A 56,828-nucleotide genomic window follows, 5' to 3' on the forward strand; every position below is an offset into this window, starting at 1 on the left:
ACCAGGGCGAGTCCTCCCCGCAGCCCGGCGGGCACGTCTTCGGCGGCCAGGTGATGGGCCAGGCCGTGATGGCGGTGGGGCGCACCGTCTCCCCCGAGCGCCGCATCCATTCGATGTACTCCTACTTCCTCGCTCCCGGGGACCCCGCGCACCCGATCCGCTTCCAGGTGGACTCCCTGCGGGACGGCGGCTCGTTCTCGGTCCGGCGCGTGCTGGCCACCCAGCCGGGGGTCGAGGCCGACGAGGAGGAGCGCACCATCCTGGCGATGACCGCCTCCTTCCAGGAGGTGCAGGACGGACTCGAGCACTCCGAGAGCGCCCCCGAGGCCCCGGCCCCCGAAGGTCTGCCCACCACGGCCGAGGTGCTCACGGGCATCGACCATCCGATCGCGCACTACTGGTCCACCCAGCGCCCGATCGACATCCGCCACGTCACCGATCCGATCTACCTGCGCCCCGACCCCGCCTCCGACACCGCGGACACGCAGATGGTGTGGATGCGCACCCTGGCCCCCGTCGGCGCGGAGCCGCTGCTGCACGACGCGATCCTCGCCTTCGCGAGCGACTACACCCCCTTCGAGCCGATCCTGCGCCGGCAGGGACTGAGCTGGATGACGCCGGGGCTGAAGATGGCGACCATCGACCATGCGATCTGGTGGCACAAGCACGTGCGCGCGGACGAGTGGCTGCTGTACGTGCAGCGCTCCCCCTCGGCCTCCGGCGGGCGGGGCGTCACGCACGGTCAGGTCTTCGACCGCGGCGGCGACCTGGTCGCGACCGTCACCCAGGAGGGGATGATCCGGGCGCGGCCCGCCGATCGCTGAACGCGGCGACGATCTGCCGCGCCACGGCCTCCGGGCGCTCGGCGTCCATGATCGCCCGCACCACCGCCATGCCGGCGACCCCGGTGGTCGCGAGCGCCGGGGCGTCCGCCGCGGTGAGGCCGCCGATCGCCACCACCGGCAGGCGTGTCTCGTCGACCAGGCGCGCGCTGCCCTCGAGGCCCAGCGGCTCGCGGCCGGAGTCCTTGGTCGGGGTGGGGCGGAAAGGGCCCGCCCCGATGTAGTCGAGCAGGTCGTGGAGGCGCTCCGCCGCGCGGACGGTGGCGAGCGTGCCGGTGGTCATGCCGATGATCGCGTCGTCGCCCAGCAGGGCGCGGGCATCGGGGACCGGGAGGTCCTCCTGGCCCAGGTGCACGCCGTGGACCTCCACCCCGCGGCGGCGGGCGGCCCAGGCCACGTCGACGCGGTCGTCCACCACCACGCGGGTCGCGGGCCGGGCCGCATGGACGGCGTCCGCGACGGCGCAGGCGAGCTCCAGCAGCTCCGGGGTCGAGGCGTCCTTGGCCCGCACCTGGATCATGCCGGCCCCGCCGGCGGCGGCCGCGGCGGCGGCCTCGACCGTGCGGCGTCCGGTGCCCGAGGTCACCAGGTAGCAGCGCAGGTCCAGGCTCATCGTGCCTCCGCCCTGTCCGGGTGGCGCGCCGGTGCCGCGGCGCCGAGCCGCAGCGCCTGGTCGAAGAACTCGAGCTCGTGGCGGCAGGCCAGCAGATAGGCGCGCAGCGCCGCGGCGCGCACCCGCGGCGAGGCGGCCTCGAGCTCGCGCTCGACCTGCGCGAGCGCCTCCTGCGTGGCGGTGACGAAGCCGGGATCGCGGTAGGTGTCGAGCCAGTCGGCGTAGGGGTGGTCCGGTGGGACGGCGGGCAGCGCGGCTCCCGCCTGCGCGTAGAGCCAGTAGCAGGGAAGCACCGCGGCCGCGCCGACGGCGAGGTCCTCCCCGAGCGCCGCGGCCAGCAGGAAGTCGGTGTAGGCGCTCGTCACCGGGGAGGGCTCGGTCCCTGCCCCGGCCTCGTCCCCGTCCCCGAGACGGCTGCGGTGCAGCTCCGACTCGACGGTCAGGCAGTCCGTGGCCCCGCGGGACCAGAGCTCCTGGGCCGCGGGGTCGCTCGACCTGGCGGCCAGCGCGGCGAGCGAGCGCGAGTACCGGCGCAGGTAGTGGGCGTCCTGGTCGAGGTAGAAGGCGAACTCCAGCTCGTCCAGGCTGCCGTCGACCAGGGCCCGCACGAACTCGGAGCCGGCGATCGCGCGGGCGGTGTCCTCCCCCGCCGCCCACAGCGCGGCGGTCCAGGGCCCGGCGGGCGGGACGGCGGAGCGGACCGGCTCCGTCCCCGGGGCCTCGCGCCCCGGCGCCGCGGGGACGTCCTGCACGGTGCCGAGAACCGCGGGCAGGTGGGCCGGGACCAGCCACGGCGTGGACTCCCCGGCGCTCTGCAGACGGCGCGCGCGGTGGAAATGGTCGACCGGTCCGTGGCCGGTCCCCACCCGCAGCGCCTCGCCGTGGGCGATCGCCTCGTGGAGCCATCGGGTCGACCAGGCCAGCGCCTCCTCCGGTCCGTCCCCGGCCGCCAGCCGGGTCGCGAGCGCCGAGGAGAGGGAGCAGCCCGTGCCGTGGGTGCTGGTCGCCTCGAGCCGGGTCGAGCGGACGGGGTGCACGGTCCCGTCGGGACGCACCCAGCTGTTGGTGACCCGGCGGGAGCGGAGGTGGCCCGTCTTGACCACGACGGCGACCCCGGTCTCCGCGGACCATCGGCTCGCCTGGGCGAGAGCCTCCTGCTCGTCGGCGGCGGGCTCGCGGCCGGTCAGCCGGGCGAGCTCCTCAATGTTGGGGGTGACGACGTCCGCGCGGCGGCAGAAGTCGATCATCGCCTCCTCGGCCTCGGGCTCCAGCAGGCTGTCCCCGCTGGTCGCGACCATCACCGGGTCGACGACCAGGAGCGGTGGCGGGGTCCCGTCGAGCCAGGCCGCGACGGTGCGGATGATCTCCGCGGTGGCCAGCATGCCCGTCTTGACGGCATCGATGCGCACGTCCTCGCCGACGGCCCGGAGCTGCTCGGTGAGGAAGGACGCGGGCGGGACGTGGATCTCCCGGACCCCACGGGTGTTCTGGGCCACCAGCGCGGTGACCGCGCTCATGCCGTAGCCGCCCGCCGCGGCGATGGACTTCAGGTCCGCGGCGGTGCCGGCGCCCCCGGAGGGGTCGGTGCCCGCGATCGAGAGCACGCGGGGAACTCGGGCAGGATACGTCGGTGTCATGGGGACATCCCTTCGCCAGTACGAACTAGATCAGGTTCCACGGGTGTGTTCTCAGCGCCGGCGGGCGCACCCCGTGTCCGCGGATCAACGTACCAGTCCCGGGGATCAGCCCGGTCCCGGGCATCAGCCCATCGCGGCGCGAGTCCGGGCGAGGGCGGCGGTGGTCATCTGCTGCACGTCGGGCAGCGTGCCGGCGGCCGCGACCGGCAGTCGTCCCGGCCGGCACCTCTCAGGCGGTGGTGACCAGCCCGAGCTCGGCGCGGGAGGCCAGCACCGGATGCTGCGGGGTGATCCGCACGGTGCACCCCTTCTCGCCGGGTGCGGTGAGGGCGAAGCGGGCGGTCCAGCGACCGTCCTCCCCCCGCTGCAGCGGGATCAGCTGAGGATCGATGATCTCCTCCCCGGTGCCGATCTCTCCCAGGACCGCCTCGACGAGCACGTCCGCGTCGCCCAGACCGCCCAGCTCGACGTCGGCGACCAGGGTGATCTCGGCGCCGGTGGGGACGGAGCCGTCGGCGACGCCCTCGAGATGCACCCCGGCGACCGAGACGCCGGACCAGGCGTCCTGCACCCCCGCCTTCCAGGCGGTGAACTCGCCGGCCAGCGCGGGATCCGCGACGAAGGCCGAGGCGGCGCGGGACGCCGGGAGGTACAGGTCGGTGACGTAGTCCCGGACCATGCGGGCGGCGGTGATCTGCGGGGCCACCTTCACCAGCGAGGAGCGGACCTTCGTCATCCAGCCGCGCTGCATGCCGCGGGCGTCGCGCTCGTAGAACAGCGGGACGATCGACTGCTCGAGGATCTCGTAGAGCGCCTCGGCCTCGATCGCGTCGCGCTGCGCCTGGTCGGCGACCTCCGCGGTGGGGATGGTCCACCCCGCCGAGTCATCCTTCATCTCGTCCCACCAGCCGTCGGAGACGGAGAAGGTGAGCCCGCCGTTGAGGACGGCCTTCATGCCGGAGGTGCCCGAGGCCTCCTCCGGGCGGATCGGGTTGTTCAGCCACACGTCGGAGCCCGCGATGAGCACCGAGGCCATGCGGATGTCGTAGTCGGGCAGGAAGGCGATGCGGTGGCGCACCCCGTGGTCGTCGGCGAACTGCACCAGCTGCTGGAGGAACTCCTTGCCGGGCCGATCGGCCGGATGGGACTTGCCGGCCACCACGATCTGGACCGGCCGGTCCTCGTCGAGCAGGATCCTCTTCAGCCGCTCGGGGTCCGAGAGCATCAGCGTCAGGCGCTTGTAGGTCGAGACCCGGCGGGCGAAGCCGATGGTCAGCGCGCGGGGGTCGAGGATGTGGTCGGTCCAGGCCAGCTCGGCCTCGTCGGCACCGCGGCGCAGCCAGGACTCCTTGACGTGCTCGCGCGCCATGTCGACCAGGTCCGCGCGCAGCGCATCGCGGGTCTCGGTGAGCTCGTGGTCGGTGAGGGTCGCCAGTGCGCTCCAGTCGCTCAGGGACGAGACGTCCACGTCCCCGAGGGCCTTCTTGAACAGGTCGTCCATGTGCGCGGAGGTCCAGGTCCGACGGTGCACGCCGTTGGTGACCGAGCCGATCGGCACCTCGGGCACCTCGAAGCCGGGGTAGAGGTCCTGGAACATGGCGCGGGAGACGGCGCCGTGGAGCCTCGCGACCCCGTTGGAGCGCTGGGCGATGCGGAAGCCGAGCTGGGCCATGTTGAACACGTCCCCGCCCTCCTCGATGCCGAGTGCGAGCGCGGCCTCCACCGGCAGCGAGGGGATCAGACGCGAGAGCCCGCTGCCGTCGGCGTCGAGGTAGCTGCGCAGCTGGGAGGCGTCGAAGCGGTCGATGCCGGCGGGCACCGGGGTGTGGGTGGTGAACACCGTGCCCGCACGCACCTCGGCGACGGCCTCCGAGAACCCGGCGCCGTCCTCCATCCTGCGTCCCACGCGCTCGAGACCCGAGAACCCGGCGTGGCCCTCGTTGAGGTGGAACACGGTGGGCGACGGGGCGCCGCTGAGGGCGGTGAAGGCCTCGACGGCGCGCACTCCGCCGATGCCGAGCACGATCTCCTGCACGATGCGGTGCTCGTGGTCGCCGCCGTAGAGGCGGTCGGTGATCTCGCGGGCCTGCTCGTCGTTGGGGGCGACGTTGGTGTCCAGCAGCAGCAGCGGGACGCGGCCCACCTGCGCCTTCCACACGCCGATCGCGACCTCCCGCTCCCCCGGCAGGGTCACCGCGACCCGCAGCTGCTCGCCGTCCGCGGCGAGGACCGGCTCGACCGGCAGCCGCTCGGGATCGTTGAGCCGGTAGTCCTCCTGCTGCCAGCCGCTGCGGTCGAGGGACTGGGAGAAGTAGCCCCACTGGTAGAGCAGCCCGACCGCGATCAGCGGCACGCCGAGGTCGGAGGCGGACTTCAGGTGGTCGCCCGCGAGGATGCCCAGACCGCCGGAGTAGATCGGGAGGGTCGGGGAGATCCCGAACTCCATGGAGAAGTAGGCGATCGAGGAGCCGTCGCCGTCGCCCTGCGTTCCCGGGACGGTCCGCTGGAACCAGCGCCCGGAGTCCAGGTAGGTGCGCAGATCGCCGACCTCGGAGCGCATCCGCGCGAGGAAGTCGTCGTCGCGAGCGGCCTCGGCGAGGCGCCCGGCAGAGACCTGGGAGAGCATCGCGATGGGGTTCTCGCCGCTGGCGGCGAAGGCCCGCGGATCCAGGGATCGGAACAGGTCGACGGTCTGCCGACGCCAGGTCCAGCGGAGGTTCAGCGCGAGATCGCGCAGCGGGGCGAGGGCGCCCGGGAGGTCGGAGGAGACCGTGAACGTGGAGATCGGCTTCATGCGGCCACGATACCCGACGCCAGACCTCGATCTTGCATCTGTCTTGCGTCGAGGCCGTGACGGCTCGACCGCCACAGCACCGGCTCTCACCTGCGGCTTCAGTGCGTTCGCCGTCCTGACCCCGTGGCGGGGCAGCTCCGCTCAGCATGTTCTTGCGCGTTCTTTCCATGGGGTCGCGGAGGCCCCGCACCGCCCTCCCGGCCGAGCCTCCCACGCGCGAGGACCCTGACTGCGACAATGGTCCGGCACCGCGGGGGTCGGTGCCACGGCTGAGCAGAGAACGCACGGAGGCGCCCGATGGGGAGCGACGCACGGACCGGGGAGCGCCCTGCCGTCCCCGAGGACACGATCGACCTCCGGGAGCGGCTGGATCCCGTCCGCACGCTGCTGCACCGCGCCTCGGCCGGCGATCGGCGCGCCGCCGGAGCCCTGGTGGACGTGCTCGCCCCCCGCATCCACGGCCTCGCCGCGCATGCCACCGGCTCCTCGGCACGGGCGGAGAGGCTCACCGTGAGCGTGCTCCGCTCCTGCCTGCGCGATGCGGGCGATCTGGCCGCCGGCGTGCTGCCCGGAGAGGTGGCCGTCCTCGACCGGGCACGACGCGCGGTCGTGGCCACGCGCCCCTCGGGGGACGTCCCCTCGCTGCTCGACCCCGGGCACGGCAGCGTCGAGGACCGAACCAGCGACCGCCGCGAGATCGACGTGCTGCGCACGCTGCTGGCCCTGCCTCCCTCCGAGCGCGCCCTCGTCGAGTCGGCCGCCCAGGGTCGGTTCCCCTACAGCGGGTCCGCACGACGCGGCGCCGCCGAGCCTCTCGCCCGCGCCCTGGACCGACTGCGACCGCTCGGCGGACCGGCGGCTCCGGAGGTCCGTGGTCTGGCCGCTCTGGACGCCCTGGCCCTCGCCGATGCCGAGGAGCGCGAGCGGCTGCAGGAGCTGACCGCCTCCCCGGAGTCCGCGAGCATCCATCTGCACGCGATCGAGGCGGCGGCCGCGCTGACGCTGCTGACCGCGGTCGCTCCCTCGCGCGCCCTGCACTCCGCTGTCCTCGAGGACATCGGGGCCGGGCCCCGGACCGACGCCGACGCCGAAGCCGCCTACGGCGGCAGCTACTCCACCCCGGTGCTCGGGACGGACACGCAGCGGAGGATGGTGGGCCCGCCGGCGATGCCCGGCGGGGTGCACGGCAGCGCCGCGGAGCCGTCGGCGCTCTCCCCGGGGGCGCCGGGGGCGCCGCGAGCCGACGGGGCGCCGGGGGCCGAGGGAGCGCCGGTGCGTGAGGAGCCGGGAGCGGCGACGGCGCCCGCCTTCGCCTTCCGGCGCGGCGACGAGAAGGAGCGCTCCCGCCGCGACCGGCGTCGGGAGGAGCAGCGCGCCCGGGACGCGGTCAGGGCGCCGCGCGGGATCCCCTGGATCTCCCGCTCCGTCGCGGCGCTGGCGACGGTCTGCGCCCTGGTGCTGGGCGGACTTCTGCTGAGCTCCCATCAGGACCTCGAGGCCTCCCGCGACTTCTCCGCCGCCTGGATCGAGCTGTCCCTCGCCCCGGGCGCTGAGACGATCGACGGTCTCAGCGACAACGGCAGCTGGCGCGCCGTGCTCAGCACGGAGGGCACCGCCGTGCGCGCCGAGGGCGTGGTCGGCTGGGACGGCGAGGTGCTCGAGCTGTGGGGCGAGAGCGAGGGGAGCACACGCAGCCTGGGCATCCTCGACGTCGCGGACGACGGGACGATCGAGTTCACCGGTACCGGGGCCGCCGACCGGCTGTTCGTGACCCGCGAGATGGCGCCCCGCAGCGAATCCGGCACCCCCTCCCCCCGCGTGGTGGCGACCTTCGGCCCCGCGGCCACCGGCGGTGACGGCTGAGACACCGACCCGGCGGAGGCCGTCCCGGCGGACGTCGATCCGGCGGAAGACCTCGCGAGCAGTCCCGACGCGCCGCGGCGCCCCTGCTCCTCGAGGGAGCGGGGGCGCCGCGGCGGTCCGGGATCCGGGTCAGTCGCGGGTCAGGCGACGGTAGGTCACGCGGTGAGGCCGCGCGGCCTCCTCGCCCAGACGCTGGACCTTGTTGGCCTGGTAGGACTCGAAGTTGCCCTCGAACCAGTACCAGTTCGCCGGGTTCTCCTCGGTGCCCTCGTAGGCCAGGATGTGGGTCGCGACCCTGTCGAGGAACCAGCGGTCGTGCGAGACGACCACGGCGCATCCCGGGAACTCCAGCAGCGCGTTCTCGAGCGATCCGAGGGTCTGGACGTCGAGGTCGTTGGTGGGCTCGTCCAGCAGCAGCACGTTGCCGCCCTGCTTGAGGGTGAGCGCCAGGTTCAGGCGGTTGCGCTCGCCGCCGGAGAGGATCCCGGCCTTCTTCTGCTGGTCCGGGCCCTTGAACCCGAACTGGGAGACGTACGCGCGCGAGGGGATCTCGACCTTGCCCACCTGGATGAAATCCAGCCCGTCGGAGACGACCTCCCAGAGGTTCTTCTCCGGATCGATGTTCTCGCGGTTCTGGTCCACGTAGCTGATCTTGACGGACTTGCCGATCTTCAGCTCGCCGTCGTCGAGCGGCTCGAGGCCCACCATGGTCTTGAACAGCGTCGTCTTGCCGACGCCGTTCGGGCCGATGACGCCGACGATGCCGTTGGGCGGCAGGGTGAAGGAGAGACCGTCGATGAGCACGCGCTCGCCGAAGCCCTTCTTCACGTCCTTGGCGTCGATCACCTGGTTGCCCAGGCGCGGGCCGGGCGGGATGGTGATCTCCTCGAAGTCGAGCTTGCGGGTGCGCTCGGCCTCGGCCGCCATCTCCTCGTACCGCGCCAGACGCGACTTGGACTTCGCCTGGCGGCCCTTGGCGTTGGACCGCACCCACTCCAGCTCCTCCTTGAGGCGCTTGGCGAGCTTCTGGTCCTTCTTGCCCTGGACGGTGAGACGCTCCTCCTTCTTCTCGAGATAGGTGGAGTAGTTGCCCTCGTACCCGATGAGGTGACCGCGGTCGACCTCGGCGATCCACTGGGCGACGTGATCGAGGAAGTACCGGTCGTGGGTGACGGCGATGACGGCGCCCTCGTACTGCTGGAGGTGCTGCTCGAGCCACAGCACGCTCTCGGCGTCGAGGTGGTTGGTGGGCTCGTCCAGCAGCAGCAGGTCGGGCTTCTCCAGCAGCAGCTTGCACAGCGCGACACGGCGCCGCTCACCGCCGGAGAGGTGGGTGACCGGCTCGTCGCCGGGCGGGCAGCGCAGCGCGTCCATCGCCTGCTCGAGCTGGGAGTCCAGGTCCCAGCCGTTCGCGTTGTCGATCTCGGTCTGGAGGGAGCCCATCTCGCTCATCAGCGCGTCGAAGTCCGCGTCGGGCTCGGCCATCTCCTCGCCGATGGCGTTGAAGCGCTGCACCTTCTTGAACAGCTCGCCCATGCCCTCCTGGACGTTCTCCAGGACGGTCTTGGACTCGTCCAGCGGAGGCTCCTGCAGGAGGATGCCGACGCTGTAGCCGGGGCTGAGGCGGGCCTCGCCGTTGGAGGGCTGATCCAGGCCCGCCATGATCTTGAGGATGGTCGACTTGCCGGCGCCGTTGGGGCCGACCATGCCGATCTTGGCACCCGGGTAGAAGCTCATGGAGACGTCATCGAGGATGACCTTGTCGCCCACGGCCTTGCGGGCCTTGTACATGGTGTAGATGAACTCTGCCAACTCGTGTTCCTGTTCGGAGGATGTGGTCTCGGAGGATGTGGTCGAGGACGTCCCCGGGGCGCCCTGGGGCGGCGCCGCGCAGGGGACGTCGCGATCCGACTGTACCCGCAACGACGGCGGACGCGCCGGACGGGCGCGGGCGCCCGGTCGACGCTCAGTCGAGCGGGATGCCCCGCTCGGTCAGCACGCGTCGGGCGATGTCGGAGCCGTGCTCGGTGCCGTCGGGATGCTCCTGCCCGTTGCGGGGCCACAGGTGGGCGTCGATGCCGAGCGCACGGGCGGCGGCCACGTTCTCCTCGCGGTCGTCGAAGAAGATCAGCGAGGACGGGATCGACACTCCCCCGGTCTCGTGCGCCAGGACGTCCAGCAGCACGTCGTAGATCTCACGGTCGGGCTTGACCGTCCGCTCCTCCCCCGAGATGACCGCGAGGGTGAAGGCCTCGAACCAGTCGGTGCGGCGCACGGACTCCCCGAAGGCCTCCGAGGCGTTCGAGAGCAGGGCCAGGCGCACCTGATTGCGGGCGAGGTCATGGAGCAGGGCGCGCGAGCGCGGGTCCAGGCGCAGGAAGTATCGGTCGTCTGCCTTCTGCAGCTCGGTGATCTCGTCCGCGGAGAGCTGCTCGACGCCGACGGCGCGCGCGACCGCGCTCCAGTACTGGGCGGGGTCCAGCGCGCCGCGATCATAGGCGGCGCGCTCGCCCCACAGCGCCTGCGCGAGCGCCTCGGCGTCCCCGCCGAGGAGCTCGTGGATGTCCGGCACCGGGTCGTGCCCGGCGCTGAGCACCCCGCCGAAGTCGAAGACGACGGTGGGCTTGGGCGGTGTGCGCCGGCGATTCTTCCTGCTCACTGGTTGCTCACGTCCTCACAGGTGGGTAGGCCTTCGGTGCTGCCGCTCCCGGCGATGGTCTCGGTCGCGGTGAGCGCCTCCTCGAAGCTCGCCACCGCGACGACCTCGAGGCCGTCGGGCTCGTAGCCGAGGACGTCACCGCAGTTGGCGCTGGGGGCCAGGAAGTACTCGGCGTCGGAGTCGACGGCGCCGACCATCTTCTGGCGGATCCCGCCGATCGCGCCCACGGAGCCGTCCTCCGCGATGGTGCCGGTGCCCGCGATCCGCTCGCCGCCGGTGAGCGCTCCGGGGGTGAGCTCGTCGTAGACCGAGAGGGAGAAGATCATGCCGGCGCTGGGGCCGCCGATGCCGCCCACGGTGATGTCGACGTCCATCGGGAACTCGTAGCCCGGGGTGAGCACCACGCCCATCCTCGGGCTGTCGTCCACCGTCTCGGCGGGGACCTCGAGGTCGAGCTCCTCGCCGCCGCGCCGCACGGTCATCGCGACGGTGCCGCCCTGGCCCGCGGCGCGGATCAGATCGCGGTACCCGTCGACGTCCGCCGCGTGCTCGCCGTCGACGGCGACGACCACGTCGCCGGTCTCGAGCGTCCCGTCGGCCGGGCCGTCCTCCTGGACCCCGGCGATCATGACCACGTCCTCGTAGTCGATCCCCAGCTCGTCCAGCGCCACGGCGACCGCACCCTGCTGGGAGGTGCTCATGGCCGCGACGTTGCTGAGGTCCGTCTCCTCCCGGGTCTGGCCCTCGGGGAACACCGCCTCGCGCGGGAGCACCATCTTGGAGCGGTCGAACCAGGCGGCGACGACCTCGACGGGGGTGACCCGGTACCCGGGGCCGCCGTCGACGGAGACGGTCGTCATCATCAGGGCGCCGTCGGTGGGATGGGTCTCCGCACCGTCGATGACCAGGATCTCCTCGTCCTCGTACTCGCCGAGCACGTCGATCGCCGGACCGGGCCGCTCGATGACGTAGGGCACCGGGAGCAGCGAACCGCCGAGCACCATCACGCACAGCAGCGCCAGCGTGACCAGGGCGAGGACCGGGCGGGAGAGCTGCGCCTCGTCGATCGTCCGGGTGACGAGCGCCCGCACCCGGGCAGGGCGGGTCGGCGGGGTCGGCTCTTCGGTCACCCCGACATTGTGCCCCACGCGGCCGCGGTGCCCCGCCCGGCGCCCGTGCGGCGACACGGCCCGCGCCCGGCCGTCCTTCAGCGGCGATCGGTAGGCTGGAGGTGACACGGACTGCTGGAGGTGGCCATGAGCGATTCCCCGATCCCGGGTGGACCCGGAGACATGGACGAAGAGGCGCTGAAGCGCTTCCTGAAGGAGACCTTCGGGGACGCCCTCCCCGACGGCGCCCTGGACGGGCTGGACCTGTCGGCCCTGGCACAGCAGGCGCACCTGCCCCAGGACCCCGCCCAGCTGCGAGCGGCGGCCGCGCAGATGCAGAGCATGTTCGCCGCCCAGGGGGACAGCCCGGTGAACTGGCAGATGGCGGAGGACATCGCCCGTCGTGCCGCGGCCGGGCAGGCCGGCATCCCCGGCATGCCCGACCCTGCCGGCACGCCCGGCGATCCCTCCCCCACGGAGTCCGACGCCGCCGAGCTCCGCCAGGCCGCCCAGGTGGCGCGGCTGTGGCTGGACCCGGTGCTCGCGATCGACGTGCCCTCCACGGAGATCGGCGTGTACGGCCGGGGGACCTGGCTGCATCGCACGCTGCCGCACTGGAAGCCGATCGTCGAGCCGGTCGCGAAGTACATGGCCGGCGCGATCGGGGAGGCGATCGCCTCCCAGCTGGGCCAGATGGGAGACATGGGAGCGGCGGGGATGCCGTTCCCCGGCGGCGATCCCGCGGCGATGATGGAGCGCATCGGCGGGACCATGTTCGGCGTGCAGTTCGGGCACGCCATCGGCTCCCTGGCCCGCGAGGCGGCCGGCACCACCGATCTCGGCCTGCCGCTGGGTCGGGACGGGGAGCCCGCCCTGGTCGCCGCCAATGTCGAGGACCTGATCTCCGCGCACTCGCTGGACCCCGGAGCGGCGCGGATCTTCCTCGCGGCCCGCGAGATCGCGCACACGGCGCTGTTCACCGCCGCGCCCTGGCTGGGCAGGGCGCTGTTCTCCGCGATCGAGGACTACTCGCGCGGCATCACCTTGGATCTGGACGCCCTCGACGAGATGGTCCGCGGGCTGGACCTGTCGGACCCCGAGGCGATGCAGGCCCGCCGCCCCGAGGAGATGTTCGTCTTCACCCGCCGCGCCTCCCAGGAGCGAGCTCTCGAGGAGCTCGCCACCACCCTCGCGCTGATCGAGGCGTGGGTGGACCACGTCACCACCCGCGCGCTGGACGGCAAGCTGCCGGAGCTCGAGGCCATGCGCGAGGTGCTGCGCCGGCGCCGTGCCGCCGGCGGGCCCGCCGAGGAGATGCTCTCGAAGACCATCGGCATCGAGCTGCGGCCCCGCCGCGTGCGCGAGGCCCTGTCCTGGTGGGAGAGCGTGCTGGCGACGGAGGGCGAGTCCGGCCGTGAGGCGAAGTGGGACCACCCCGATCTGCTGCCGACGGCGGAGGTCCTCTCGGGCCGTCCGCAGGCTCCGCGGCCCGCTGCCTCCGAGGACGAGGTCGATGGGCTCTCGGACGTCTCGCTGCCCGAGGACTTCGACGCGGAGCTCGAGAAGCTGCTCTCCGGCGACGGGCAGGACCTCGCGCCGCGCGAGGACGAGCAGGGCGGCCTGCGCGGGCAGTCTCCGGAGGGCCGCGGCGGGGCCGACGGTGACGGGACCGACGGTGACGGGACCGACCGCGACGAGACCGACGGCGGGGAGCCCTCCGCAGACGACGGCCGCTGATGACTGCCGATGACGATGGCCGCTGACTCCGGGGCCGAGGACGGGCCGGGGACCGCGACCGCTCTGGCGCAGCTGCGCCGCGCCGAGGATGCGGTCTCGGGACCCGAGCTCGCCCGCGAGTACCGGGACCTGCTGGCGCGCACCCCGCGGGCGCTGCACCGCGACGGAGGGCCGCGGCATCTCACCGCGAGCGCGATCGTGCTCGACGCGCCCGGCGACCACGTGGCGCTGGTGTGGCATCGCAAGGGCCGCTTCTGGGTGCAGCCCGGCGGTCACCTCGAGGACGGCGAGACGGACCTCGAGCTCGCGGCGCGCCGAGAGATCGCCGAGGAGATCGGCCTGGAGGATCTGGAGCGGGTGGGCGACGGTCCCGCGATGCTGCACCGCCACGGTCTCGACGCCGCCTTCGGCTCCTGCCGCGAGCACTGGGACGTGCAGTACCTGCTGCGCGCTCCGGCGGGGGCGGGCGAGCTGCCGCTCACGGTGAGCGAGGAGTCCGCCGCGGTGCGGTGGGTGCCGTGGCCGCGGCGCACGGAGGGGGGAGGCCTCGACTCCTCCGCCCTGCCCGAGGGCACGGTCCCGGACCTCGCCGGGACCCTCGAGGCGCTGGAGCCCTATCTCGCGCGCTGGAGTCGCTGAGGGGTCGAGCCCTCGCCCTCGATCGCGTCCTCGATCGGCGCCTGCTCCTGGTCCTGGCCCTGTTCCTGGTCCTGGTCCTGGTCCTGGTCCTCGGGCAGGTGCTTCGCCCAGGAGACCCCGTCGAGGAACCCCTGGGCCTTCTCCGCCTGCGGATAGTTCGCCATCAGGGCCGCGAACTCCGGACCGTGCCCGGGGACCAGCAGGTGGATCAGCTCGTGCATCATCACGGAGCGGATCACGTAGTCCGGCATGCCCTGGAGCTGATGGGAGAGCCGGATGGTGCCCTCCGCCGAGGTGCAGGACCCCCATCGCGTGTTCTGCCGTGTGGACCATGTCACCGAGGTGGGGTGCGCGCGGCCGCCGAGGTGCGCCTCACTGACCTCTCGGGCCATCCGCATCAGGTCCTCGTCGCTGCGTCTCCTCGGCGCCCGTCGAGCCTCCTTGCCCGCGAGCTGGTCGACCATCTTCGTCACCCACTGCCGCTCCTGGCGTGCGCTGAAGGTGGCGGGGATGGCGACCAGCAGATCGCCGTCACGGCGGGAGATGGAGACGGTGCGCCGCCGACGGGCGCTGCGCCGCACCAGCACCCGCTCGCCGCGGGGACCGGTGACGTTCTCGTGCAGGACCAGATCGTTCATGGATCACAGCCTCGCACGGTCGCGTGGAGAAAAAAGTTCATCCACACCTGTGCACCGCAGAAGGGCCGGTCAGATCGCCGTGACCGGCAGGATCGACCGTTCCTCCACAGTGCCCGCACCGCCGACGGCGGTCTGTCCACAGCCACGGGCGAGTTGTCCACAGTCGATCCCCGAGCGTCCTTTGACCCGCCCGGTCCGCAGGGGCTAGGTTTCCCTCCACGTGGGACCTCGGGATAACTAGCAGGACGCACACGGGGAAGGTGCGCGTGGTGCTGAGCGCCCCCGAGGTTCCACGGCCCTCACGAGGCCTTCTGCTGCCTTCGGGGCCTCCGATGTCGGCTCGTCGCGCGCACTTCCTCGGCTTCTCACGGAGCCTCCTGAACCCGAAGCGCGCGACGGGCCGCCCCGATCGGACCATCCTCCCGGCACCGTTCCGACCACACCGTCGCTTCCTGATTCGTGCGGCGCACCGGCGCGCCGTTACAGTGAGTCGGTCCCGGCCTCGCGGCGAGCGCCGTGCGTCCGGGGACGAACACCACCGACGAACAACGAGGAGCGGATATGGCCGACGAGACCTATGCCGGAGAGTTCTACTGCGTCAAGTGCCGCGAGAAGCGAGAGGCTGAGGGCAATGTCGTCGTCTCCAACGGTCGTCGCATGGCCAAGGCCGTGTGCCCGGAGTGCGGCACGAAGCTGAACCGGATCCTCGGCAAGGCCTGATCGACGAGCTGCGAGGAACGAGCGGCAGGAGACCAGGCAGCACGCACAGCCTGATCGACCAGCTGCGAGGAACGAGCGGCAGGAGACCAGGCAGCACGCACAGCCTGATCGACGAGCTGCGACGACGGGGCGAGGCACCGACCGGTGCCTCGCCCTTCGTGCGTCCGGGACGGGGTGCGCGAGCGGCCGCCCGCGGGCGCCGGGGCGTCCGGGGCGGCCGCTCGGATCAGGCGGATCACGCCGCGTCCTGCGCCGGGTTCTTCCGGGGCCGGCCGCGGCCGCGCTTGACGGCGATGATGCGGCCGGCGTCGAAGATCGCGCCGCCCCACACGCCCCAGGGCTCGGCCCGGTCGAGCGCGCCCTGTCGGCACTCCTCGATGAGCGGGCAGCCGGCGCACAGGGTCTTGGCCTGCTCGAGGTCGGCGGGACGCTCGGAGAAGAAGAGATCAGCGGCCTCCGTGTCGTGACACGGCAACGTGGTCGCGGAGGTGTCCGCGGGGGTCAGGAAGGTGGTGAGTAGAGATGTCATCGTCTCGCTGCTTCGAAGGTCGTCGGGAGGGACGAGCCCCTGAGGGGCGGGGGCGCGGCGGCGGTGCCGCGCCGGCAGCGAGGGGAGGCCTCGTCAGCTCAGCTGGGCACCGCGGGGGCATTGCCCCGTTCGCGCTGCAGAAGGGAGGGCGCGCCGGTGGGGCGCAGGCCTTCTCCTGCGAGATTCCAGATGATGTTCACTGAGGCCACCCCCTTTCCTGTGCGCGCGTCCCGGTTCCCCGGTCCACGACGTGGACGATTGACAGAGAAGACTCTACACCTCCCGCACTGATTGCAGAAGTATTTTTTGACCTGCAGTTTCACGGCTTCTTCGGGGCTCGGCCGAGAAGCGCCAGCAGCTCGGGGCCGAAGCTCGTGACCTTCGCGGGACCGATGCCGGGCACCTCCAGCAGCTCCTGCTCGGTGCGCGGAGCCCGTTCGGCGACGGCCTCGAGAGCCGCATCGGTGAGGATCGCATAGGCCGGAGTGCCGCGGCGGCTCGCCTGCTCCCGGCGCCAGCCGCGCAGCTCGGCGAGCAGCCCCTCCCCTGCCGGCGAGGGGCAGCCCTCGTGCCGGCCGCGGCGCTGCTCGGCCGGCGAGACCAGTCCCTGCCCGCAGACCCGGCATTCCGAGTACACGGTCGCGGAGCGGCGGCCCGTGCGGCGTGCCCCGGCACCGGCGCCCGCCGTCGGGGCGTCGGGGTGGTCCAGCACCCCGTCGAGGAAGCGGGAGGCCTTCCGAGAGCCGCGCGCCCCGGGTGTGCGGGCGGCCGCCCAGCTCACGGTGAGCAGGTCGCGGGCACGGGTGAGCGCCACGTAGAGCAGCCGTCGCTCCTCCTCGATCTCGGCCGGGGTCCTGGCCATCGAGATCGGCAGCAGCCCGTCGCTCGCGCCGACCACGAAGACGACCGGCCACTCCAGACCCTTGGCGGCGTGCACGGAGGCGAGGGTGACGCCGTCGACCACGGGAGCGGCCTGCGCCTCCGCCCGCTCCTCGAGCTCGCGGACCACGTCGGCCATGGTGGTGCCGGGGCGCGAGGTGACGGTGTCGGTGAGCCCCACCAGGGCGTTGAGGGAGTCCCAGCGGTCGCGGACCGCGCCGGTCGTCTCCGGGGCGGCGGGCGACCAGCCCTGCTGGGAGAGGACGTCGCGCACGGCGCGCGCGGGGTCGAGCTGCTCGACCCGCGTCGCGGCGCGCAGGGACACCATCGCCCGGCGCACCTCCTGGCGCTCGAAGAAGCGGTCCCCGCCGCGCACCAGGTAGCCGATGCCGCGGAAGGTCAGCGCCTGCTCGAGGGCCTCGGACTGGCTGTTGGTGCGGAACAGGATCGCGATCTCGGCGGCGGGCCGGCCCTCCTGGACCAGTGCCGCGATGCGATCGGCGACGCCGTCGGCCTCGGCGGGGTCGTCGGCGAACGACTCGACGATCGGCGGCGGCCCGGTGGGCCGCTGGGAGACCAGGGTCAGGCGGGTCTCCCGGGTGCGGCCCTGCGCGCCGTCGAGGACGGTGTTGGCCATCCGCACGATCTCCGGGGTGGAGCGGTAGTTGCGCTCGAGCCGGATGGTGCGGGCACGCTTGAACTCCTTGCGGAAGTCCAGCAGGTAGGAGGAGCGGGCGCCGGCGAAGGTGTAGATGGTCTGGGCGGCGTCGCCGACCACGCAGAGGTCGTCGGAGGTGCCCAGCCACAGGCGCAGCAGCGAGTGCTGGAGCGCGGAGACGTCCTGGTACTCGTCGACCACGAAGTGCTTGTACTGGCTGCGGACCTCCCGGGCCACGTCGGCGCGCTCGGTGAGGAAGCCGACCAGGTGCAGCAGCACGTCCTCGAAGTCGATCACGCCGCGCTCCTTCTTCACCTCCTCGTACTGGGTGAGGATGCGCGAGATGGAGCGGGAGTCGAAGCCGGCGACGCCCGGCCGACGGGTCTGTGCCGCGGCGTCCGGATAGGACTCGGGGGTGAGCATCGAGACCCGCGACCACTCGACCTCGGCGACGATGTCCCGCAGAGCGGCCCGGTCCACGCTGAGGTGGAGGCGCTGGCACGCCTCGCCGATGCCGGCGAACTTGTTGGGCAGGAGATCGGGCATCGGACCGCCCACCACGCGCGGCCAGAAGTGGCGCAGCTGCCGCAGGGCCGCGGCGTGGAAGGTGCGTGCCTGCACCGCGGGCACCCCGAGGTCGCGCAGGCGCGAGCGCATCTCGGCGGCGGCCTTGGCGGTGAAGGTCACCGCGAGGACGTGACGGGGGTTCAGCTGGCCGGTGGAGACGCCGTAGGCGATGCGGTGGGTGATCGCGCGCGTCTTGCCGGTGCCGGCACCTGCGAGCACGCAGATCGGCGCGCCGAAGCTGCGGGCGACCTCGCGCTGCTCGGGATCGAGGGCGGCCAGCAGCGACTCCGGATCCGCGGGGTCCGTCGGAGCGGGATCGGTCGGCGCCCGGTCGAGCGGCGCGGGGTCGGCGGCGGCGGAGCGGGCGGCAGCGGAGTCGGCGGCAGCAGGGTGGTCGGTCATCACTGATCATCCTGCCAGGGCGGTACGACGACCCGCGGGGCGCTGTGGACGGCGCGTGCGCCACACCACCCCGCGGGCAGCCCGGGCCCCGGGCTGCGCCTCGCGGCTCAGACCCGGGCGGAGCGTCCGTACCAGTCGTCGATGAGCGCGCGTCCCATCGAGGCGGGGCCCGGGAGCTCGATCTCCTCCGCCGCGAGCGCGGCCGCGAGCTCCTCGCGGGAGTACCAGCGCGCCTCGGCGATCTCCTCGTCCTGGAGGGTGAGCTCGGACGCCTCCGGGGCCCAGGCCCGGTAGCCGAGCATCAGCGAGCGGGGGAAGGGCCACGGCTGGCTGCCCACGTACTCGACCTCCTCGACGGTGACGCCGACCTCCTCGGCGACCTCCCGGGCCACGGCGTTCTCGAGGCTCTCGCCCGGCTCGACGAAGCCGGCGAGCACCGAGTGGAACCGTCCTCGGAAGTGCGCATTGCGCGCCAGCAGCAGACGATCGCGGCCGTCCCGCACCGCCATGATCACGGCGGGGTCGGTACGGGGGAACTGCTCGACGCCGTCCTCGCGGCAGCGCAGCACCCATCCGGCCATCTCCGCCTCGAGAGCGGCGCCGCACAGCGGGCAGTGGCGCATCGAGCGGTGCCAGAACCCCATCGCGACGGCGGCGGCGGCCAGGTCGGCGTCGTTCTCGGCGATCTGATCGGCGACGCGCCGGAGGTCGCGCAGATCACGACCCGGAGCGTCGAGCTCGGCGCTGGGCTCGGGGATCTCGACGGCCAGCACCCGGTGCCCGTCGCGCCGGCCCAGCAGGACCAGCGGCTGGAGGGTGCCGCCGCGGGGGTCCTCGGTCTCGAGCACGGCATGGAGGGTCCCCTGGTCGTCCTCCTCCAGGCAGACCGCACCGGCCCTGGTCACCAGGTAGCGGGCGTCCTCGCCGGGAGCGAGCACCTCCGGGTCGGAGCGCAGCAGCGCATCACGATCGGAGCTGGGGAGGGTGAGTGGGGTGCTGAGGTGGGGACCGCGGAGCTTCGCCATGGTTCGAGCCTACGCGGCCCAGCCCCTCGTGCCGGGTACGGTGGAGGCGTGCATCGCAACTCCTATTCCCTGGCAGCCCTCGCCGCGGCGGCGGTCCCCGGGCTGGTCCCGGTGCGGACCACGCCGATCGCCACCCCTGCCGAGGATCTCGACGTCGCCGGAATCGTCGGGGAGGACGGCCGTCGGGTGATGGTCCTCTCCCCCGGATCGACCGCCTCCGGGGTGCGCCTCGAGCGCGACCTCAGAGTGGCCGACGCCCTGACCGGCACACCGCTCAGCGGGGTCGTCCCGCCCGTGCTCGGCTTCGTGAAGCTCTCCGAGGGCGGTCGCTGCGTCGTGACCGAGGCCCCGGTGGGACGTCCGCTGATGCTCGACGACCTCTCCTCCGGCGCGGAGCTCGCGCAGTCGCTGGGAACGGTGCTGGCCCGGATCCACACCGTGCCGCGCTACGCCGCGGAGGCCGCCGGGGTCGAGTCCTTCACCCCGGAGGTGCTGCACGCGCAGCATCGCGCGAGGATCGCCGAGATCACCGCGGGCGGGCACCTCCCGGCCGCCGTCGCCCAGCGCTGGCAGGCGCTGCTCGAGGACGAGGAGCTGTGGGACTTCACCCCCCAGTTCGTGCACGGTGACCTCTCGGAGGAGAGCCTGTTCCTCTCCGGCCACCGGATCAGCGCGGTGCGCGACTGGTCCTCCTCGAAGGTCGCCGACGCCGCCTCGGACCTCGCCTGGCTGATCTCCTCGCTCGATCCGGAGCGGTTCGACCAGCTCTACGCCGCCTACCGCGAGGAGCTGCCCACCTCCGCACATCCGCGGCTGATGGAGAGGGCGCAGGCCCTCGGCGAGTTCGCCGTCGCCGAATGGCTCGCCCACGGCCTGGCGACCGACGACGCGGAGATCATCGCGGACGCCCGCGGCATGATCGGGGACCTCGACGCGGATCTCGCGCAGATCGCCCGCGAGGAGGCCGAGCGCACCTTCGACGCGATGAGCTCGCACGAGGACGACGAGCCCCGCTGAGGGCTCGCGCCCGACCGCTCCCGGGTCATTCCCCGGCGAGCATCCGCGCGATCCGCTCGCGCGAGGGATGGCGCTCCACCTCGTGGGTGACGCCGTCGGCCACGAAATGGAAGGCGGTGCGGATGCGGGAGACCGGCAGGCCCGTCCGCTCGTGCCAGGCCAGGCGGTAGAGCGAGAGCTGCAGCGCACGTTCGCGCAGCTGGGCGGCGGGAGGGACGCGGCCGGTCTTCCAGTCCACGATCATCACGCCCGCGGACCCGTCGGTCCCCTCCGGATCTGCGAACACCGCGTCGATGACGCCTCGCACCGCGATCTGCCCGATCCGGGTGTGGACGGGGTGCTCGACCACCAGCGGGGAGCGCTCCGCCCATGCGGAGGAGGTAAAGGCCTCGCGCAGCGCGCGGTCGTCGACCTGCTCCTCCTCGCCGTCGACGTCCTCGAGATCCAGCAGGTCCTCGAGGTCCAGCAGTGCCGCACCCTCGTACCGGGACTCGAGCCAGGCGTGGAAGGCGGTGCCGCGGGCGGCCGCGGCGGAGGGGCGCCGGGGCAGGGGCCGCAGCAGGTCGATCGCGGCGGCGCGCGGATCCCGGGCCTGCTGCACCACCTGCGAGGCGGAGAGCCGGGGCGGGGAATGGACGACGGGCGGGGCGGCCTGCTGGGCGAGGTCCGCGATCGCGCGGCGCACCAGCTCGGCGAGCGCAGGATCGGTGCGCTCGAGCTCGTCGAGGACGGCGTCGGCGGGCGCAGAGGACCCAGAGGGAGCTGAAGGTGCAGTAGGAGCGGTGTGCGCCGCGGGAGCGGCGGGGGCGACCTCCGCCAGCAGAGCCGCGGCCCGGTCCCGGGCCCGCTCCCGCTCCCCGGGCGCCGGCGGCCAGGACGCCTGCGGCCGCTCGCTCTCCAGCGGGTTCTGCTCGGGCACCTCCTCGGCCCGGCGGAACCGCTCGGGCACCAGGGACGCGACCTCGGTGAGGTAGCGGGATCGGGGACGTGCCGTGGTGAGCGAGGCCCGCCAGGCGGCGGAGGTCAGCAGCAGCCGGCGCCGGGCCCGGGTCACCGCGACGTACATCAGCCGACGGTCCTCGCGCAGCGACTCCTCCCCCTGGGCGAAGCGGAACTCCTCGATCAGCGCCTCGGCGTCGACCTGGGTGTCGGCCTCCGCCCAGGCCAGCTCCGGCAGGGTGTCCGCGTCGCCGCGCAGGGCGGTGGGGACGGCGGCGGAGGCGAGCCGTCCGAGCCAGCCGTCGCCGGGGACCCGGGTGCGACCGGCCTCGTCGGTCCTCGCACGGCGGAGGTCGTAGGAGGGCACGGTGCCCTCGGTGAGCCCGGCGACGGCGACCAGGTCCCATTCCAGGCCCTTGGCGGAGTGCATCGTCACGATGGTGACGGCGGCAGGGTCGTGCGCGGTCTCCGGGGCGGCGGTGACGGAGAGGCCGGCCTCCTCGTCCTCGCTGATCTCGAGCAGGTCGAGATATGCGCCGAGCCCGCCGCGGCGGGCGGTGCGGTCGAAGGCGGCCGCATGGTCGCGGAAGGCCTCGAGGTCGGCCAGGGCCCGGGAGCCGGGCTCGGTCTCCAGCAGGGTGAGGTCCACGTCGAGCAGCCGGGTCGCCGCCGTGACCAGGTCCGGCAAGGGCAGCGGGAGCAGGCGCCGCAGCTCGCGCAGGATCCGCTGGAGCTGCTCCAGCCGCTCCCTCCCGGTGACGGTCAGCGACCGGCCCGAGGGGTCCGTCCAGTCCACGGGAGGGAGGTCGTCCACCGCGTCGACCAGGGAGACGGACTCGGCCTCGTCCTGCCCTCCGGGCGCCTCGCCGTCGCGGCGCAGCCGCGAGCCGATCCGGTCGCGCCAGCGTCCGAGCACCGCCAGGTCCCTGGCACCGATACGGAACCGCGGTCCGCTCAGCAGACGCATCAGGGCGTCGCCGCGGCCGGGATCGTGCGCGCAGTGGAGCAGCGCCCGCACGTCGGCGACCTCGGGGCGGTGCAGCAGGCCTCCCAGACCCACCACCTCGACCGGGAGTCCCTGCTCCTGGAGACCCTCGACGAGAGCAGGGATCTGACGACGGGCGCGCACCAGCACCGCGGCCGAGGCGGGCGGGGCGTCCTCGGCCGCCTCGGCGCGGCGCTCGAGGATCCAGCGGCCGATGGCGCGGGCCTCGGTACGCTCGTCGGCCGCCTCGACGATCTCGCAGGCCCCCTCCCCCGCTCCCGGCCGGGGCCGGAGCTCGGGGATGGTCAGGCCCGCATCGGCGCCGCGCAGAGGCGCGGCCAGGCGGTTCGCGACCGCGAGCACCGCCTCGTCGTTGCGCCACGAGGTGGACAGCGTGCACTGCAGGACGGGCTGCTCCGCGGTGGCGAACGCGGAGGCGAAGCCCGACAGCGAGGCGGCCGAGGCGCCGCGCCAGCCGTAGATGGCCTGCTGCGGGTCGCCGACGGCGCAGGCGGCGTGGCCGGGGCCGAACAGGTCCGTGAGCATCCGCAGCTGCGCCACGGAGGTGTCCTGGAACTCGTCGAGCAGCACCACCCGGTGCATGCGACGGGCCAGGGCGCTCGCCGCGGGCACCTCACGGGCGACCCGCGCGGCGAGGGAGACCTGGTCGGCGAAGTCCAGGGCGGAGGAGTCGGTGCGGATCTCCGCGAAGCGCTCGAGCAGCGGCAGCAGCGCGAGACGGGATTCCAGGGCGCCGAGCACCTTCGCGACCTCCTTCGGGGTGGTGCGGCGCCGTCCCTCGACCTGCAGCGGGATCCCGACGAGGTGATCGCGCACCTGGCGCAGGTGCGACTCGAGCTCGGCGGGGGTCACCAGGTGGTCCGCGAGGGAGGAGGTCAGGGAGAGCAGGGCGGCGGTGAGCGTGGCCGGGGACGCCTCGAGGTCCAGGGAGTCGTCCCATCCCTCGACGATCTCGTGGGCGAGCTGCCAGGACGCGGAGGTCGACATCATGGTCAGCTCGGGATCGATGCCGACGGCGAGCGCGTGCTCGCGCACCAGGTCGAGGGCGAAGCCGTTGTAGGTGTGGACGACGGGGCGCTGTCCCACCAGGTCGTCCCCGCCGCGCTCGAGACCGCGGGGCAGGGCGAGGCCCTCGGCGCGCAGCGCCCCGGCGAGGGCGGCGAGGCGGGCCGAGATCCGCTCCCCGAGCTCGTGGGCGGCCTTGCGGGTGAAGGTCAGGCCCAGCACCTGGCGCGGTTCGACGATCCCGTTGGCGATCAGCCACACCACGCGCGAGGCCATGGTCTCGGTCTTGCCCGATCCGGCCCCGGCGACCACCAGCATCGGGGCCAGCGGCGCCTCGATGACGGCGGTCTGCTCGGCGGTGGGCGGAGGCTGCTCCAGCAGCGCGGCGAGGGCGGCCGCGGAGTGCCTCGGGGCGGGAGTGCTCACAGCTGCTCTCCTTCGGGCTGCAGGGGGCAGCTGCTGCGCACCGCGCAGTGCGTGCAGTGGGCGTTGACCCGGGCGGTGACCTGCTGCCCGGAGACCTCGTGGGAGACCGTCTCGACGAGGTCGTCGAACCAGGCCGGGTCCTCGGCGCGGGGCAGCGCGGTCTGGGTGCGCACCGCGGCCCGCTTCCCGCCGGTGCCGACGTAGACCAGCTGCGCGCCGTTGAGCCGCTCCGGGGCGTCCGGCCCCAGCTGCTGCGCGAGGGCGCCCTCGCGCACCGCGGCCTGATAGGCGGCCAGCTGCAGGTCCTCCTCCGCCGACGCGGCGGACTTCGCCGCACGACCGGACTTCAGGTCCACCACCCGCAGTCCTGTCGCGTCGCCCTCGATGCGGTCGATGCTGCCGCGCAGCCGCACCCGGCCGAGATCGACCTCGAAGGGTGCCTCCACGGCCAGGGGCTCCCCCGCGCCGCGCAGGTGCTCGGCGAGCAGGCGGGCCGCGTCCTCGGCGCGGCGCACCCGGCGCCTGCCCGACCAGGTCTCCGTGCCCGGCACGGTGCGCAGGAGGCCGTGGAGCTCGGTGAGCAGGTCCTCCTCCCCGCCGACGGGGCCGCGGGGATGGACCTGGGCGAGGTGGTGCAGCGCGGTGCCGATGAGCTGGGCGGGACCGCCGGCGCGGGTCCCTCCGGCCCGCTCCATCAGCCAGGACTGCGGGCAGTCCACCGCCCGTTCGAGGGCCGAGGGGGACAGCTGTATCGTGGTGCCCTCCGCGTGCAGCGGCTCGGTCGAGCTGGGCGCCTGGTGGTACCAGCGCTCGGGGTCGGTCCCCGGCGCGCCCGCGCGCCGCAGCGCGTCCAGGGCGAGGGCGGCGTCCCGGGAGCGCTGCGGGTCCTCCTCCCGCACCCGACGCCGCACAGCGGCGACCAGGCGGCGCGCGTCGGGAGCCGGTCCGGGATCGCGACGCAGGGTCTCGGCGTCGATCCAGGGGTCGGCGGCCGTCGCCGAGAGGGCGTCGAACAGTGCGGAGGGCTCGTTCTGCTCGTCCTGGACGGCGGTGACCAGCACCCGCGTCCGGGCTCGGGAGAGTGCGCCGACGGCCAGGCGCAGCTCGTCGGCGATGACCTGAGCGCGCTGGAGCGCGCGCAGCGCCTCCGCCTCCCGGGGCAGCTCCGCACCGCGGCGGGCGCCCGCCAGGAGCGACAGCTCGGCGGCGCCGAACAGGGTCGAGCGGAGCCGAAGATCCGGCCAGGCCCCTTCCTGGAGGCGGGCGAGCACCACGGTGTCCCGCTGTTCGCCGGCCAGCTGAGCGGGGGCGAGCACGGCGATGCGACCGCGGGCGGAGGCGGCCGGGGCCAGGGTGTCCTCGACCACGGCCTGCCCGCGGACCTGCTCGACCAGCTCGGGGGCGCCGGCGCCGGGGCGCCTGTCGGTGAGGCGCTCCGCGGCGGCGAAGAGCTCGAGGAGCGCGTCCAGGCGCGAGGCCGCCAGGCGGGAGCGGGCGCCGTCGACGTCCCCCGTGTCGCCGAGTGCCGCCCGGCGCCAGCCCTCCGCCAGGCCCGAGGCGTCCCAGGCGTGCCAGAGCACTTGCTGGGCGTCCTGCTCGCGATGCTCCCGCACGGCACGGATCATGGCCCGCACGCGGTGGACGGGGGCGGCGGCGCGGTCGCGGACCTCCGGTGCGGGCAGACCGGGCACGTCCTGGTCGACCAGGGCGCGCGCGAGCAGCTGTTCGCTCGGGACGGTGCTGTCCGGCTCCGCCTCGCGGTGCGCGGCCAGCAGCAGGCGCCGGATGCGGCGCAGCCGGAGCGCATCGGCGTCGCCGAAGGGGCCGCGCAGCAGCTCGGAGGCCAGCCGCGCCTCGAGCGGGGAGCCGACGGGCGCCAGTCCGATCTCCAGGATCGTCATCAGGTCCGCGACGGCCGGGACCTCCCGCAGCGGCTGGGGGCGGCGCGGGATCCGCACCGGCAGTCCGGTGCGGGAGAGGAGGTCGGCGACGTCGCCGACCGCGGCCCCGGAGCGGCAGACCACCGCCATCCCGTCGTAGTCGACGTGCTCGCGGTGGTGGAGGTCGCGCAGGGCGGAGCCGATCAGACGGGCCTCGTCCAGCGGGTCCTCGGCGCGCAGCGCGACCACAGCGCCGGGCTGCTGGGCGCGCGGACGCCGCGCGGCAGGCGGGGCGCCGGCCAGGGGGAGCCTGCCGCGCAGGGCGTCGACCGCGGCGGTGAGCCCGTCGGAGCGGTCGTGCACCCCCGGCAGGAGGATCTCCTCGACGGGGCGCGGCAGCAGCTCGCGGAGCCTGTCCGCGGCGTCGGGGAGCGCCCCGCGGAAGGTGTCCACCGCGGCGTCGGGGCAGCTGAGGACCATGACCTTCGCGCCGGCGGAGGCCAGCGCCGCGACGAGGTCGATCCCGGCGGCGGTGAGGTCCTGGGCGTCGTCGACCACGACGGCGCGGAAGGGCGGCGGGGTCACGGGGTCGGCGAGCAGGCGCACCGCACGGCGCACCACGGCACCCGAGTCGAGGCGGGGCCCGGCGTCCAGCGCCGCGGAGGCCTCGAGATCGAGCACGCCGAGGTAGTCGCGCAGCAGCGCGGCCGCGTCCCGCCATGCCGGTCGCCCCCGCTCGCGGCCGAGCCGCTCGAGGTCCGCCGGGGAGAGCCCCAGGTCCGTGGCGCGGGTGATCAGGTCGCGCAGCTCGGTGCGGAAGCCGGGCAGGGTGCGGGCGCCCGGGTCGACCTCCAGGTGCCAGGCGCTGCGCTGCGCGATCAGCTCCGCGAGCAGTCCGTCCTGCTCGGCACCGGTGACCAGGGTCGGCTCCCCCAGTCCTCGGCGCAGCGCGTCGGCGCGCACGATCGCGTGCGCGAGGGCGGGCGGGGTCATCGCCCGGGCCTCCCCCGTGCCGTGGACCGCGAGGGCGTCACGCAGCCGACCGGCGGCGACGCGCCGCGGCGCCATCAGCAGCGCGCCGCCCGCACCGGAGCGGTCAGCGGTGTCCGGGACCGCGGACCGTTCCGCGGCGACGAGGGCGAGCGCGGTGCGCCCCCCGCCGGGACCGCCGTGGACGATCACGTCGCCGCCGCCGAGGAAGCGGTCCAGGGCACGGCACTGCGCCTCGTCGAGCGTCTCCGCGGCGAGGACGGCGGGCAGCGACGCGAGGTCGGGTCCGAGCAGTCGGATGCCCTCGCCCGTGATCGTGCCCGTCCGTCGCATGCCCCCATTCCACCTCACGCGGGAGACATCCGTCCGTGTCCGCATCGCGACGCCACGACGGTAGAGTGTCCTGGATCACAAGGAGCCGGACCGAGGTCCGCCGCACGCTCCTCCGCTGCGGTCCGAACGCCGCTGTCCGAAACGGAGGCCGATCCCATGCCCACGTCCCCCACGGCCCGCATGCCCCGCGCCCAGCGCCGCTCGCAGCTGCTCGAGCTCGCCACCCGGGAGTTCACCGAGAAGGGCTTCCAGGCCACGTCGATGGACGACATCGCCGCCGCCGCCGGAGTCACCAAACCCGTCCTCTATCAGCACTTCGACTCCAAGGAGACCCTCTATGTCGAGGTGCTCGACATCATCGCCGAGACGATGATCCAGGAGGTCCGGGCGATCGGCGACCACGGCGGGGGGACCGTGGCCCGGGTGCGGGACGGGATGCACCGCTTCTACGAGTTCGTCGCGCTGGAGAACTCGCTGCGCCTGTTCACCGGTCACGAGGTGATCTCCGAGGTGGTCCAGCAGCGCGTGGAGTCGGTGCTGGACCGGATGGCGGTCGAGCTGGCCGGGGTGCTCACGGCCACCCGCCGCATCGGCGCGGAGCAGTCGCGCGTGCTGGGCCGCGGGATCATCGCGGTCACCCAGACCACCGCGCAGCTCCTGCACGGCGCCGAGGACGAGCAGGAGCGGGAGGCGATCCTGGACACGATGACCACCGCCGTGGTGCACGGGCTGACGGGATTCGCACCGCTGCCGAACCCGCGGATCCCCGGGGCTGTGCTGGGAGCGGACGGGGACTCCTCGACCTCCTCCGGCGCGTAGACTCCCGGGAGCACAGCATCGAGCCTCCCCGGCCGCTCGGCGGGGAGAACGTCCCCGCCCTCGCGGCGGAGAAAAGGTCAGGCCATGGAGATCCGTATCGGCATCCAGCACTCGCCTCGCGAGATCGTGATCGAGTCCGAGGAGAAGGCCGACTCCCTGCTGGAGCGGCTCAGCGGCGCCGTCGCCGACGGCACCCCGGTCACCCTGGTCGACGACAAGGGCCGCACCGTGCTGATCCCCGGTGCGAAGGTCGCCTACGCCGAGGTCTCCACCGAGGAGCCCCGGCGCGTCGGCTTCCTCGGCTGAGCCTCCCGTGGCCCCGGCGGAGGACAACGGCCGCGGCACGGCGGAGGGCACCGGCTCCTCGACCCCGGCCCCGAACCCGGCCCCGGCCGATGCGGACGCCATGGACGCCGCGGCCCGGCGTCGGTTCCGGCGGCGGCGACGCGCTCGCATCCTGCACGTGACCACCACCGTGGTGGTGGCGGTGCTCGGCGCGATCGTCGGGCTGCTGCTGGTGCCGGACACCAAGGTGGAGGTGGGCCCGCTCACCGCGAGCGTCCACCTGCGTCCCTCGCTGACCTCGGAGACGGTGCTCCTGCTGCCGCCGGTCGGTCAGGTGGCCTTCGACACCCACACCGGCCCGGTGCGGATCGAGGCCCGCGTCACGTCCGTCGACGTCGAGAAGGCCGAGGCGCTGTTCTACGCCGACTCCGGCTTCGCCGAGCTGCAGAGGTCCGCCCCCGAGGCCATCACCGGCGCCGCCGCCACCAACGCCGCCCTGAACGCCCTGTTCGCCGCCGCCGGGGCCGGCCTCGCCGTCGGCCTGACCTTCCGCAGGGTGCGCCGCGCGGTCGTCGCCGGGGGCAGCGCCGTCGCCATGGTGGGCGCCTCTGTGGCCGCGACCTCGCTGACCTTCTCCGCCGACTCGCTGAACCAGCCGAAGTTCGAGGGACTGCTGTCCCAGGCCGCGTACATCGCGGACCTCGGGCAGGGCACGGCGATCGATTACCAGAACTACCGCGACACGCTCGCCGAGTTCGTGGGGCAGGTCTCCGCGCTGTACATCGCCGCGGACTCGCTGCCGGTGGGGCTGGACCAGGAGAACCTGATCACGGTCCTGCACGTCTCCGACATCCACGACAACCCGCAGGCCTACGACGTCATCGAGCAGCTGCACACGCAGTTCGCGATCGACGTGGTCATCGACACCGGCGACATCGTCTCCTGGGGCACCCCGCTCGAGAACGAGCTGCTGCACCGTGTGGGCACTCTCGGGATGCCCTACGTGTACGTCAGCGGCAACCACGACGGCGCCGCGGCCGCCGCCACCATCGAAGCCCAGCCGAACGCGACCGTGGTCGACAACGAGGTGGTCGAGGTGGCGGGTCTGCGGATCGCCGGCATCGGCGATCCCCGCTTCGCGGCCGACGACGACTCCGACGCGGGCGGCTGGCGCGAGGGCGACGAGGCCGTGATCGCCAGTGCCTTCCAGCTGGGCGACACGATCGAGAGCTACGACGCCGAGCATCCCGACGAGCCGGTGGACCTCGCGCTGATCCACGATCCGACGAAGCCCGAGGGGCTGCTGGGACGGGCACCGCTGGTGCTGTCCGGGCACATGCACACCTCGGACGTCGAGCTGGACCGCGAGGGGTCCGGCACCGACTGGCTCACCGTCGGCTCGACCGGCGGGGCGCTCGCCTCGGGCGGGGTCGCGCCGGTTCTCCAGGGCGAGAGCCCCCTGGACCTCACCGCCCGGATGCTCTACTTCGACCAGGAGACCCGGCGCCTGGTCGCCTTCGACGACATCGTGATGGGCGGACTGGGACTGGTCTCGGTCTCGATCCATCGCTCGCAGATGCCGGAGGAGGTGCCGGAGCTCGAGGTGCCCGAGGGCGCCGAGACCCCCGAGGGCACGATCCCGCCCGAGCAGGAGGTCGAGCCGGGCGAGGGCCTGCCGGACGAGGATCGCGTCACCCCCACCGATCCAGCCAGCCCGATCCCCGAGGTCAGCGACGCGGGCGAGGGCTGAGCACGGCCGGGCGCGAGCCTCTCCCCCGGCGCAGAGCCCCGGTTCGGGCCAGGGGGCTACCATGAAGGTGCACATCCATGACCAGAGAGTTGAACGGTGCCTGAAACCATCCCGCACACCGATGAGGCCGTGTCGGCCTCCCCCGCCGTCGAGCAGAGCTCCGGCAACGCCACCCCGCCCGATCAGGGCCAGACCTTCGCCGACTTCGACGTCCGCCCGGACATCGTGGCCGCGCTCTCCGCGAAGGGCATCACCACCCCCTTCCCCATCCAGTCGCTGACCCTCCCGGTCGCGCTGCGCGGCCGCGACATCATCGGCCAGGCCAAGACCGGCACCGGCAAGACGCTCGGCTTCGGCATCCCGCTGCTGCAGAACTCCGTCGCGCCGGGCGAGCCGAATCCCAAGGACCGCCCGATCGGGAAGCCGCAGGCCCTCGTGGTGCTGCCCACCCGTGAGCTCGCGGTGCAGGTCGCCCACGACCTCGAGACCGCCTCGGCGAAGCGCCCGATCCGGATCCTCACCGTCTACGGCGGCCGCGCCTACGAGCCGCAGATCGAGGCTCTCGAGAAGGGCGTCGAGGTCGTCGTCGGCACCCCGGGCCGTCTCATCGACCTGATGCGCCAGAAGTACCTGGACCTGTCCCAGGTGCGCACCGCCGTGCTCGACGAGGCCGACGAGATGCTCGACCTGGGCTTCCTCGAGGACATCGAGAAGCTGCTGCAGGCGGTGCCGGAGAACCGGCAGACGATGCTCTTCTCGGCGACGATGCCCGGCCCGATCATGGCGCTGGCCCGACGTTTCATGAAGCAGCCCACCCATATCCGGGCGCACGACCCGGGCGACGAGTCCCGCACCAAGGCGGACATCAAGCAGGTCGTCTATCGCGCGCACCAGCTCGACAAGATCGAGGTGATGGCCCGTGTGCTGCAGGCCCGCGGCCGCGGTCTGACGATCATCTTCATGCGCACCAAGCGCCAGGCGGACCGGGTGGCCGGAGACCTGGCCGATCGCGGCTTCGCGGCCGCGCCGCTGCACGGCGACCTCGGCCAGGGAGCTCGTGAGCAGGCGCTGCGCGCCTTCCGCAACGGGAAGATCGACGTGCTGGTGGCGACCGATGTCGCCGCCCGCGGCATCGACGTCACCGACGTGACCCACGTCGTGAACTGGAACTGCCCGGACGATGACAAGACCTACCTCCACCGCACGGGCCGCACCGGCCGCGCGGGCAAGAAGGGCACCGCGATCACGTTCGTGGACTGGGAGGACCTCGCGCGGTGGGCGCTCATCGCGCGCCAGCTGGGCCTGGAGTCCACCGAGGCGGTGGAGACCTACTCCACCTCGGAGCACCTGTTCGCCGAGCTCGACATCCCCACCGAGGCGAAGGGCACGCTGCCCAAGAGGTCGCGCACCCGTGAGGGCCTGGACGCGGAGCAGATCGAGGACCTCGGCGGTCCCGACTCGCGCGGCGGTCGCGGCGAGCGCGGCGGAGACCGTGAGGGACGCGGCGGACGCAACGGCGGCCGCGGCGGACGCGACGATGGGCGCGGCGGACGCGACGGACGCCGAGGACGCGGGGAGCGCAGCGAGCGCCCCGCACGACCAGCCGACCAGGAGCGCCCGTCCGAGGGCGCACCCGCCGACGACGGCGCACCGTCGAACGACGTCGAGCCGTCGCGCGGCGGTGGGTCCTCGTCCGAGGCCCCGCGCCGCACGCGCTCCCGCTCGCGCACCCGCCGGGTCCACGGCGAGGTCGTCAGCGAGGACCGGGCGTCCGCCGAGCGCGATGCCGGGGCAGGCGGGGACGATGCCGGGCGCCCGGACGAGGGCTCCCGCTCCTCGTCCTCGCGCCGTCGGCGCTCCCGCGGCGGTCGGGGCCGCGGGCGCGGTGGCGAGCAGGGTGCAGCACCGCAGGGCGGCCAGGAGAGCTGAGCCGCAGCGCACCACGACGGCGGGGATCCGACGCCGTGGATCCGACGCCGGGCGCCGTCAGGGGCGGATGACCCCGGTGCCCCCGGAGGCGCGCTCCTGGATCCGTGCGAGCACCTCCGGAGCGGTCAGGTTCTCCCCCAGCAGGTTCGGCTTGCCGGTGCCGTGGAAGTCGCTGCCGCCGGTGATCAGCAGGTCGTGGCGGCGTGCGAAGTCCCGCAGCCGAGCGCTCTCGGCCGCGTCGTGCTCGCGGTGGTCCGCCTCGATCCCGTCGAGGCCCGCCGCCACCAGCTCCTCGATCAGCGCGAGCGGCAGGTCGTCGTCCCGGGTCACCGATCCGGGATGGGCCAGGACCGAGACCCCGCCGGCGTCCCGTATCGCGCGCACCGCGGTGCAGGGCGAGGGGGCGTCGTAGGGCACGTAGTAGGGACCCGAGGGGCGCAGCACCTCGTCGAAGGCGGCGGAGCGGTCCCGGACCACGCCGGCGGCCACGAGCGCATCGGCGATGTGCGGGCGGCCGATCACGGTGGTGTCCCCGGCGACCTGCGCCTCCACGTCCTCCCACGCGATCGGGTGGTCCGCCGAGATCAGCTCGACCATGCGCCGTGCGCGCCGCACCCGCGACGAGCGGGCCCGGGCCATCTCGGTGGCGAGATCGGTTCCGGGGGAGGGATCCACCAGCAGGGCGAGGATGTGGACGCTGCGCGTGCCCTCCTCGCTGGAGACCTCGATCCCGGGCACCGCGGCCACGCCGCTGGCGGCCACCGCGGCGGGCAGCTCAGGCCAGCCCGCCACGGTGTCGTGGTCGGTCAGCGCCAGCACGTCCAGACCCGCCGACCGCGCCTGGGAGAACAGCTCCCCGACCCCCGTGGTGCCGTCGGACCACGCGCTGTGCGAGTGCAGGTCGATGCGCTGCGTGCCGTCGGAGTCTGACCACTCACTCATGGGCCCAGGGTAGACCGAGCCGTGAGAACATCGTGGGGTGAGCACCCAGAACGCAGAGAGCACCAGCGCAGAGAAGAACACGGCGACGGCCCGTCCGGCGGACGGCGAGCGCATCGAGGACCTCGCCTCTCGCGGCGATTCCCGCTCGCAGCGCCCCAGCAACGAGGCCTTCCGCGAGTTCATCTCCTCCGGCTGGGACGAGACCGTCCCCGACGCGGAGCGTCGCGAGGCCGCGGACTTCACGCCCGCACGCCGTGACGCGCTGGTGCGACGCCTGCCCGGTGCCCGACTGGTGCTGCCCGCCGGGGTGCTCAAGGTGCGCTCGAACGACACCGACTATCCCTTCCGCCCGGACACCGCCTTCGCGTACTACGCGGGCCTGGGCACCGATGAGGAGCCCGACAGCGTCCTGGTGGTCGAGCCCTCCGCGGAGGACCCGACTCTCTCCGAGGCCACCTACTTCTTCCGCCCCCGCGCCGGCTTCGACACCAGCGAGTTCTACGCCGATGCCCGCTACGGGGAGATGTGGGTGGGCCGTCGCCCGACCGTCGCCGAGGCCGCCCAGCGCCTGGGCGTCGAGGTGCGCCACATCGACGAGCTGCGCGACCACCTCGCCAAGGACGTCGGCGCCCATCTCTCGCTGACCGTGATGCCGGGCGTGGACGCCGCGGTCGAGTCCATGGTGAGCGAGATCCGTGAGCAGAACGGACTTCCCGGGGGTGACGACGCCGCGTCGGAGCAGGCCGCCCTGAAGGAGGCCGCGAGCGAGCAGCGGCTGGTCAAGGACGAGTACGAGATCCGTCAGATGCGCGAGGCGGTCGACGCGACCCTGCGCGGCTTCGAGGACGTCATCCGGCATCTGCCGCGCACCGTCGGCCATCCTCGCGGGGAGCGCGTGATCGAGGGGGTCTTCGCCGCCACCGCGCGGGCGGACGGCAACGGCGTCGGCTACGACACCATCGCCGCCGCGGGCGACCACGCCTGCACCCTGCACTGGACCCGCAACGACGGGACGGTCAGGGGCGACGAGCTGGTGCTGATCGACGCCGGGGTCGAGGTCGACTCCCTGTACACCGCGGACGTCACCCGCACCCTGCCGGTCTCCGGCACCTTCTCCCCCACCCAGCGCAGGGTCTACGAGGCCGTGCTCGCCGCGGCCGACGCCGCCTTCGCGGTGGCCCGGCCGGGGCTGCGGTTCCGCGAGCTGCACACCGCGGCGATGGAGGTCCTGGCCCGCACCCTGGAGGACTGGGACCTGCTGCCCGGCACCGCCGCGAAGTCCCTCTCCGCCGAGGGGCAGTGGCACCGGCGCTGGATGCCGCACGGCACCAGCCACCACCTGGGGATGGACGTCCACGACTGTGCGCAGGCGCGCCGCGAGATGTACCTCGACGCGGAGCTGGTCCCCGGGATGGTCTTCACCATCGAGCCCGGCCTGTACTTCAAGGAGAACGACCTGCTGGTGCCCGAGGAGCTGCGCGGCATCGGCGTGCGCATCGAGGACGACGTCCTGGTGACCGCCGACGGCGTCGAGAACCTCTCGGCCGCCGCGCCCCGCCGTGCGGACGACGTCGAGCGCTGGATCGCGGGACTGCGGCAGTGAGCACCTCCGCGCAGCAGCGCTTCTTCGCGGCCCGGCTCGCCGGCACCTCCGTCTTCGACCCCATCGGGGACAAGGTCGCGACCGTCCGCGACGTGGTGGTGGTGCCGCAGTCCCGCACCAGCGCCCGCGCCGTGGGCATGGTGGTCGAGGTCGGTGGGAAGCGACGGGTCTTCCTCCCGATCACGCGCGTCACCTCGATCTCCCCCGGTCAGGTGATCTCCACGGGGGTGCTCAACGTGCGGCGCTTCGAGAAGCGCACCGGCGAGCTGCTCGTGATCGCCGATCTGCTGGATCGCGCCGTGACGCTCAACGACGGCACCGGCGAGGCGACCGTGCTGGACATCGCGCTGGACGAGAACCGTCACCACGACTGGGAGGTCTCCCGGCTGTACCTGCGCCGTCGGCGCAAGGGCAGCTCGCTCAGCCGGCTGGTCTCCCGCGGCGAGACCCTCACCGTGGAGCTGTCCGAGGCCTCGGGGCTCTACGGATCCCAGGCGGAGCAGTCCGCGCATCTGCTGGCGGCCTCCTACCAGGACCTCAACCCCGCCGACCTCGCCGAGATCATCCAGGAGCTGGAGCCCAAGCGCCGCATCGAGCTGGCCGGCGAGCTGGCCGACGAACGCCTCGCGGACGTCCTCGAAGAGCTGCCCGAGGACATCCGGGTCGAGGTGGTCACCGGGCTGGACGCCACCCGCGCCGCGGACATCCTCGACGCGATGGATCCCGACGACGCCGCCGACCTGGTCCAGGAGCTGCCCGAGTCCGTCGCCGCCCATCTGCTGAACCTCATGGAGCCCGAGGAGGCGGAGGACGTGCGCCGCCTGCTCGCCTACGACGAGTACACCGCCGGCGGCATGATGACCACGGAGCCGCTGATCGTGGCACCGGAGACCTCCGTGGCGCACTGCCTGGCGATGATCAGCCGCGAGGTGATCCACGCGGCGCTGGCCTCGACGGTGCACGTGTGCCGCTCCCCGCTCGAGACCCCCACCGGGAGGCTGCTGGGCATCGTCCACTTCCAGCAGCTGCTGCGCGAGCGGCCCGACCGGCCCGTCGGCGAGATCATCGACCAGGACAAGGTGGCCGTCGAGCCGGTCGCACCGCTGTCCACCGTGACCCGCGAGATGGCCACCTACAACCTCGTCTCGATCCCGGTGATCGACGACGACGGGCGGCTGCTCGGCGCGGTGACCGTGGACGACGTGCTCGACCACGTGCTGCCCGACGACTGGCGCGAGCAGGACGAGCCGCAGCCCGTCACCGGGCAGATCGACCTCTCCGAGATCGCCCGGGCCACCGCCCGTGACGCCGAGGACGGCGAGAGCACTGCGGAGCCCGGGACCGCCGCGGACGGCACGAAGGGAGCGTGAGCATGGCCGAGCACATCCCCGCCCCGCTCGACGATCCCGCGCCGCGACGGCGCCAGCTGCGCAACCCCCTGCGCGGGGACGCCTTCGGCCGGGCCGCGGAGGGCTTCGCCCGGATGATGGGCACCCCGGCCTTCCTGGTCGGGATGACCATCTTCTGCGCCGTGTGGCTGACCTGGAACTCGCTGATGCCGGAATCGGCGCAGTTCGACCCCCGGGCGCTGAACTTCACGCTGCTCACGCTGATCCTCTCGCTCCAGGCCTCCTACGCCGCGCCGCTGCTGCTGCTCGCGCAGAACCGGCAGGACGACCGCGACCGGGTGCAGGCGGAGCAGGACCGCCAGTCCAACGAGCGCAACCATGCCACCACCGACTTCATCACGCGCGAGATCGCCTCGCTGCGCCTGGCCCTGAACGACGTCTCGACCCGCGATTTTGTCCGCGGCGAGCTGCGGGACCTGCTCGAGGAGCTCGAGGACAGGCCCGTCGCCGCCCGGGACTCCGGCGGGTCGTCCCCCGAGGCCGTCGCCGGCGACGGCCTGCGCACCGATGCCGATGCCCTGCGCATGCTCCTCCGTGAGGAGGTCGAGGCGGCGCTGGACCGCCGCGGAGGCGTCGGCGACCCCATCACGTCGAAGGAGGAGGATCCCCGGTGAGCACTCCCGAGAAGAACGATGACGACCGCGTCGCCCGCATCCACGAAGCGCTGGAGGGGGTGATCGATCCCGAGATCCACCGCCCCATCACCGAGCTGGGCATGGTCGACTCGGTGACCGTCGACGCCGAGGGCACTGCGCGCGTCGCCGTGCTGCTCACCATCGAGGGATGCCCGATGCGGGACCGCATCGAACGCGACACCGCGGAGGCCGCCGCGACCGTCCCGGGCCTGTCACGGGTCGAGGTCTCCACCAGCGCGATGAACGAGCAGCAGCGCCGTGAGCTCACCGACCGGCTCCGCCAGGGCCGCCGCCAGATCCCCTTCAACCAGGCGGGCTCGCTCACCCGCGTCCTCGCCGTCTCCTCGGGCAAGGGCGGCGTGGGCAAGTCCACCGTCACCGCGAACCTCGCCGCCGCGATGGCGGCCGACGGACTGCGCGTCGGAGTGATCGACGCGGACATCCACGGCTTCTCGATGCCGGGGATGTTCGGGATCACCGACAAGCCGACCAAGGTCTCCGACCTGCTGATGCCGCCCGAGGCGCACGGTGTGGCGGTCATGAGCATCGGGATGTTCGTGCCCGAGGGGCAGGCGGTGGTGTGGCGCGGTCCCAAGATGCACCGGGCGATCGAGCAGTTCGCCTCGGACGTGTTCTGGGGGGACCTGGACGTGCTGCTGCTGGACCTGCCGCCGGGCACCGGCGACGTGGCGATCTCGGTGGCCCAGCTGCTGCCCGGGGCGCAGATGGTCGTGGTCACCACTCCGCAGCAGTCCGCCTCCGCCGTGGCCGAGCGGGTGGGATCGCTGTCCACCTCGACCGAGCAGGAGATCGCCGGGGTGGTCGAGAACATGGCCGGGCTGACCCTGCCCGACGGGACCGTGATGGACGTCTTCGGCACCGGCGGCGGGGACCGGGTGGCCGCGACCCTGGCCGACGCCGTCGGCCACGACGTGCCGGTGCTGGGGCGGATCGGTCTGGACCCGGCGCTGCGCGAGGGCTCCGATCAGGGGGTGCCGCTGGTGGTCTCCGCCCCGGACTCCCCCACCGCGATGGCGCTCAAGGGCGTCGCCCGCGCGCTCGTGCGCAGGCCCCGGGGCCTGGAGGGGATGAAGCTCCCGCTGAGCGTCTCGCGGCGTTGAGCGGGCGAGCCGCCTCAGGCGACCTCGTCAGGTGGCCTCGTCAGGTGGCCTCGTCGTCGAAGGGCGCCCGCTTCGGGCCCTCGTCCTTCGTCGACCGCGAGGAGCCCTTCGCGCCCTTCGCCCCCTTCGACGCGGCGGTGCCGGCCGCGGCACCCCCGGCGGCGACGCTCATCGCGTCCTTGCTGGGCAGGAGCTCCTCGAGATCCGTGTCGCCCCAGGCCTCGCGGATGATGCGGCGCGGATCGTACTGACGGGGGTCGTACTTCCTGAGGTCCTCGATGGCGATGCCCATCTCGTCCTCGACCGTCGTGCGGGAGTCCTCGACCCAGCGGCGCACCTGGCGCACCCACTGCACGAGCTGGCGGGTGACCTCCGGGAGCCGCTGCGGGCCCACGATCACCAGGAACACGATGAGCAGGACGACGAGCTCCCAGCCGCCGATGCCCATGAATCCGGTGCCGCCCATTGTCCACCTGTACGTCTCGAGGTCCGCTGATGCGGTGTCATTATTGCATCGCGCGCGGTGATCGTTGCATCGCGCGCAGTGATCGATGCATCGCGCGCGGTGTGCGGCTCACAGGGGCGGTCCCTGCCGTAGGATCGGCCGGATCAGAGGACGAACGAGAGGATGCACGGATGTCGTCGGGAAAAGTGGCCGGCTGGGCCCATGGTGAGGAGTTCGTCGACGAGGCGATCCTCTTCTCCGACGACGGCGTCCTCGCCCGCGCCCGGGAGCGCGGCAGCGAGCTGGGGGCGACCCCGGTGCTGCCGGGTGCCGGTGCGCTCATGAGGGTGCTCGCCGCGGCGGTGCACGCGCGCTCGGCGGTGGAGATCGGGACCGGCAGCGGCGTCGGCTCCCTCTACCTGCTCTCGGGCATGCATCCCGACGGGGTGCTGACCACGATCGACCCCGAGGTCGAGAACCAGCGCGCCGCCCGGGAGGCCTTCGTCGAGGCCGGGATCCGCTCGCCGCGGGTGCGGACGATCGCGGGCAGGCCCCGCGACGTGGTCGGCCGCCTCACCGATCATGCCTACGACCTCGTCAGCTTCCCCGCCCATGCCCAGCACGCCGAGGACCTGCTCGAGCACGCCCGCCGGCTGCTGCGACCGGGCGGGGTGCTGGTGATCCCCCACGCCCTGTTCCACGACCGGGTCGCGGACCCGACGGCGCGCGACGCGACCACGCAGTCCGTGCGCGCGCTGCTGAAGGCGGTCTCGGAGGCCGAGGACCTGGTCCCGGCGCTCACCGGCAGCGGTGACGGCGTGCTCGCCGCCGTGCTGCGTCCCTGACCGCGCCGCTGACCTCGCTCGGCCGACGGGCTCCCTGACGACGACAGCCCCGCACCGTTCGGTGCGGGGCTGAGGTCCGGGGTCCAGCGTGCTACTTGATGACGCCCTCGAGGGCGTCCCGCAGCTCCACGGCTTCCGACGCGGCGATCTCGACGACCAGGCGGCCGCCCCCCTCGAGCGGGACCCGCATGATGATGCTGCGTCCCTCTTCCACGACCTCGAGCGGACCGTCGCCGGTGCGCGGCTTCATAGCAGCCATGGTGCCTCCTTGATGTGTCACGACCCTTGCGTGGCTCCCCCGGACGGGGCCTCGGGCAGTGCGCGTGCGGTGGCCATTATCTCAGGTCTCGCGACCTGCTCGCACGTCGTGCCCGTCGCGGCCTCGCCGGGAGGTCGATCCCGTCCCCGATCCGGCCCCGCGCGACCCCCACCATGAGCACCGCGACGAGCAGTGCGAGCAGCAGCAGGAGCAGGACGATCGGGGTGACCGCGGTCATGGGGTCGCGACCTCCCGCACCGGGTCCGTCCGGGCGGCCTCCCGCAGCACCTCGAGAGCCTCGTCGGCGGTGTCGACCACCCGCATCAGCTCGATGTCCAGGGGATTGACCATCCCGCCGTCCACCACCGCGGTGCTCAGCCAGTCCAGCAGCCCCTGCCAGTAGTCCCGGCCCACGAGCACCACGGGGAACATGTCGATCTTGTGGGTCTGCATCATGCACAGCGCCTCGAACAGCTCGTCGAAGGTGCCGAACCCTCCGGGCATGACCACGAAGCCGCTGGAGTACTTCACGAACATCGTCTTGCGGGCGAAGAAGTAGCGGAAGTCGACGCCGAGCTCGACATACTTGTTCATCCCCTGTTCGTGCGGGAGCTCGATGCCGAGCCCGACGGAGACGCCTCCGGCCTCCTTCGCCCCGCGGTTGCCGGCCTCCATGATGCCCGGGCCGCCGCCGGTGATGACCGCGTAGCCCAGCTCCACGATGCCCCGGGCGATCTCGACCGCGGCGGCGTAGTAGGGGCTCTGCTCCCCCAGGCGGGCCGAGCCGAAGATGGAGATCGCGGGGCCGAGGTCCGCGAGGGCCTCGAAGCCCTCGACGAACTCGGCCTGGATGCGCAGCACCCGCCACGGGTCGGAGTGGTTCCAGCCGCCCGGGGCGTCCTCCTCGAGCAGGCGCTGATCGGTGGTGCGGCCGGGGCGCTGGCGGCCGGCCAGGGTCACCGGTCCGCGGCGATATCGTTCTCGTTCCTCGGGAGTCATGATCCGAGCGTAGCGCCGGCTCAGGCGCCGGGAACGAGGAAGCGCCGGAGCGCCTCGAGGGACGTGCGCAGGTCCTCCAGCGGCACGTGCTCGTCGTCCGCGTGGGCGAGCAGCGGGTCGCCGGGCCCGAAGTTCACCGCGGGGGTGCCGAGCGCCGAGAAGCGCGCGACGTCGGTCCATCCCTGCTTGGCGGCTACCGGCACGTCCTCGCCGAGCGCGGCGAGGAAGCCGCGGGCGGCCTCGGCGTCCAGGCCGGGCAGCGCCCCGCCGGCGGCATCGGTCACCTCGATCTCGAGATCCAGGCCGGAGAGCACCTCGCGCACGTGCGCCTCGGCCTGCTCGACGGTGGTGTCGGGAGCGAAGCGGTAGTTGATGATCGCGCTCGCCCGATCCGGGATGACGTTGCCGGCGATCCCGCCGGAGATCGCGACCGCGTTGAGGCACTCGCGGAACTCGAGGCCGTCGATCACGGCGCGGCGCGCCTGGTAGGCGTCGAGCCGCTCGAGCACCGGGGCGAGACGGTGGATCGCGTTGTCCCCCACCCAGTCGCGGGCGGAGTGGGCGGCGACGCCGCGGGCGGTGACCTCGAGCTTCATGGTGCCCTTGCAGCCGCCCTCGACGCCGGCGGAGGTGGGCTCGCCGAGGATGGCGAAGTCCGCCTCGAGGTGCTCGGGACGCTCGGCGGCGATGCGGGTCAGCGCGTTGTCGGCCGCGGCGACCTCCTCGTGGTCGTAGAAGATCCAGGTGAGGTCGGTGGGGGCGGCGTCGGCCTCGACGGCGAGCTTGAGGAAGACGGCCACCCCGCCCTTCATGTCCACCGTGCCGCGGCCCCACAGCTCCTCGCGTCCCTCCCGCGTGCGTCGCTCGGAGGGCAGGTTCCCTGCCAGCGGCACGGTGTCCAGGTGCCCGGCGAGCAGGACGCGGCGTGCGAGCCCGCGGTCGGTGCGAGCGATGACGGTGTCTCCGTCGCGGAGCACCTGCAGGTGCGGGGCGTGCTCGCGCAGCGCCTGCTCGACCGCGTCGGCGAGCGCCCTCTCGTTCCCGGAGACGGAGTCGATGTCGACGATCGCGGCGGTGAGGTCGACGATGTCGGCGTGGGGGTCAAGGACGGGCGCTGCCAGGTTGCTCATGGCTGCCATCGTGCCATGACCGGTCACGGCAGGATCACCGGGGACGGAGCCGAGCGGCAGCGCGTCGGAAGGGCGCCGGAGGGCCGGTGCTCACTCCTCGCCGAGCGCCCCTCCGGCCCGGGCCAGGCGCAGCGCGACCGCCTCGGCGTGGCGCAGCAGCTGCGGGGAGGTGCCGGGCTCGGCCGTGATCGAGGAGCCCGGCTGCGCGGTGCTCACGGGCACGCCCACCAGCAGCCGGCGCTCGTAGACGGTGTCGTCGGCGCCCACCGGCGCGTACAGACCGTCCACCGCGATCGAGCCGGTGAGCATCCGTCGCCGGGTGCCGCGGGAGGCCCAGGAGTCCTTCTGCACCTCACCGCGCTCGCGCCAGGCGCCGAGCAGCGCGCTGCGGTAGGCGGGCAGGTCCACCGGCGGCAGGTGCGCCTCGAGCACGCCGTCGCACAGGGTGACCGGCTCCTCGCCCCCGCGGACCGCGTAGCGCCGCGCCTCATCGTCGATGTCGACGTGCATGTGCGGTCCGGTGAACCGCACCAGTCCCGCCTCCTCGAGGGCGAGCACCTGCCGTGCCCGCAGCACCGGCGGGCCCGAGGCCCAGGAGGCGAAGGCGTTGCGGAGGTGGCCGTCGATGTCGCGGCGCACCGATTCGGTGGTGTAGGCGCCGAGATCGGTGAGACGGTTGACCTGGATCCGCAGCGCGATCAGCACCCGGTAGATGAGCACCCAGGCGGGGTCCGGCTCGGCCGCCGCGCGCAGCGCGCCGCGCAGCACGTCCCGGGTGCGGCGGTGCCCGTCCCCGAGCAGGTCCCCGCGGCGCCCGAAGGGGAACAGCATCCTCAGCAGCGCCTCGTCCTCCGCGAGCTCGGCGTGGCCGGCCCCGCGCAGCGCGAGACGCAGCTCGGCGAGCATCAGCGCCATCACGTCGCGCTCGTGGTCCACCCCGGCCGGGCGCACCGCCAGCTCGAGCACCCGCTCGCCGGTGAGCACCTGCGGGGTCCAGGGCTCGGGCATCCGCTCGCCGAGGTCGGGCTTGGGGCGGTAGACCATGCCGGAGCGGGAGCCGACCACCAGCACGGGCTCCCCGCCCCCGGGCACGTAGCGCAGACCCGAGGGGGCGGAGCCGTCCCGTTCGAAGCGGCCGCCCGTGACCTCGGTGAGCATTCCGATGGCGTCGTAGAAGTTCAGCCCCATCCCCTGCACGGCCACGGCCTCCCGCCCCAGCAGCGCCGCGTAGTCCACCGCGAGCGGGCTGGCGGGGCCGAGATGGACCAGGCCGTGGCGCTCGGCGGCGTCGGCCAGCTGCTGGGAGCGGGGGCCGAGCGCGGTGGGCAGGTGCCCGAGGGCGAGCGCGACCGCGTCCGCCCGCAGCACGCGTCCGTCCGAGAGCCGCACCCGCTGGGGACCGTCGGCCTCGCCGGTGACGTCGACCGCCTCGGCGGCGTGCTGGACGATCCGCAGCCGCTCGGGGTCCGCGTCGGCCTCGGCGATCTCGAGCACATGGGCGAGGTAGCGGCCGTGCGCGGCGCGGGACGCGAAGTCGGTGGGGCGCAGCCCCTCGCCCGCCAGGTGGTCGGCGAGAGTCCGCGCGTGCGGGGCGGGCAGCACCGCGTGGCAGGACTCATCGGGGTACATGGTGGTCTGGCACGTGGTGGTGTTCATGAGCAGCACCTCGGGCTGATCGTGACGCCAGACGGCACCGCCGCGGCCGACCAGCGGGTCGATCAGGTGCACCGTGAGGGCGCCGCGCCAAGCGGGGCAGTTCGAGGCCGCGACCAGTCGCTCGACGATGGCCGTGCCCCGCGGTCCCGCCCCGATGACGGCGACGGTGCGGACGGGATCGATGGCTGCGGTCATCCCTCCAGTATGGGGCTCGTCCCCCGCTGCCCCGCCCCTGTCTGGGACCATGTCGCCATGTCGACTCCCGCCCCGCCGCCCCGACACCTGCCGCCCAGCGACCCCGCGACGCCCACGGGTCTGCTCGCGGGACGACAGGCCGCCAGGATCCGGGCGATCGTCAGCGCCGACCTGCTGCCCGAGGAGCGCGCCTCGGCCGACGCCCTGGTGATGACGGCCTGGCTGACCGCGGCGCAGCGGGCCCGCTACGCGCAGAGCCTGCGCGCGGGCCACCACCCCGAGGAGTTCGCCCAGCGCCTGGCCGACGAGCGCCGCGTGGTGCTCGAGGAGGGTGCGGACCCGGTGGCCGACGAGGCCGCCTCCGCCGCCGACGCCGAGCGGAGGGCGCGGCAGGTCCCTCTGCGCGCGGCGGAGACCGGGCTGCTGCTGGTGGCGCTCGGCTGCCTGGTGGCGACCGTGGTGCTGGGCCTGCGCGGCGAGGGCTCTGCCATCGCAGACCGCGTCCCCGAGCAGGCGCCGTGGCTGCTGGCGGTCATGCTCTCCGCTGTGCTGGTCGCGGCCGTCCTCGGGAGGATCGCGACGCGTCGGAGGGACCGGGCGCTGCTGGACTGGGCCGTCTCTCGGCCCGGCCAGCTCGGTCGCGGCCTGCCGCTGCGGCGGCCGCTGCAGGGAGAGTCGGCCGGGCCCGTGATCGTCGCCGCGCTCGGGCCGGCGCTGCTGGTGGGCGCCGGGGTGCTCGCGATCGTGGCCGGAGCGGCGATCCTGCTGATCACGCTGATGATGGGGGACGAGAGCGGGATGGGTCCCTACGCGCCGTGGGTGCTGGGCGGCGGCGCGGCGGCCCTGGTCGCGGCCGTGCTCGCCGTCTATCTGCGCTCGCGGCGACAGCTGCGGATGGTCCGCCGCGCCCGGGCGGCGGAGTGGATCGGACCGACGCCGCACGTCGAGGCGCCGCCCGCGGTGTGAGCAGCCCGCGGTGTGCGCCACCCGGGGTGCCGCGCGCTCAGCTCACGCGCTCCGCGGGCCCGTCGGACCCCTCCCTGGAGCCGCTCTCCACCGCACCGTCCTCCACTGCGGCGTCCTCCACTGCGGCGAGACCCTCGGCGCGGGCGTAGCTCTCCCAGCGGGCGGCGACCGGCACGCGGCGCAGGTCCGCTCCCGCCAGGGCGCACAGCGCGCCGAGGGCGGTGATCACGGAGAACAGGAGCATCGTGGGAAACGGCCCGGCGAGCTCGAGGCCCCAGCCGGCGAGCGCCGGCGCGAGAGGCATCAGTCCCATCGACACCAGGCCCATCAGCGAGCTGACCCGGCCCTGCATCGCCACCGGCGTGATGTGCATGAAGAAGCCTTGGGTGGCGGCGTTCAGCGGGGCGAGACCGAGTCCCATCACGGCATAGGCGGCACCGATCCAGACCATGCCGGGTGCGAAGGGGATGGCCACGCCGACCGCCGCCATGACGACCACAGGGACGATCGCGAGGACCCCGGTGGGCACGGCGTCGACGAGGCGCGGTGCCGCGATCGCCCCCAGCAGGATCGCGGCGGCGAGCACGGTGTTGAGGATCCCGATGCGGGCGGCGGGGATCCCCTCCGAGGCGAGGTCCAGCAGCACCGTGAGGATCAGCCCGTTCGCCCCCAGGTTCACGGCGAGCGCGACCCCCATCACCTGTCGGCGGATCCGCTGGGAGAGGCTCCAGACGACGGCCTCGCGCAGGTCCTCCAGCACCCGGGTGGGGGCGGCATCGGCGGCGCGTGGACGGTAGCGCCCGCGCATGGTCAGCGTCGCGAGCAGCGAACCGAGGTTCCCCAGCAGCTGGGCGAGCGGCGGGCAGAGGATCGAGACCCCCAGCAGCGCGCCGCCGAGCGGTCCCGACCCCATCTCGACCGCGGCCTCGCGCCCCTCGTTCACCGCGAAGGCGCGCGGCAGGAGGGCGGGAGGCACGATCTGCTTGAGCATCGCGTTCGAGGCGCCGCCCAGCAGGGCGCCGCGGAGACGATCCGCGAAGGCGAGAGCGGCGAGCGTGGCGAGGCTCCCCCAGCCCAGCGCCAGCACCACGATCAGCAGGGCCTGGACGAGCACGCCGGTCGCGCCCGCGAGCAGGCGCAGTCGTCGGCGCTCGCAGCGGTCGGCGAGCAGTCCGCCGGGCACGATCCCGATGAGCAGACCGAGCCCCTGGACCAGGCCCACGATCCCGGTCGCGCCGAGCGACCCGGTGACCAGGAGGGTGATCAGCGGGAAGGCGAACATCCCGATGCCCGCGCCCAGGTCGAGGCACAGGTCCCCCACCAGCCAGCGGCGGTACTCGGGGTTCGCGCGCAACGTCGGTGCGGCGGGAGCGGTGGTCGTCATATCGGGAACACTAGTCCCGCACCATCTGTTGCGCAATGCTTCGTGCGCACTTGATGGTGCCCGATCGCGGATCCTCCGTAGACTGCGGGGATGAGCAGCGGGACGAAGGACGGCGACGCCGGGGCCACGCACAGCGGGAAGGACGACTTCGCGACCCGCGATCAACTGCGCGCCATGGCCCACCCCCTGCGGCTGGAGATCATGGAACGCGTCGGACGGCGGGGCACGGCGCGGGCGGCCGACGTCGCCGCAGACCTCGGGATCCCCGCGAACTCGGTGAGCTACCACCTGCGCATCCTGGCCCGCGGCGGGGTCGTCGAGGAAGCACCCGAGGCGGCCCGGGACCGGCGTGACCGCGTCTGGCGGCTCACGCAGCTCTCCTTCGAGCACGGACGCCGCACCGGCGGTCCGGACAACGACCCGGAGGCGACCGACGTCGAGTACCTCGACGCCTCCGGAGCGACCTCGCTCGCGGCGTTCGAGTGGATTCGCTCGGCGTGGAACGCCGAGATCGCGCGGTACCGCTCCCGCGACATCGCCCCCGAGGACGGTCTCGGCTCCCTGTTCGCGACATCGCTGCGGCTGTCGAAGGAGCAGATGCGCGAGCTGAACCGGACGATCAATGCAGCGCTGCACGAGTACCAGCTGATCAATCGCGACGAGCTGGGCGCGAACCTGCCGGGCGATCCCGAGTCCGATCAGGAGGCGTACACCTTCAAGGTGCTCTGGGCAGCCGTCGGCGAGCTGTCACCGCAGCAGGAGCGCTCGCGCGAGCGGCGGGAATCCGGTGACGGCGCCACGGACGGAGGCGAGGCGCCCGGTTCTCAGCCCTCGGACGGCTCCTCCACGGCGAGCCCCTCCTCGCGGGCGTAGCGCTCCCACTGCGGTGCCGTCGGCACCCGGCGCAGGTCCGGACCCAGCAGCCCCACCAGCACCCCGGCCCCGAGCACCCCTGCGAAGACCAGCATGGTGGCGCGCAGGCCAGCGAGCTCGAGCCCCCACCCTGCCACGGCCGGTGCCAGCGGCATCAGCCCCAGGGAGACCAGGCGCATCAGGGCGCTGACCCTTCCCTGCATCGCGACCGGCGTGATGTGGGTGAAGAATCCCTGGCTGGAGGCGTTGATCGCCGGCAGCCCGATGCCCAGCGCCGCGTAGGCAGCCCCGATCCAGAGCATGCCCGGGTCGAAGGAGAGGAACACCCCCACCAGGGCCATCAGCGCCACCGGGGAGATCGCGAGCGCACCGGTGGGGATCGTGTCCACCAGGCGCGGGGCGAGGAACGCACCCAGCAGGATCGCGGCGGCGAGCACGGTGTTCAGCACCCCGATGCGGGTGGCCGGCACCCCGTCGGCGGCCAGGCCCAGCAGCACCGCGAAGAGGAGTCCGTTGGCGCCGAGGTTCACGGCGGAGGCGAGCGCGAGCATCTGCAGGCGGATCGGCTGCGAGACCATCCACGCGAGCGCCTCGCGCAGGTCGTCCCGCACCCGGGTGGGGGCCGCCCCCTCGGCCCGCGGGCGGTACCGCCCGCGCATCGTCAGCGTCGCGAGGACGGAACCCAGGTTGCCCAGCAGGTGGGCGAGCGGCGGGAAGACGATCGACAGCCCCAGCAGCGCGCCGCCGACGGGCCCCGAGGACATCTCGACCGCGGCCTGGCGCCCCTGGTTGACCGAGACCGCCCGCGGCAGCAGGGCGGGCGGCACGATCTGCTTGAGCATGGCGTTGGAGGCGTTGCCCAGCAGCGTCTCGCGCAGGCGGTCCGCGAAGGCGAGGGCGGCGAGGGAGACGACGCTCCCCCACCCGGCCAGCAGCACCAGGATCAGCACGACCTGGACCAGCGCACCGGTGGTCCCGGCGAGCAGCCGCAGGCGCTGGCGCTCGAAGCGGTCCGAGAGCAGGCCTCCCGGGACCATCCCGACCAGGGCGCCGAGCCCCTGGACCAGGGCGACCAGACCGGTGGAGCCGAGCGAGCCGGTGACCAGGAAGGTGATCAGGGGGAAGGCGAAGGCGCCGATCCCGGTGCCGATGTCGGCCAACAGATCGCCGGCCAACCACTTGAGGTACTCGGGCGTGCGGCGCAGTGGCGGCGGGGCGGGGGCACCTGTCATGGGAGGGGATCCGCCGGGTCCGATGTGCTGTTCGCCGCGAGCGGCGAGATGGACGCGACCTCTCGCGCCCGCTCTTCGTAGACTCGGGCCATGACCACGACGACCACGGGTTCCCCCGCCACCACGGCCTGGGGCATCGCGCTCACCACTCTCGCCGCCGACGGCTCCGTCCTCGACGCATGGTACCCCTCCCCCCAGCTGGGCGAGGCGCCCCATGCTCCCGAGAACCACCCCCTCCACGAGCAGCTCAGCGCCGCGGCGCGGGCGGACGAGGTGCGCGGCACCACGCAGGAGGTGGCGGTGCGGGTGATCGACCTGAGCGCCGCTCCGGCCGACGCCGCCGACGCCTACCTGCGCCTGCACCTGCTCTCCCACCGCCTGGTCCGGCCCAATGCCCAGAATCTCGAGGGCCTGTTCGGGAAGCTCGCCAACGTGGTGTGGACCTCGGAGGGACCCTGCGCGGTGGCCGGCTTCGAGGAGACCCGTCTGCGCCTGATCGCCGCCGGCCGCACGCCGACGGTGCTCAGCCTCGACAAGTTCCCGCGGATGGTCGACTACGTCCTGCCCACCGGCGTGCGGATCGGCGACGCGGACCGGGTGCGCCTGGGCGCCCACCTCGCCGACGGCACCACCGTCATGCACGAGGGGTTCGTGAACTTCAACTCCGGCACCCTCGGCACCTCGATGATCGAAGGCCGCATCTCCCAGGGCGTCGTCGTCGGCGACGGCTCCGACGTGGGCGGCGGCGCCTCCACCATGGGCACCCTCTCCGGCGGCGGCACCGAGCGCGTCAGCATCGGCCGCCGTTCCCTGGTGGGCGCCGAGGCCGGCGTGGGCATCGCCCTCGGCGACGACTGCGTGGTCGAGGCAGGGCTGTACGTCACCGCGGGCACCAAGGTGGAGCTGGTCGGCGAGACGGTCGGCGAGTCCCGCGTGGTCAAGGCCCGCGAGCTCTCCGGCACGCCGAACCTGCTGTTCCGCCGCAACTCGCTGACCGGCGCGGTGCAGGCGGTGGCCCGCGAGGGACAGACCGTCGAGCTCAACGCCGCGCTCCACTCGAACTGAGCGACGGGGACCGCGAGAGATGGCCGGCGGCTCCCGCGCGCGCCCCGCAGCGCGCAGGGCCACCTCGCGCAGGCCGCGCGGCGCCGCTCGCCACCTCGTGGTCCCCCTGGTCATGGTGCTGGCGTTCGCGGGCATCGCCGGCGGCAGCTACATCGCCCTGCAGCGCTACGGATCCCCCGCCCATGAGGGCACCTGCGTCGCGACGGGTCTGGGCACGAGCCACCGCTACACCACTGATCGGGTCGCCAACGCGGCGCTGATCAGCGCGACCGCCGTGGACCGGGGGCTCCCGCCGCGCGCGGCCTCGATCGCGCTGGCCACTGCGTACCAGGAGTCCCAGCTGCGCAACATCGACTACGGCGACAGGGACTCGCTGGGGCTCTTCCAGCAGCGGCCCTCGCAGGGCTGGGGCACCGAGGAGGAGATCATGGACCCGATCTACTCCACCAACGCCTTCTACGACGTGCTGGAGACGATCGAGGGCTACGAGGGCGGGGACATCAACGACGTGGCCCAGGAGGTGCAGCGCTCGGGCCACCCCGAGGCGTACCGCGACCACGAGACCGAGGGACGGCTCTACGCCTCCGCCCTGACCGGGCAGAGCGGCGGGAACCTCCTGTGCACGCTGGGCGAGGTCGGCTCCACCGTCTCCCCGGAACAGGTCCGCGCCGAGCTCGACCGGCAGTTCCCCCGCGCCGTCGAGTCCGGTCGGCTCTCGACCGCCCTCGCCTCCGCGGCCTCCGTCGCACCGCAGCTGCCGGACGGTGCCGGCGCGACCGCACTCGTCATCGACCCGGACGGCGACGAGATGCTGGGCTGGGCGCTCGCGAACTGGGCCGTCGCCCGGGCGGCCGACGACGGCGTGGTGCAGGTGTCCTACGGCGGGCGGGTCTGGGACCGCTCGCGGGCCGGCGAGCGCGGCGAGGAGCCCGGCAGCTGGGACGCGGTCGACGGCGGAGACGCGGAGCGCGTCGTGGTGCTGGTGGGAGGCGGCTGACGCGGGAGTGCCCGGCGGCTCCGCGCGCGAGGCCCTGGCCCCCGCGATCTCCTGGACGCCCGGTTGCCGGAGGTCGGAGGATGGGTGCATGGCATCCCCTCGAGAACACCGCGACGTGAGCCGGCGGCCGGACGGCGGCCCCTCCCCCTCCGCCGCCCACCCCGGGTCCCAGGATCTCCTCGCGACGCTGCCGCAGACGGAGGCGATGGTTCCGATCCTGCCCTGTGCCGACGCGGACCGGGCGATCGACTTCTACCGCGAGCTGGGGTTCTCCGTGCTCCATCGCCAATCCACGCCCTACCTGTACATCGCCCTGGCATGGCGCGGGATCTCCCTGCACCTCGACAGGGTCCCGGAGGGGGTCGACCGTGCCCGTGAGGACTTCGCCTGCCTGATCACGGTGGACGACATCACCCCGTACCACCGGCACTTCGCGGCCCGGCTCAAGGAGCGCATGGGCCGCGTCCCCGCCACCGGTCGTCCGCGCCTGACGCGGCTGCGACCCGGTGCCAGCCGGTTCACCCTGGTGGACCCGGACGGCAACGGGCTCATCGTGGTCCGACGGGACGAGCCCGCCGCACTCGAGTACGGGGGCTCGCACACGCTGACCGGGCTGGCGAAGGCCCTCGACAACGCTCGGATCCTGCGCGACTACCGCCTCGACGCCCGCGCCGCGTTCCGGGCGCTGAGCTCCGCACTGCGCCGACCGAAGTCCGGGGACCGGCGCGAGGACCGCGCCGTCGCGCTGTCCTGGATGATCGAGCTCGCGTCCGAGGCCCAGTCCTCGGACCGGATCCCCGCCCTGGTCGAGGAGCTGCGACGCGAGCAGCTGACCGGATCCGAGCTCGAGCAGGCCCTGGCCACGCTGTCGGACCCGGAGGCGGTCCGACGCCTGATCGACGAGGAGCCGTGAGCGGCGCGGCGAGGGCCGGCGATGGAGCCGGGATCCCCGGGGCGAGCCCCGACCGGGCGGGAGGCACGAACGTCGGCGGCCGTCCCTGCCGGGCGGCACCCTGCCGACGTGCGCCGGTCAGTGATCCAGACGGCGCTCGCGGGCCAGCTGCTCCTGATGCGCGCGGTGCTGCTCGGCGACCTCCGAGGCGAGCTGCTCGAGCCGGAGCTCGGTGGTGCCGGTGCGCTGCTCCATGTCGACGTACTCCCGCTCCGCATGCCCGGTGTAGATCTGCCGCGGGCGGCCGATCTTGGTCTCGGGATCGTGGATCATCTCCTGCCACTGCGCGATCCAGCCGGGCAGGCGGCCGATCGCGAACAGTACCGTGAACATCTCCGTGGGGAAGCCGATCGCCTTGTAGATGAGCCCGGTGTAGAAGTCGACGTTGGGGTAGAGCTTGCGCTCGACGAAGTAGTCGTCCTCGAGCGCGATCTCCTCCAGCTTCATCGCCAGCTCGAGGCGGGAGTCGTTCACGCCCAGGCGCTCGAGCACGTCGTCGGCGATCTTCTTGACGATGCGGGCGCGCGGATCGTAGTTCTTGTACACCCGGTGGCCGAAGCCCATCAGGCGGATGCCGTCCTCCTTGCGCTTGACCTTCTCCATGAAGTCGCGCGGATCCATGTCGCGCTCCTGGATCTCGTCGAGCATCTCCATCACGGCCGCGTTGGCGCCGCCGTGGGCCGGGCCCGAGAGCGCGCCGATCCCGGCGGAGATCGAGGTGAAGAGGTTCGCCTGGGCGGAGCCGACCAGCCGCACCGCGGAGGTGGAGCAGTTCTGCTCGTGATCCGCGTGCAGGATCAGCAGCTGCTCCATGGCGCGCACGATCACCGGATCGGCGATGTACTCCTCGACCGGGAACCCGAAGGTCAGGCGCAGGAAGTTCTCGATCAGGGAGAGGCGGCTGTCCGGGTAGAGCAGCGCATGGCCCTGGGCGATCCGGTGGGCGTAGGCCGACATCGTGGGAGTCTTCGCGAGCAGCCGCAGCGAGGAAAGGCGCACCTGCTCCTCGTCGAAGGGGTCCAGCGAGTCCTGGTAGAAGGTCGACAGCCCGGTCACACCGGCCTGGAGCACCGCCATCGGGTGCGCGTCCCGGGGGTAGTTGTCGAACATCCGCTTGAAGCGCTCGTCCAGCAGCGTGCGCCGCTCCACCTGGGCGACGAAGTTGTCCAGCTGCCCCGCGGTGGGAAGCTCCCCGTTGATCAGCAGGTAGCTCACCTCGAGGAAGCTCGACCGTTCCGCGAGCTGCTCGATGGGGTACCCGCGGTAGCGCAGGATGCCCTCGTCGCCGTCGATGTAGGTGATCGCGGACTTCGCGTTCGCGGTGTTCATGAAGCCGGGGTCGTAGGTGACCTCGCCGGTCTCCTTGCGCAGGGGACCGATCGCGATGCCGGAATTGCCCTCCACGGCCGGGACGATCGGCAGGTCGAGGGACTGCTCCCCCAGGCTGAGCTGAGCGGAAGACGTGGGCTGATCCATGGGCTCTCCGTTGTGCGTGGTCGGATCGGGAGGCGCGGGGCGCCGGGTGGTCTAGAGGCGCCGGAGACGCCGGGCGGCGGTGTCGATGCGCTCGTCGGTCGCGGTGAGGGCGACCCGGACGTGCGCCCCGCCCCCGTCACCATAGAACATCCCGGGGGCCACCAGGACGCCGGCCTCGGCGAGACGATCGACGGTGGTCATCGAGGGCTCGCCGAAGGTGGTCCACAGGTACAGCCCCGCCTGGGAGTCCTGGATCGTCCCGCCGGCGGCGCGCAGCGCGGGCTCGAGCACGGCCCGGCGGGCGCGATAGATCTCACGCTGCGCGGCGGGCGCCTCGTCGTCGCCGAGAGCGGCGGTCATCGCGGCCTGGAGCGGACCGGGCAGCATCATCCCCGCCTGCTTGCGCACCGCGGTCAGCTCGCCCACCAGCGCCGGGTCGCCGGCCACGAAGGCGGCGCGATAGCCGGCGAGGTTGGACTGCTTGGACAGCGAGTACACGCACAGCAGGCCCTCGAGCGAGTCGCCGGCCACGCGGGGGTCCAGCACCGAGGGGACCTCGTCCACGGTCCACGGCAGCAGGGCGTAGCACTCGTCGGAGGCGACGACGATCCCGTGCCCGCGGGCCCAGCGGACGATCGCAGCCAGCTGCGCGGCATCGAGCACCGCACCGGTGGGGTTCGACGGGGAGTTCAGCCACAGCAGGGAGATCCGCGCGGCGGCCGAGGGATCGGGCAGCGCAGCATCGCCGTGGGCGGCCAGCGCCGCCATGTCCAGCGGCATCGGCTCGGCGCCGACGAGACGGGCCCCGATGTCGTAGGTGGGGTAGGCGATGTGGGGGAACGCGACCGCCTCGCCCGGCCCGATGCCGAGCTGGAAGGGCAGGTGGGCGACGAGCTCCTTGGAGCCGACCGTGGGCAGCGCCCCGTCGGCGTCGAGCACGGCGGGCGCGCCGCGGTGGCGACGGGTGAAGTCGACCAGGGCCTCGCGCAGGGCAGGGGTGCCGATCGTGGTCGGGTAGCCGGGGCTGTCGCTCGCGGCGGCCAGCGCCTCCCGCACGGTGGCGGGCGTCGGGTCGACGGGGGTCCCGACGGAGAGGTCGACGATGCCGTCCCGGTGGGCGGCGGCGCGCTGCTTCGCGGGGGCGATCGTGTCCCAGGGGAAGGCGGGCAGGCGGGCGGCGAGCCCGCGGCGTGCGGTGGTCACGGATCAGTCCAGGGGGTTCGGCTGCGGGGGCAGGGCGGCCACCAGCGGGTGGTCCTTGTCGATCACGCCCATCTTCGCCGCGCCGCCGGGGGCGCCGAGATCGTCGAAGAACTCGACGTTGGCCTTGTAGTAATCGGCCCACTGATCGGGGGTGTCGTCCTCGTAGTAGATCGCCTCGACGGGGCAGACGGGTTCGCAGGCCCCGCAGTCCACGCACTCGTCCGGCTGGATGTACAGCATGCGGCTGCCCTCGTAGATGCAGTCCACGGGGCACTCGTCGACGCAGGCGCGGTCCTTGACGTCGACGCAGGGCAGGGCGATGACGTACGTCATGAGCGGCTTCCTTCCGTCGGAGACGGCCCCCATCATCTCATCCCGACCCCTGCACGGACCCCTGCGCGGGGCCGGTGGCGGCGGAGGTGACGGGATGCACAGATCTCCGCGGGAGGCGTGCCGGGGCACGGAGGGATAGCCTCGGGCGATGACTGTGCACGACGACCATCGGGTCCGCGCCGGCTGGGCGCCCTTCCTCCAGGCGGGGCGCCGGGTCGTGCTGCGCTACGCGATCGACCGCGAGCGCTCCCCGCACGGCGAGACGATGACCGATGCCCTGGGCACGATCCTCGAGGCGGACGAGCGCACGGTGCGGGTGATGACCCGCCGGGGTCAGGTGCGGGTGCCGCGGGCGCTCGTCATCGCCGCGAAGGAGGTCCCGCCCCCGCCGGTGCGGCGGCAGGGGCCCACCGCGCCCTGAGGACGTAGTCGATCCCCGAGACCGCGTGCAGCACGACCCCGATCCAGAACAGCACCTGCGCCGCGGGCACCAGGGCGGGCGCCCAGGCCGCCGCGGCGACCAGCAGGAACACCGCGCTCATCAGCACGAAGGTGCGGACCTTGCCGAGCCACGAGACCGAGATCCGACCGCCCAGCGCCGCCGACGTGGCCAGCACCGCCATCGCGAGATCGGCGAGCACGATGATCGCCAGCGCCGCCCAGGGGACCAGGCCCGCGACCGCGAGGCTCAGCACGATCGCCGCCAGACCGATCCTGTCCGCGATCGGGTCGATGACGGCGCCCGTGCGGCTGGCCTGGTCCAGCAGCCGCGCCAGCAGCCCGTCCACCCAGTCGGTCAGGGCCCACACCAGCAGCAGCACGACGGCGAGCGTGTCCGGCCCGTCCAGCAGCAGCACGCACACCGGGCCCAGGAGCAGGAAGCGCAGCAGGGTGACGAGGTTGGGGATCGTCGCCCAGTCGGAGCGCGGTGGGAGTGCCATGGGCTCAGCGCGTCCGGGTCCGGCGCCGACGGGCGAGGGTGATCGCGGCCGCGGCCGCGAAGGGGACGACCAGCCCGATGCCCTGCACGATCCACCCGGAGTACTGGACCTGGTCGCCGAGCGCCGCGGGGAGAAGCACCCCGCCGCCGACCCCCTCCCCCAGGAAGGGCACGGCCAGCACACCCCAGAGGCAGCCCAGCACCAGCAGCGGGAAGCGGGACCCGGTCGCGGCCCACAGGAACAGGCAGATGACCACCTGGAGGGCCGCGCCGAACAGGAGCCCGACCGGCAGGTCGACCCCGAGCAGTCCGGCCTCGAGGCGATGCGTGGTCAGCAGCAGCATCACCGAGATGACCGCGAGCACGACCGCCATGGCCGCCTGGGAGAGCCGCGAGCCGATCGACTCGTCGCCGACCGTCCGCGACGGCTGCCCCGACGGGGCCGCCGCGGGCGACCGCGGGGTGGGCGGCACGTGCGGGGTGGTCACCGCATCACTTCCCGGACTTGGCCTTCGAGTGGGCACGACGACGCTCGTTCGCGTCGAGGATCACCTTGCGGATCCGGACGACCTCCGGGGTGACCTCGACGCACTCGTCCTCGTTGCTGAACTCGAGGGACTCCTCGAGGGTGAGGCGGCGCGGCGGCACCAGGTTCTCGAAGGACTCGGAGGAGGCCGCGCGCATGTTCGTCAGCTTCTTCTCCTTGGTGATGTTCACGTCCATGTCGTCGTTGCGGGAGTTCTCCCCGACGATCTGGCCGGCGTACACCTCGGAGGTGGGCTCGACGAAGAAGGAGCCGCGCTCCTGGAGGTTGATCATCGCGAACGGCGTGACGCTCCCGGCGCGGTCGGCGATCAGGGAGCCGGTGGCGCGGAACTCGATGTTCCCCATCCACGGCTCGAAGCCGTCGGCGTAGGAGGAGGCGATCCCGTTGCCGCGGGTCTCGGTCATGAAGCGGGTGCGGAAACCGATGAGGCCGCGGGCGGGCACCACGAACTCCATGCGCACCCAGCCGGAGCCGTGGTTGCTCATCGTCTCCATGCGGCCCTTGCGGGAGGCCATCAGCTGGGTGACGGTCCCGAGGTACTCCTCCGGGACGTCCACGGTCATGCGCTCGACGGGCTCGTGGACCTTGCCGTCGATCTCGCGGGTGAGCACCTTGGGCTTGCCCACGGTGAGCTCGAAGCCCTCGCGGCGCATCTGCTCGACCAGGATCGACAGCGCCAGCTCGCCGCGGCCCTGCACCTCCCAGGCGTCGGGGCGCTCGGTGGGCAGCACCTTGAGGGACACGTTGCCGACCAGCTCCTGGTCGAGGCGGTCCTTGACCTGGCGGGCGGTGAGCTTGTGCCCCTTGCCGTTCTTGCCGGCCAGCGGGGAGGTGTTGATGCCGATGGTCATCGAGATCGCGGGGTCGTCGATCGCGATCAGCGGCAGCGGACGGGGATCGGCGAGGTCGGCGAGGGTCTCGCCGATCATGATCTCCGGGATGCCGGCCACGGCGACGATGTCACCGGGGCGGGCGGCGCGGGTCATCGGCTCGCGCGAGAGGCCCTTGGTCTCCAGCAGCTCGGTGATCTTGACCTGCTTGACGGTGCCGTCCTGGGTGCACCAGGCGACCTGCTGCCCCTTGGACAGCTCGCCGTTCTTGATCCGCAGCAGCGCGAGGCGGCCCAGGAACGGAGAGGCGTCGAGGTTGGTGACGTGGGCCTGCAGCGGCACCTCGTCGTCGTAGCTCGGTGCGGGGATCGACTCCAGGATGGTCCTGAACAGCGGCTCGACGGTCTCCTCCTCGGGGAGGGTGCCGTCGGCCGGCTGGGTGGTCGAGGCGCGGCCGGCCTTGCCGGAGGCGTAGACGACCGGGACGTCGAGCACGGCGTCGAGGTCGATGTCGTCCATCTCCTCGGAGAGGTCCGAGGCAAGGCCCAGCAGGAGGTCGGTGGCCTCGCCGACGACCTCCTCGATGCGGGCGTCGGGGCGGTCGACCTTGTTGACCACGAGGATGACCGGCAGCTTCGCGGCGAGCGCCTTGCGCAGCACGAAGCGGGTCTGCGGGAGCGGCCCCTCGGAGGAGTCCACCAGCAGCACGACGCCGTCGACCATGGACAGCCCGCGCTCGACCTCGCCGCCGAAGTCGGCGTGGCCGGGGGTGTCGATGACGTTGATGGTGATGCCGTCGGGCTCGCCGACCTCCGCGGCCGACGGGCCGACGTAGCGGATCGCCGTGTTCTTGGCGAGGATCGTGATGCCCTTCTCGCGCTCCAGCTCGCCGGAGTCCATCGCCCGCTCGTCATGCTTGTCGCGGTCGCCGAAGGCCCCGCCCTGGGTGAGCATGGCGTCGACCAGGGTGGTCTTGCCGTGGTCGACGTGGGCGACGATGGCGACGTTTCGCAGATCGGTGCGGTGCTGGATGGTCATACGCAGGTGCTCGTTTCAGGGTGCGAGAAGGGTCGAGGACCGTGCAGCGCCCGGTCGCACGGC

The 56,828-nt window shown here is 73.3% G+C and carries 47 protein-coding genes and 1 riboswitch (1 of these 48 cut by a window edge); of the genes, 21 read left to right on the forward strand and 26 right to left on the reverse strand.

The window, feature by feature from the left end:
* On the forward strand, nt 1-824 hold the 3' portion of the coding sequence (locus tag ACT3SP_RS06260; protein WP_444586452.1) for an acyl-CoA thioesterase. 115 nt of this gene lie to the left of the window's left edge; the window shows 824 of its 939 coding nt (coding positions 116-939); its start codon lies off the left edge, out of view; its stop codon occupies nt 822-824.
* Here the strand turns inward: ACT3SP_RS06260 and ACT3SP_RS06265 are convergent.
* The 3 genes from ACT3SP_RS06265 to glgP form a co-directional block, all read right to left on the reverse strand.
* Entirely contained in the window at nt 781-1,455 is a 675-nt protein-coding gene (locus ACT3SP_RS06265; protein ID WP_444586399.1) for a thiamine phosphate synthase, read from the reverse strand. The genes ACT3SP_RS06260 and ACT3SP_RS06265 overlap by 44 nt on opposite strands.
* On the reverse strand, nt 1,452-3,092 hold the full coding sequence (locus ACT3SP_RS06270; RefSeq protein ID WP_444586400.1) for a bifunctional hydroxymethylpyrimidine kinase/phosphomethylpyrimidine kinase: 1,641 nt from the start codon (nt 3,090-3,092) through the stop codon (nt 1,452-1,454). The genes ACT3SP_RS06265 and ACT3SP_RS06270 overlap by 4 nt, the downstream gene beginning before the upstream one ends.
* Nucleotides 3,083-3,176: riboswitch (TPP riboswitch) on the reverse strand. It overlaps the preceding gene by 10 nt.
* Nucleotides 3,177-3,321: 145 nt before the next feature.
* Nucleotides 3,322-5,886, reverse strand: a complete 2,565-nt coding sequence (gene glgP / locus ACT3SP_RS06275) for an alpha-glucan family phosphorylase (protein ID WP_444586401.1) — start codon at nt 5,884-5,886, stop codon at nt 3,322-3,324.
* 297 nt (nt 5,887-6,183) lie between these two features.
* Between glgP and ACT3SP_RS06280 the strand changes: the two genes are divergently transcribed.
* On the forward strand, nt 6,184-7,749 hold the full coding sequence (locus tag ACT3SP_RS06280) for a hypothetical protein (RefSeq protein ID WP_444586402.1): 1,566 nt from the start codon (nt 6,184-6,186) through the stop codon (nt 7,747-7,749).
* A 129-nt stretch (nt 7,750-7,878) separates the two neighbouring features.
* Here ACT3SP_RS06280 and ettA read toward each other — a convergent pair whose 3' ends face one another.
* The 3 genes from ettA to ACT3SP_RS06295 form a co-directional block, all read right to left on the reverse strand.
* A complete protein-coding gene (ettA, locus tag ACT3SP_RS06285) occupies nt 7,879-9,561 on the reverse strand; it encodes an energy-dependent translational throttle protein EttA (protein WP_444586403.1) in 1,683 nt (560 codons plus the stop codon).
* A gap of 154 nt (nt 9,562-9,715) precedes the next feature.
* Complete coding sequence (locus ACT3SP_RS06290) at nt 9,716-10,408, reverse strand: HAD family hydrolase (RefSeq protein ID WP_444586404.1); 693 nt, start codon at nt 10,406-10,408, stop codon at nt 9,716-9,718.
* Nucleotides 10,405-11,538, reverse strand: a complete 1,134-nt coding sequence (locus ACT3SP_RS06295) for a YlbL family protein (RefSeq protein ID WP_444586405.1) — start codon at nt 11,536-11,538, stop codon at nt 10,405-10,407. The genes ACT3SP_RS06290 and ACT3SP_RS06295 overlap by 4 nt, the downstream gene beginning before the upstream one ends.
* A 126-nt stretch (nt 11,539-11,664) precedes the next feature.
* Here ACT3SP_RS06295 and ACT3SP_RS06300 point away from each other — a divergent pair, with 126 nt between their 5' ends.
* Complete coding sequence (locus ACT3SP_RS06300) at nt 11,665-13,254, forward strand: zinc-dependent metalloprotease (RefSeq protein WP_444586406.1); 1,590 nt, start codon at nt 11,665-11,667, stop codon at nt 13,252-13,254.
* A gap of 9 nt (nt 13,255-13,263) precedes the next feature.
* Entirely contained in the window at nt 13,264-13,893 is a 630-nt protein-coding gene (locus tag ACT3SP_RS06305) for an NUDIX hydrolase (protein WP_444586407.1), read from the forward strand.
* Here the strand turns inward: ACT3SP_RS06305 and ACT3SP_RS06310 are convergent.
* Nucleotides 13,869-14,531, reverse strand: a complete 663-nt coding sequence (locus ACT3SP_RS06310; protein WP_444586408.1) for a M48 metallopeptidase family protein — start codon at nt 14,529-14,531, stop codon at nt 13,869-13,871. The two genes, ACT3SP_RS06305 and ACT3SP_RS06310, sit on opposite strands and share 25 nt — an antisense overlap.
* A 561-nt stretch (nt 14,532-15,092) precedes the next feature.
* Between ACT3SP_RS06310 and ACT3SP_RS06315 the strand changes: the two genes are divergently transcribed.
* Nucleotides 15,093-15,251: a DUF5679 domain-containing protein gene (locus ACT3SP_RS06315; RefSeq protein ID WP_010551122.1), complete on the forward strand. Its 159-nt coding sequence runs from the start codon at nt 15,093-15,095 to the stop codon at nt 15,249-15,251.
* A 235-nt stretch (nt 15,252-15,486) separates the two neighbouring features.
* Here the strand turns inward: ACT3SP_RS06315 and ACT3SP_RS06320 are convergent, their stop codons facing one another.
* From ACT3SP_RS06320 to nudC, 3 genes are all read right to left on the reverse strand, one after another.
* Nucleotides 15,487-15,780, reverse strand: coding sequence for a WhiB family transcriptional regulator (locus ACT3SP_RS06320; RefSeq protein WP_444586409.1), 294 nt, complete (start codon nt 15,778-15,780; stop codon nt 15,487-15,489).
* Between the two features lie 319 nt (nt 15,781-16,099).
* Nucleotides 16,100-18,286, reverse strand: a complete 2,187-nt coding sequence (locus ACT3SP_RS06325; RefSeq protein ID WP_444586410.1) for an ATP-dependent DNA helicase UvrD2 — start codon at nt 18,284-18,286, stop codon at nt 16,100-16,102.
* A 107-nt stretch (nt 18,287-18,393) separates the two neighbouring features.
* Nucleotides 18,394-19,311 (reverse strand): NAD(+) diphosphatase, encoded by a 918-nt coding sequence (nudC, locus tag ACT3SP_RS06330; protein WP_444586411.1) that lies wholly within the window; start codon nt 19,309-19,311, stop codon nt 18,394-18,396.
* 48 nt (nt 19,312-19,359) lie between these two features.
* Here nudC and ACT3SP_RS06335 point away from each other — a divergent pair, with 48 nt between their 5' ends.
* Nucleotides 19,360-20,328: a phosphotransferase gene (locus ACT3SP_RS06335; RefSeq protein WP_444586412.1), complete on the forward strand. Its 969-nt coding sequence runs from the start codon at nt 19,360-19,362 to the stop codon at nt 20,326-20,328.
* 25 nt (nt 20,329-20,353) lie between these two features.
* Here ACT3SP_RS06335 and ACT3SP_RS06340 read toward each other — a convergent pair whose 3' ends face one another.
* Both ACT3SP_RS06340 and ACT3SP_RS06345 read right to left on the reverse strand, forming a co-directional pair.
* Complete coding sequence (locus ACT3SP_RS06340; RefSeq protein WP_444586413.1) at nt 20,354-23,704, reverse strand: ATP-dependent helicase; 3,351 nt, start codon at nt 23,702-23,704, stop codon at nt 20,354-20,356.
* Entirely contained in the window at nt 23,701-26,907 is a 3,207-nt protein-coding gene (locus tag ACT3SP_RS06345; protein WP_444586414.1) for a PD-(D/E)XK nuclease family protein, read from the reverse strand. Before ACT3SP_RS06345 ends, ACT3SP_RS06340 begins: the two co-directional genes overlap by 4 nt.
* Nucleotides 26,908-27,063: 156 nt before the next feature.
* Here ACT3SP_RS06345 and ACT3SP_RS06350 point away from each other — a divergent pair, with 156 nt between their 5' ends.
* The 4 genes from ACT3SP_RS06350 to ACT3SP_RS06365 all read left to right on the forward strand — a co-directional run bounded on the left by ACT3SP_RS06350 (nt 27,064) and on the right by ACT3SP_RS06365 (nt 31,690).
* Entirely contained in the window at nt 27,064-27,726 is a 663-nt protein-coding gene (locus tag ACT3SP_RS06350) for a TetR/AcrR family transcriptional regulator (protein ID WP_444586415.1), read from the forward strand.
* A gap of 84 nt (nt 27,727-27,810) precedes the next feature.
* The gene (locus tag ACT3SP_RS06355; protein WP_444586416.1) at nt 27,811-28,032 is read left to right on the forward strand and encodes a DUF3107 domain-containing protein; all 222 of its coding nucleotides are present in this window, start codon (nt 27,811-27,813) and stop codon (nt 28,030-28,032) included.
* Between the two features lie 7 nt (nt 28,033-28,039).
* Entirely contained in the window at nt 28,040-29,761 is a 1,722-nt protein-coding gene (locus ACT3SP_RS06360) for a metallophosphoesterase family protein (RefSeq protein WP_444586417.1), read from the forward strand.
* Nucleotides 29,762-29,857: 96 nt separating this feature from the next.
* Nucleotides 29,858-31,690: a DEAD/DEAH box helicase gene (locus ACT3SP_RS06365; protein WP_444586418.1), complete on the forward strand. Its 1,833-nt coding sequence runs from the start codon at nt 29,858-29,860 to the stop codon at nt 31,688-31,690.
* A 57-nt stretch (nt 31,691-31,747) separates the two neighbouring features.
* Here ACT3SP_RS06365 and ACT3SP_RS06370 read toward each other — a convergent pair whose 3' ends face one another.
* Nucleotides 31,748-32,632: a PHP domain-containing protein gene (locus tag ACT3SP_RS06370; RefSeq protein ID WP_444586419.1), complete on the reverse strand. Its 885-nt coding sequence runs from the start codon at nt 32,630-32,632 to the stop codon at nt 31,748-31,750.
* A 37-nt stretch (nt 32,633-32,669) separates the two neighbouring features.
* Between ACT3SP_RS06370 and ACT3SP_RS06375 the strand changes: the two genes are divergently transcribed.
* Genes ACT3SP_RS06375 through ACT3SP_RS06390 form a run of 4 tightly spaced genes read left to right on the forward strand, consistent with a single transcriptional unit; the run spans nt 32,670 to nt 37,400 of the window.
* Nucleotides 32,670-34,235, forward strand: a complete 1,566-nt coding sequence (locus ACT3SP_RS06375) for an aminopeptidase P family protein (RefSeq protein ID WP_444586420.1) — start codon at nt 32,670-32,672, stop codon at nt 34,233-34,235.
* A complete protein-coding gene (locus tag ACT3SP_RS06380) occupies nt 34,232-35,605 on the forward strand; it encodes a magnesium transporter MgtE N-terminal domain-containing protein (RefSeq protein WP_444586421.1) in 1,374 nt (457 codons plus the stop codon). The genes ACT3SP_RS06375 and ACT3SP_RS06380 overlap by 4 nt, the downstream gene beginning before the upstream one ends.
* 2 nt (nt 35,606-35,607) lie before the next feature.
* Nucleotides 35,608-36,258, forward strand: a complete 651-nt coding sequence (locus tag ACT3SP_RS06385) for a DUF1003 domain-containing protein (RefSeq protein ID WP_444586422.1) — start codon at nt 35,608-35,610, stop codon at nt 36,256-36,258.
* Entirely contained in the window at nt 36,255-37,400 is a 1,146-nt protein-coding gene (locus ACT3SP_RS06390) for an Mrp/NBP35 family ATP-binding protein (RefSeq protein ID WP_444586423.1), read from the forward strand. The genes ACT3SP_RS06385 and ACT3SP_RS06390 overlap by 4 nt, the downstream gene beginning before the upstream one ends.
* A 40-nt stretch (nt 37,401-37,440) precedes the next feature.
* On the opposite strand, the gene tatB is transcribed toward ACT3SP_RS06390, so the two are convergent.
* Nucleotides 37,441-37,866 carry a Sec-independent protein translocase protein TatB gene (gene tatB, locus ACT3SP_RS06395; RefSeq protein ID WP_444586424.1) on the reverse strand — a complete coding sequence of 142 codons (426 nt, stop codon included), beginning with the start codon at nt 37,864-37,866 and terminating at the stop codon, nt 37,441-37,443.
* 170 nt (nt 37,867-38,036) lie between these two features.
* On the opposite strand from tatB, the gene ACT3SP_RS06400 reads away from it, so the two are divergent.
* Nucleotides 38,037-38,690 carry an O-methyltransferase gene (locus ACT3SP_RS06400; protein ID WP_444586425.1) on the forward strand — a complete coding sequence of 218 codons (654 nt, stop codon included), beginning with the start codon at nt 38,037-38,039 and terminating at the stop codon, nt 38,688-38,690.
* Between the two features lie 91 nt (nt 38,691-38,781).
* Here ACT3SP_RS06400 and ACT3SP_RS06405 read toward each other — a convergent pair whose 3' ends face one another.
* The 4 genes from ACT3SP_RS06405 to ACT3SP_RS06420 all read right to left on the reverse strand — a co-directional run bounded on the left by ACT3SP_RS06405 (nt 38,782) and on the right by ACT3SP_RS06420 (nt 42,929).
* Entirely contained in the window at nt 38,782-38,949 is a 168-nt protein-coding gene (locus ACT3SP_RS06405; protein WP_010551467.1) for a DUF3117 domain-containing protein, read from the reverse strand.
* A gap of 234 nt (nt 38,950-39,183) precedes the next feature.
* Nucleotides 39,184-39,948 (reverse strand): LOG family protein, encoded by a 765-nt coding sequence (locus tag ACT3SP_RS06410; protein ID WP_444586426.1) that lies wholly within the window; start codon nt 39,946-39,948, stop codon nt 39,184-39,186.
* 20 nt (nt 39,949-39,968) lie between these two features.
* Nucleotides 39,969-41,078, reverse strand: coding sequence for a succinyl-diaminopimelate desuccinylase (dapE, locus tag ACT3SP_RS06415; protein ID WP_444586427.1), 1,110 nt, complete (start codon nt 41,076-41,078; stop codon nt 39,969-39,971).
* 90 nt (nt 41,079-41,168) lie between these two features.
* Complete coding sequence (locus tag ACT3SP_RS06420) at nt 41,169-42,929, reverse strand: FAD/NAD(P)-binding protein (RefSeq protein WP_444586428.1); 1,761 nt, start codon at nt 42,927-42,929, stop codon at nt 41,169-41,171.
* A gap of 57 nt (nt 42,930-42,986) precedes the next feature.
* Between ACT3SP_RS06420 and ACT3SP_RS06425 the strand changes: the two genes are divergently transcribed.
* A complete protein-coding gene (locus tag ACT3SP_RS06425; RefSeq protein WP_444586429.1) occupies nt 42,987-43,895 on the forward strand; it encodes a hypothetical protein in 909 nt (302 codons plus the stop codon).
* A gap of 37 nt (nt 43,896-43,932) precedes the next feature.
* Here ACT3SP_RS06425 and ACT3SP_RS06430 read toward each other — a convergent pair whose 3' ends face one another.
* Complete coding sequence (locus tag ACT3SP_RS06430; protein WP_444586430.1) at nt 43,933-45,279, reverse strand: MFS transporter; 1,347 nt, start codon at nt 45,277-45,279, stop codon at nt 43,933-43,935.
* Nucleotides 45,280-45,369: 90 nt separating this feature from the next.
* Between ACT3SP_RS06430 and ACT3SP_RS06435 the strand changes: the two genes are divergently transcribed.
* The gene (locus ACT3SP_RS06435; protein WP_444586431.1) at nt 45,370-46,152 is read left to right on the forward strand and encodes a helix-turn-helix domain-containing protein; all 783 of its coding nucleotides are present in this window, start codon (nt 45,370-45,372) and stop codon (nt 46,150-46,152) included.
* On the opposite strand, the gene ACT3SP_RS06440 is transcribed toward ACT3SP_RS06435, so the two are convergent.
* The gene (locus ACT3SP_RS06440) at nt 46,104-47,384 is read right to left on the reverse strand and encodes an MFS transporter (protein WP_444586432.1); all 1,281 of its coding nucleotides are present in this window, start codon (nt 47,382-47,384) and stop codon (nt 46,104-46,106) included. The two genes, ACT3SP_RS06435 and ACT3SP_RS06440, sit on opposite strands and share 49 nt — an antisense overlap.
* 90 nt (nt 47,385-47,474) lie before the next feature.
* Between ACT3SP_RS06440 and dapD the strand changes: the two genes are divergently transcribed.
* The 3 genes from dapD (at nt 47,475) to ACT3SP_RS06455 (ending at nt 50,359) form a co-directional block, all read left to right on the forward strand.
* Complete coding sequence (gene dapD / locus ACT3SP_RS06445) at nt 47,475-48,449, forward strand: 2,3,4,5-tetrahydropyridine-2,6-dicarboxylate N-succinyltransferase (RefSeq protein WP_444586433.1); 975 nt, start codon at nt 47,475-47,477, stop codon at nt 48,447-48,449.
* 19 nt (nt 48,450-48,468) lie between these two features.
* Nucleotides 48,469-49,446, forward strand: a complete 978-nt coding sequence (locus ACT3SP_RS06450) for a hypothetical protein (protein ID WP_444586434.1) — start codon at nt 48,469-48,471, stop codon at nt 49,444-49,446.
* Nucleotides 49,447-49,534: 88 nt separating this feature from the next.
* Complete coding sequence (locus ACT3SP_RS06455; RefSeq protein WP_444586435.1) at nt 49,535-50,359, forward strand: glyoxalase; 825 nt, start codon at nt 49,535-49,537, stop codon at nt 50,357-50,359.
* Nucleotides 50,360-50,476: 117 nt separating this feature from the next.
* Here the strand turns inward: ACT3SP_RS06455 and ACT3SP_RS06460 are convergent, their stop codons facing one another.
* Genes ACT3SP_RS06460 through fdxA form a run of 3 tightly spaced genes read right to left on the reverse strand, consistent with a single transcriptional unit; the run spans nt 50,477 to nt 53,410 of the window.
* On the reverse strand, nt 50,477-51,874 hold the full coding sequence (locus ACT3SP_RS06460) for a citrate synthase (protein ID WP_444586436.1): 1,398 nt from the start codon (nt 51,872-51,874) through the stop codon (nt 50,477-50,479).
* A 51-nt stretch (nt 51,875-51,925) separates the two neighbouring features.
* Nucleotides 51,926-53,077 carry a succinyldiaminopimelate transaminase gene (gene dapC, locus ACT3SP_RS06465; RefSeq protein ID WP_444586437.1) on the reverse strand — a complete coding sequence of 384 codons (1,152 nt, stop codon included), beginning with the start codon at nt 53,075-53,077 and terminating at the stop codon, nt 51,926-51,928.
* A 3-nt stretch (nt 53,078-53,080) separates the two neighbouring features.
* A complete protein-coding gene (fdxA, locus tag ACT3SP_RS06470; protein WP_444586438.1) occupies nt 53,081-53,410 on the reverse strand; it encodes a ferredoxin in 330 nt (109 codons plus the stop codon).
* Between the two features lie 148 nt (nt 53,411-53,558).
* Between fdxA and ACT3SP_RS06475 the strand changes: the two genes are divergently transcribed.
* Nucleotides 53,559-53,831 (forward strand): putative acetyltransferase, encoded by a 273-nt coding sequence (locus tag ACT3SP_RS06475; protein WP_444586439.1) that lies wholly within the window; start codon nt 53,559-53,561, stop codon nt 53,829-53,831.
* On the opposite strand, the gene ACT3SP_RS06480 is transcribed toward ACT3SP_RS06475, so the two are convergent.
* From ACT3SP_RS06480 to typA, 3 genes are read right to left on the reverse strand one after another with little or no spacing between them, the layout of a single operon-like run.
* A complete protein-coding gene (locus ACT3SP_RS06480; protein WP_444586440.1) occupies nt 53,770-54,351 on the reverse strand; it encodes a CDP-alcohol phosphatidyltransferase family protein in 582 nt (193 codons plus the stop codon). The genes ACT3SP_RS06475 and ACT3SP_RS06480 overlap by 62 nt on opposite strands.
* 4 nt (nt 54,352-54,355) lie before the next feature.
* Nucleotides 54,356-54,838 (reverse strand): hypothetical protein, encoded by a 483-nt coding sequence (locus ACT3SP_RS06485; protein ID WP_444586441.1) that lies wholly within the window; start codon nt 54,836-54,838, stop codon nt 54,356-54,358.
* A gap of 4 nt (nt 54,839-54,842) precedes the next feature.
* On the reverse strand, nt 54,843-56,765 hold the full coding sequence (gene typA / locus ACT3SP_RS06490; RefSeq protein ID WP_444586442.1) for a translational GTPase TypA: 1,923 nt from the start codon (nt 56,763-56,765) through the stop codon (nt 54,843-54,845).
* Between the last annotated feature and the right edge of the window lie 63 nt (nt 56,766-56,828).

Origin of the sequence: Brachybacterium sp. AOP43-C2-M15, assembly GCF_052446295.1 — a bacterium.
Classification (GTDB): Bacteria; Actinomycetota; Actinomycetes; order Actinomycetales; family Dermabacteraceae; genus Brachybacterium.

Coding starts and splice junctions, on each gene's coding strand:
- ACT3SP_RS06405 (WP_010551467.1), bottom strand. CDS start 38,949: ATGGCTGCTATGAAGCCGCGCACCGGCGACGGTCCGCTCGAGGTCGTG.
- ACT3SP_RS06320 (WP_444586409.1), bottom strand. CDS start 15,780: ATGACATCTCTACTCACCACCTTCCTGACCCCCGCGGACACCTCCGCG.
- ACT3SP_RS06455 (WP_444586435.1), top strand. CDS start 49,535: ATGGCATCCCCTCGAGAACACCGCGACGTGAGCCGGCGGCCGGACGGC.
- ACT3SP_RS06350 (WP_444586415.1), top strand. CDS start 27,064: ATGCCCACGTCCCCCACGGCCCGCATGCCCCGCGCCCAGCGCCGCTCG.
- ACT3SP_RS06440 (WP_444586432.1), bottom strand. CDS start 47,384: ATGACAGGTGCCCCCGCCCCGCCGCCACTGCGCCGCACGCCCGAGTAC.
- ACT3SP_RS06305 (WP_444586407.1), top strand. CDS start 13,264: ATGACGATGGCCGCTGACTCCGGGGCCGAGGACGGGCCGGGGACCGCG.
- ACT3SP_RS06420 (WP_444586428.1), bottom strand. CDS start 42,929: ATGACCGCAGCCATCGATCCCGTCCGCACCGTCGCCGTCATCGGGGCG.
- ACT3SP_RS06370 (WP_444586419.1), bottom strand. CDS start 32,632: ATGAGTGAGTGGTCAGACTCCGACGGCACGCAGCGCATCGACCTGCAC.
- ACT3SP_RS06325 (WP_444586410.1), bottom strand. CDS start 18,286: ATGACCGACCACCCTGCTGCCGCCGACTCCGCTGCCGCCCGCTCCGCC.
- ACT3SP_RS06280 (WP_444586402.1), top strand. CDS start 6,184: ATGGGGAGCGACGCACGGACCGGGGAGCGCCCTGCCGTCCCCGAGGAC.
- ACT3SP_RS06475 (WP_444586439.1), top strand. CDS start 53,559: ATGACTGTGCACGACGACCATCGGGTCCGCGCCGGCTGGGCGCCCTTC.
- ACT3SP_RS06460 (WP_444586436.1), bottom strand. CDS start 51,874: ATGGATCAGCCCACGTCTTCCGCTCAGCTCAGCCTGGGGGAGCAGTCC.
- ACT3SP_RS06345 (WP_444586414.1), bottom strand. CDS start 26,907: ATGCGACGGACGGGCACGATCACGGGCGAGGGCATCCGACTGCTCGGA.
- ACT3SP_RS06385 (WP_444586422.1), top strand. CDS start 35,608: ATGGCCGAGCACATCCCCGCCCCGCTCGACGATCCCGCGCCGCGACGG.
- dapD (WP_444586433.1), top strand. CDS start 47,475: ATGACCACGACGACCACGGGTTCCCCCGCCACCACGGCCTGGGGCATC.
- ACT3SP_RS06355 (WP_444586416.1), top strand. CDS start 27,811: ATGGAGATCCGTATCGGCATCCAGCACTCGCCTCGCGAGATCGTGATC.
- ACT3SP_RS06270 (WP_444586400.1), bottom strand. CDS start 3,092: ATGACACCGACGTATCCTGCCCGAGTTCCCCGCGTGCTCTCGATCGCG.
- ACT3SP_RS06265 (WP_444586399.1), bottom strand. CDS start 1,455: ATGAGCCTGGACCTGCGCTGCTACCTGGTGACCTCGGGCACCGGACGC.
- ACT3SP_RS06450 (WP_444586434.1), top strand. CDS start 48,469: ATGGCCGGCGGCTCCCGCGCGCGCCCCGCAGCGCGCAGGGCCACCTCG.
- glgP (WP_444586401.1), bottom strand. CDS start 5,886: ATGAAGCCGATCTCCACGTTCACGGTCTCCTCCGACCTCCCGGGCGCC.
- ACT3SP_RS06300 (WP_444586406.1), top strand. CDS start 11,665: ATGAGCGATTCCCCGATCCCGGGTGGACCCGGAGACATGGACGAAGAG.
- typA (WP_444586442.1), bottom strand. CDS start 56,765: ATGACCATCCAGCACCGCACCGATCTGCGAAACGTCGCCATCGTCGCC.
- ACT3SP_RS06435 (WP_444586431.1), top strand. CDS start 45,370: ATGAGCAGCGGGACGAAGGACGGCGACGCCGGGGCCACGCACAGCGGG.
- ACT3SP_RS06315 (WP_010551122.1), top strand. CDS start 15,093: ATGGCCGACGAGACCTATGCCGGAGAGTTCTACTGCGTCAAGTGCCGC.
- ACT3SP_RS06400 (WP_444586425.1), top strand. CDS start 38,037: ATGTCGTCGGGAAAAGTGGCCGGCTGGGCCCATGGTGAGGAGTTCGTC.
- ACT3SP_RS06430 (WP_444586430.1), bottom strand. CDS start 45,279: ATGACGACCACCGCTCCCGCCGCACCGACGTTGCGCGCGAACCCCGAG.
- ACT3SP_RS06310 (WP_444586408.1), bottom strand. CDS start 14,531: ATGAACGATCTGGTCCTGCACGAGAACGTCACCGGTCCCCGCGGCGAG.
- ACT3SP_RS06425 (WP_444586429.1), top strand. CDS start 42,987: ATGTCGACTCCCGCCCCGCCGCCCCGACACCTGCCGCCCAGCGACCCC.
- ACT3SP_RS06480 (WP_444586440.1), bottom strand. CDS start 54,351: ATGGCACTCCCACCGCGCTCCGACTGGGCGACGATCCCCAACCTCGTC.
- tatB (WP_444586424.1), bottom strand. CDS start 37,866: ATGGGCGGCACCGGATTCATGGGCATCGGCGGCTGGGAGCTCGTCGTC.
- fdxA (WP_444586438.1), bottom strand. CDS start 53,410: ATGACGTACGTCATCGCCCTGCCCTGCGTCGACGTCAAGGACCGCGCC.
- nudC (WP_444586411.1), bottom strand. CDS start 19,311: ATGGCGAAGCTCCGCGGTCCCCACCTCAGCACCCCACTCACCCTCCCC.
- ACT3SP_RS06410 (WP_444586426.1), bottom strand. CDS start 39,948: ATGACTCCCGAGGAACGAGAACGATATCGCCGCGGACCGGTGACCCTG.
- dapE (WP_444586427.1), bottom strand. CDS start 41,078: ATGAGCAACCTGGCAGCGCCCGTCCTTGACCCCCACGCCGACATCGTC.